The organism is uncultured Psychromonas sp., from assembly GCF_947489755.1.
Classification (GTDB): domain Bacteria; phylum Pseudomonadota; class Gammaproteobacteria; order Enterobacterales; family Psychromonadaceae; genus Psychromonas.
Genome location: NZ_CANLFB010000001.1, coordinates 1 through 57671, shown reverse-complemented (window position 1 = coordinate 57671; position 57671 = coordinate 1). Strand labels below are relative to the sequence as shown.

Sequence of the window (57671 nt, the reverse complement as noted above, 5' to 3'; positions counted from 1 at the left end):
GCATCGCATAAGTGGTAGATAAAATAAGCGACAAAAAAATCTAAAGTAGATAATGTCATCGCTATATTGAAAAGTTTAAGTCAGAAAAGAGAAAATTTAAGTACTGAGTACTCAAGTACTTAAAAAATAAAAAGTGCAATTAGTCTTGCACTGCACTTTCTTTTAACAAGCTTTCTAAACAATGATCTGTAATACCATAATACGCTTTAATATTAGCAATTTGAGTTAATGTTTTAGCTTGTTCTTTAGCGTTTATTTTGGCTTTTTTCACCGCCAAGATCATCTTATTCTTATTCGTATGCTCTAGGCTAATAAACTCAAACACTTTGGTGCTATAACCATTAGCTTCAAGCAATAAAGCACGCAGTGAATCCGTCACCATTTCCGCTTGTTGGCCTAAATGAACACCGTATTGCAACATTGGTTGGAATAATTCAGGACTTTGCATTTGCGGACGAATTTGTTTATGGCAACAAGGAGAACACATAATAATGCTCGCACTCGCACGAATACCATAATGAATCGCATAGTCTGTAGCAACATCACAAGCATGTAATGCAATCATTACATCTGTTTGTTTTGGCGCATGGGTTTTTACATCACCACAAACAAAGTCTAACCCTTGGTGATCCAAAGTAGAGGCTGTTTCATTACATAAATCAGCTAACGCTTGGCGTAACTCTACCCCAGTCACTTGCGCGTCATTCTGTAAGGTATGACGTAGGTAATCGTGAATAGCAAACGTTAAATAACCTTTACCAGAGCCAAAATCAACGACATTAAGCGGTGTTGTTTTATCATGTGGAGAAACATCCAATGCCTGGCTAAATACCTCAATAAACTTATTGATTTGCTTCCATTTATTCGACATAGCAGGGATCAATTTTTGCTGTTTATCAGTTACTTTTAATGCGGTTAAAAACGGACGTTGTATATCAACAAAACGATTCTTTTCACGGTTATGAGTCGCGACGGTAGTGTGTTGTTTTTTTGCTTGATGTTGTGAGATTTTCAATTTACCTTTTTTACTAAATTCAACCTGTACTTCTGCATCTAGTAACGTTAGATAAGCGCTTTTGAAATCCTCTCCTACTAGCGATTTAATTTCAGACAATGCCAATTTATAATCATAGTTTTTAGTAATATGATTAGTTTGATGTTCATATACAAAACTCAATACCGCTTCATTTTGTAAAGTGATAGGACGAATAGCAATACGGTTTAAACTTTTATCTGTGCCTCTGTATTTGCTTAATAACAGTTTAACCACCTGATTATTTTCAATACTTTTTGATAACAATACATAAAAATCTTCAATGGTATTAAGCGTAGCATCTGACATAGTAGTTTCCGAGATAGTCTAAAATAAAATAACGAGACGCATTCTAACAGTTAAGCTATCTGAATAAACGTGTAATTTAATGATAGTAAAAGAAACACAACCGTAAGATAGAAAGGTTTACTCTTTTGCAAATACTTAATTGTTTTCATCAAGCGGAACATGACCTTTCTTCAAATGTAAAAAATCGACCAAATCATCCGATGACACTTTATAGGCTTGTCCAAAGCCTTTAACAAATAACCCTTGTTCTGTTATTAACTGAACCAAATGAAAATCACCAAGTTGAGTTAATAGTTCTGCTGTATTACCTAACCGTTCAATCATTAAAGGAATGATATCAGCCCATTTTTCAGTTTCACGTGAAACTATCTGAACATGCGCATCAAAAGTTAGTCGTGTTCTTGCATATAAATTATTAGCATCCGACTCATCTTCAATCAGCATTAAGGATACAACTGGATTAGCGAATATATTCTGCGTATGCCGAGCCATTTCTGAAATTAAAACATAATAACCGTCTGCATCTTGAACAAACGGCGCATAACTTATATTAGGTCGCCCATTAACATCAACCGTGGCTAGCTGTAATGTTTTTTTACTGCTCATAAAAGCACGAATTTCAGGCGCTAATAGTTCACGTAAACGTTGTTGTTTTATTGAAGGCTGCCCCATTACACTTTCCTATTATTTAAGTTCTGACATTTATGGATTGTGATTATATATTTAACCTCAGTTTCAGATAAGCAAAGCAATACAACGCCGCTATTTAAGCTTAAGCGAATTTCTGGGTTAGGTTATTTAAACAAAAACTCACTCTTTAAATTTCAAATCAAACGAACTGTAAACTCACTTGGCTTAGGCTAACTTAGACATTTTTAATATAGTTTAATAGAGTATGAATTAGCAGCATTAGTCAGTCACTTCCATTAAAAAACAAAAAAAGAATACGAATTATCACCATAAAAGTAAAAATATCTCATTAAAGACAAAAAGATAATGTAAATGATAATTGATCTCATAATTGAATTAGTTGATAATAAGTATCGTTACATGTTTTTTATTTTTTTGTATGGAGTTCTGGTCTTATGTTTCGTTATATCAGTGCGGGTTTATTATCTGTTGCGATCCATTTTTTAATCTTTTCACCATTACTAGATCAACCAGCAATGGCATTGCCTCTAAGCCAACAACCACAAAGTGTTAGCATTAGTTTTGCAACACCAAAGAAAATTGAAACGCCTATTCCTGAGAAACCTCAACCAGTTGTAGAAACGCCGACACCTAAAAAAGTCGAAACGAAAAAACCGGTTAAAAAAACAGTCAAAAAGCGCATCGTCAAACAAAAAACAGTCACTAAAAAAGTTAAAAAAGAGACGCCCAAAAAAGTCATCGCAAAAGTTGAAAAGAAACCGGAACCCGTCAAAAAACCAATTGAAAAAGTAGTAGAGCCTAAAGAACCGGTTGCTAAAGCAGCACCGACTGAAACAAAAAAAGCACCTAAAGAAAAACTCACAGACAATAAACAACAAACTGTGAAAAAGAATGAGGGCTTACAAGAAAAACCACAATTGATACAAAAAAGCCGTTTTTTAAGTAAACCAACACCGCCTAAATACCCGCGTTTAGCTAAGCGCAAAGGATTAGAGGGAACGGTTACCTATGAAGTCTGGTTAGATGAAAAAGGTAAACAAGTAAAATTATTGCTAAAGGATTCATCAGGCGCAAAAGTGCTTGATGTTGCCGCTCTAAAAGCAATTAAAAAGTGGAAGTTTTCTCCTCATACCATCAATGGCAAAAGTATCGCACACCGTATTTACATACCTATTAGCTTTAAACTGGATTAACAATGACTTTATTCAACATAGTACAAGAACAACTAGGCTTAATGACTTGGCCTTTAATTATCTGCTCTCTATTAACACTGATGATCATTAGTGAACGTTTATTAAAACTATTAAGTTCAGGCTCACTCAGTAAGAAAGAAATAAAAAAGTTATTAGCAGGACATGATCCAAAACAAAGCGAACAACTAGAATTACTTAGCCAACAACTAAAATCTGAAAAGAACCTCGCTAAGCGTGGCATTGCAATGCTATTTGCACACCAACACTTTAGCCAACAACTACGTGAAGACACTGCTAGCATTTGGGTGCAAGATAAACGTCAAGAATTGCATAGTGGCCTAAAGTTATTAGCCTTAATTGGCGTTATTAGCCCATTACTTGGTCTATTAGGGACCGTATTAGGGTTAATTGATATGTTTAAAGCCATTGCATTAACGACTGGCTCTGTAACACCTAATGACTTAGCTGATGGCTTAGGTATTGCGATGCGTACAACAGCTGCTGGCTTATTAATTGCTCTACCTGCTATTTGTGGCGCACAGCTATTAGGTTTATGGGCGAATAAAGTAACTTACCGTTTAGAGTTTACGCTTAATTTTTGTAACCTATGGTTGCAAGGAGTGAGCTTCCCAGAACAAAAACGTGCTGCTAAAACAGCAATAAAAGCTGAGGAAGTTGCATCGTGATACGTAGTCAACGCCCAAATCAACCAGAATTACCGCAGGTTGATCTTACACCGTTATTAGATATCATCTTTATTGTCATGGTGTTTTTAATGCTCTCTGCAAATATTAAATTACAGTCTTTGCAAGTTGATTTACCAACAACAGATACTAGCGCAGTACAAGTCGTCGATAATAAAGCAGTGACCATTAATATACTGCATTCTCAACCACATTGGGCGATTGATGGTGAAGCACAAAAAGATTGGGCAGGATTTCAAGAAAAACTAATACAAATAGTAGAAGAAAAACCGACAACACAATGGATTATTGCTGCCGATAAAACGGCTGAAGTACAACACATGGTGAAATTGCTAGGTTTTTTACAGCAACATAATATTCAAGCAACACAATTATTAATAGAAGAAGAGTAATAAAAAAGAATTGTTTAGGCAGTGTAAAATGTAAAAAATGCCTAGATAAAAATCTTAATGTTCTCTCTACAACTTTACTCACAAGTTAAATAGACCATTATTTAACTTGTGAGTAAATCGTCGCCAATGACTATGAACACTGATGCTAACGAACTAAACAGCGAACCATCAATGAGATTCCTATATAACATCACTGACAAAACCAACCAAAATACCTTTTTTATCAATTCCCCCTTTCCCATGCAAAATCATATAAAAAACCATCGCTAAAACACCAATAAGCTTCAATACAAGATGAATGAGAGATAAACAGCCAAAGAGTACCTAATTTCAATAATAAACTATCTGCATTAGTGCCATCACTACGCTTCAAATCTAATTTTTATAACAAATCAATTAAAAAGTCATACAAATACTAACTTTTCGTTCGCTTTGACGTTAATATACTGATAATTAATCCACTGTTCATGGCGATAGCCTGTATTTAAAAGAGACTTAAAATGACTAATAAAAATACTCAAACATTAAGCGCAGAAGCTTGTTTACAAGCAGCATCAGAATTATTAGCTCGCCGCGAGAGCAACGAAAAAGGCGGCACTTTACCGGCGGCATGTCGTCCAACTAACTTTGAAGATGCGCTTGCAATCCAAGCTGCAACCGTTAAAGCAAGCGGTAAAAAAATTGCAGGTTGGAAGTGCTTAGTACCACTTAACCCTGAGCAAATTATTGTAGCTCCTGTTTTAGAAGGTACCGTTCAGCAAGGTGATACGTGTTTTGTTAAAACAACAGAACCAGGTAAAACATTAATCGAACCTGAAATCGCATTTGTATTAGGTACTGATTTACCTGCACGCACAGAAGGTTACACAAATGCGGAAGTTGACGCGGCAATTGCAACAACACACATGGCATTAGAGCTATTACAACGCCGTTATGCACCTAACGACGATCTAATCTTCGCTGATAGACAAGCAGATTGCCTATTAAACCAAGGTATTTTTGTTGGTCCAGAAATCACTAAAGCACAAGCATACGATGCAGCTGAAATTAAATTATCTATCGATGATGCAAGCTATGATGGCAAACACCCTAACCTATCAGCTCAAGCACCCATTTACTGGTTCGTTGATTTTATGTGTAAAAATGGTTTAGACCTAGAAAAAGGCCAAGCGATTATTACAGGTTCTTATGCTGGTGCAATTGAAGTACCTGTTAAATCAACAGAAATCACATACGAAGGTTTCGGCAAGTATAACGTAGAGTTTAAAGCACTATAAAGTAGTGTCTACACGGTGTCTGTAATGAATTAACAGACACCTAATTCGCTTTAAATAAAGGTTATTTAAAGCGAATAATAAAATCATATAACGATAAGCTAGAAACTAGAAACTCCACTGTACGCTCATGATTAAAATACCAGGCAACATTAACCCACCTTCTACACCAAAGTAATCAGTAAAATTGTATTGTGCTGCATGGTAAATATAAGGGGCAAATCCAACACCGGTATAATCTTTCATGTCTTGATAGAAGCCATCATTACCACAATCTTTGAAAGCATCGAAAAAGAACTCACCAGCATAAGCATAAACGCCTTTTATCACGAGCTTATCATTAACGTGGTACCAATCTTTACGTACGCCTAATAATGCACATCGCTCACTTTGGCTGTTTATAAAGGTGCCCACCATTAAACTGTAGTCAGAATCAGCACTTAATTTACGCTCTACAGAAACGTACTGATTTTTAAAATATTGGGTAGAGTCGCTATCAGGAGGGAGGGCATGATATAAAAATGAACCTGTATTAACAGAGAACAATTCTAAAGGGTTAGCCATTATTGAAGGTGTTAATGAAGCACCAGATAAAATGAGTAACAAGGTTCGTAAACGCACAAGTAATATATTTTGCAAATTAAAGTCCATTTGTAATAAAGCTATGAATTTATTATTAAAAACATTAAATTCATAGCAGGTTTAAGGTAATCATATAAACCGAAGAAGACCCCTCCAGATTATACTACTGAGCTTAATATTCAATGTTTCTTTAACGCCTTTTTAAAGGAAAATCCCGTGACCAAAATAGTGCCAGTAATGACTAACAGAGCGCCTAATAATGTATTCAGGCCAATAGCCTCTCCTAAAAATAAACGTCCCCATAAAATTCCAAATAATGGCACTAAAAAAGTAACTGATAATGCGGAGGCTGGGCCATCGTCTTTTACCAATCTAAAATATAATAAATAAGCAAGACCGGTGCAGGCAATACCCAGCGCCAACACTGACAAACTAATAGGCAAAGTAATAGGGTCTCGTATCGGCATAAACGGCAATAAAGGTAACACTATGATCACCGCAGCCCACAGACTGCCATGTGCATTTTCAAACGGAGCAACAACGGGAGCGACCTTAGTATAATTAGCAGACACGCCATACATAAAAGCAGCGAATAAACAGGCTAAAATAGCCAATAAACCTTCCTCACCCAACGCCATTAATTGCTGGCCAACTAATACTGACACGCCCAATATCCCGACCAACAAACCCAGACCTGCTTTTAATTTCAAAGGCTCTTTTTGCCATAAACTGGCAATAACTGCACCAAAAAGTGGAGCGGTTGAATTGAGAATCGCTAAGGTAGATGCATTTAATGTTTGCGCTGCATAAGCGAACATTAAAAAAGGAAAAGCCGTATTAAATGCACCAATAATAAAGAAATGCTTAAGATGGGAAGTAAAAAGTAATGTGCGGCCAAGATAAAGGCTTATTAACAACAAAAATAATGCCGCTGCGAACACTCTCCCCTCGATTAACATTGCAGGGCCTAAGCTATTTGCAGTTAGACGCATGAACAAGAATGATCCGCCCCAAATAGCAGCTAACAAGACTAAGCGTAATACGCTCGCTAACGACATACTTCTTCCTTGAATAAAATTGTAATTAAGTAAAATGATATGAGACACTGTAATCAGTATAAATAAACGAAGGAGATTAATATGCTAGTTTTTTATATCATTTGCGGTGTACTCATATTTGCAGGATCGGGCCTGTTTATGCACATCAACCGTTTAGCAATATACCGTCGTCGTATTATCCGAAAATTAGCGGCCAACAGTAAACAAACACCATTCATACTATCAGAACCACAAGAACAAAGAATTAAACAAAGCTTCTTAAAAGGGCTTAGTGTTAATGAATGCATTAAAGAGTTATAGCTTAAATTTGCCATTAATGAAGCAATGAATTAAACACTGCCTTCTGACTCAACAACCAAGATTCTCACTTCCCCTTTAGGATGGGCAACATGCTCTGTGCCGATAGATGCATAAAAAATATCGCCTGAATTAAGAACACAGGCATATTCAAGCCCATTTTCTTTATAAAGCATCTCAACAGTACCATCCAATACCACGAATACTTCTTGTCCATCGTTTACATGCCATTGATAGGGTTTGTCTGTCCAATGTAAGCGAGTGGTTATGCCATTCATATTGGCAATATCTTTTGCTCCCCACGCTTTATCAGCTTTGAACTCCCTGCCTCTGATTATTTCCATTGAGCTTCCCTTTTTATTTTTAGCTTAATAAACTATCAAGCCTTATTCTTTGTCTTTTTTATTTTCAAGAAGCCCTGCTATTGGCTCTTTATTGTTATGGTCACTGTTGTTATTGCGATTGCCATTGTTGTTATGAGCATTATTGTTATGACCATTGTTGTTATGACCATTGTTGTAATCATCATCGTCATCGGTTTTAACCCATTCAGCTTCTGAATCAATAATATCTTTATCTCTCACACCTTTCTTAATATTGACTAACCCAACCAGTAAAAAACCATTGGCAAAAACGGAAATAAAGGCGGTAGGGAAAATAAGAATGCGAGGAGCAAAAAATAACAGCAGAATACCAATGATGATCGTACCAAAACAAAAGCCTATCCATGCAATCCCTGCAGCAATAGCAAGAACCCACAACATAACGCCGACAATGAGTTGTATCCAACCTAATATCATAAAAACAACCTAATCTGAATAAAGAAAAAATAAGATAGAGTCACTTAATAAATAAAGTCACTACCATGTGCCTGACCATAACAACCTGAAGGTTTTAATCAATATGTAATCAAGGTAATTTAGTTACGAATAAAATAAAAAGCATACAATAGGTGAAATGAATCAGAAAAAACGTTAATGATTCATCGCCTTAAAGTTAAAGTACTTAAATCAGCTTAAAATACTGTAAATTTTTATCTGATTCTTTTTTCAAAACTATCACTTGATCCTCCTCATAACGTGCCAGACATACAAGCACTAAACTAGGAGGCACACTCTATTATTGTTCGAGGTTAATTTGTATTTAGACCAACTCACCATGTTATTGGCCGTTTTTGAACGTGCCGCACTAATGTTAATGGCTCTTTTTCTGCTCACCAGAAGTCCGATTTTTCAAAAAATCATCAGTAAACGTCAACGTAATCCTAAAGAAACCAGCATTATTTTATTCTTGTTTGTTTGCTTTGCCGTGTTCAGTACTTACACCGGTATTAATGTCTATGGTTCTGTCGTTAATGTGAGAATCATTGCCATTATCTGTGGTGGTATTCTATTTGGGCCTTGGGTTGGTATTTCCGCCGGGCTTATCTCTGGTATTCATCGATATTGGATAGACATTGATGGTCCAACATCACTCGCATGTTTAATTACCAGTATTTTAGCTGGATTATTGGCAACTTGGATCCACCAGCGTTGCGATAAAAAAGACTATGCAAAATATGGCATCGCTGCAGGTATGTTATGTGAAGCACTCACTATGCTATTGATTATATTGCTTAACAACAGTTCACCATTAGCTATTTCAATCGTTGAGCAAATTGCAATGCCGATGATCGTCGGTACCTTATGCATTGGTTTAATAGTGACCTTAGTACAAAGTATTGATGACGAAAAAGATAAAATAGCAGCACAACAAGCTAAACAAGCGCTCAATATCGCCAATAAAACCCTCCCGCATTTTCGAAAAAATGACCGAGATTCTTTAGTCAAAGTCTGTGAAATTATTAAGCAAGAAACAGGAGCAGATGCGGTTGCGATCACTGATACTCGTAATGTAAAAGCCTATGTGGGTGTCGGCGAGGAAAAATTTCTCGATGCCCATCATCAAATAAGTTACATGACACAACAGGCGGTCGATTTAGGCAAACAAATCATTAACAACAATCTCAATGTACATGAGTTTCATTCATTGCTTATTATCCCGTTATGGGGAAATGGTAAAGTAACCGGTACACTCAAGATTTTCTACAGCCAACCACACCAAATTCGCCATGCTTTGCGTGAAATGGCCATTGGTCTTTCACACCTCATCTCAACACAAATCGAAGTATCAAACATGGAGCAACTTAAAACCATGGCCAGTAAGGCTGAGTTTTCATCCTTACAAAATAAAATCAATCCACACTTCTTATTCAATGCCTTAAATGCAATCTCTACCTTAGTAAGGATAAAACCAGATCAAGCCCGACAATTGATTGCAAATCTTGCCAATTTTCTGCGATTCAATTTAGAAAAAGGCGATGAATTAATTGATATTCAAGAAGAAATTCAACAAGTTCAAGATTATGTTGCCATTGAGCAAGCACGTTTTGGTAATAAACTAACGGTGGTATTTGATATCGACCCAGTTCATATCAAAATCCCCTCTTTGCTTATTCAACCGTTAGTTGAAAATGCCATTCAACATGGCATTGTCCCTGCTCGTACACCAGGAACGGTGACCATTTCCGTCAAACAGCAAGGTAACAAAATAAAAGTAACCGTGGCAGATACCGGCGTAGGTATCAAAAAAGAGATAATCGAACGTATTTTCAAAGGCTCAATGGGCAGCAACCACATCGGAATGGTTAATGTACATCAACGTGTTGGTCTACTTTATGGTTCAGGCCTGACGATTCAACGTCAAGACATTGGTACGAGTGTTTCTTTCGATGCCAACGATACTCAGGAGAAAACATGTTAAAAGCAATCATCGTTGAAGATGAATACCTAGCCCGTGAAGAGCTTAACTACTTAATTAACACCTATAGTCGTATTGAAGTAATAGAATCCTTTGACGATGGTTTAGCGGCCTTTACTTACCTGCAAAGTCATACCGTTGATATCGTATTTCTCGATATTAATATTCCTTCTATTAACGGGATGTTATTAGCACGCAATATCCATCAATTCGCGCAACCACCACAAATAGTCTTTACCACGGCTTATAAAGAACATGCATTAGAAGCGTTCGAGTTAGAAGCCTTTGATTACTTGCTCAAACCCTTGGATGAACAACGCGTACAACGCCTGTTAACAAAGCTTGAAGCTCACGCAACAGCTTTGATAGCTGACGACCCAATACAAACATCGACCAATACCATTAACCTATCTCGAGACAATCGCATACGAGTGATGCCAATTGATGACATTATTTACGCAGAAGCAAAAGAGAAACTAACCGAAGTCCATACAGAAGAAGGTATTTTTGTTGCGCCTTATAACATTAGCGAGCTAGTCAACAAACTACCGCCACGCCAGTTCTTTCGTTGTCATCGCTCTTATTGTGTCAACCTAAAGCGCATAGAAGAGATCATTCCTTGGGTAAACAGCACCTACTTACTTAAGTTTCATCATCACCCGACTAAAATATCAGTCAGTAGAGGTAATATTAAAGAGTTTCGAAAAATCATGAGTTTGTAATTCATGCCCAAATAATGCAATTCATGGTGATTGAATTGCATTTCATTTTTTACTTTCCCATACATATTGTAATGCTTTTCAGACGTTGTATTTTGAACCCATCAGAAGCGAGAAAATCGTCTTCATCCATTTTTTAATATTTTAAATTTTTGGGGTTCACATTATGATTACTATCGCATCACATCAAAAAAAATGGCTCACTTTAATAGGCACCGTCATTGCACAGTTTGCCTTAGGTTCTGTTTATACGTGGAGTTTATTTAACTCTCCTATCGCTGAAAAAATTAACGAACCGGTTAGCCAAATTGCATTTTCCTTCGGTATTCTTAGTTTAGCTTTGGCATTTGCTTCTTCCATCTCGGGTAAATTACAAGATCGATTTGGCGTTAAAAATGTCACCATTGGTGCAGGTGTATTACTTGGCGCGAGTTTATTGCTCGCCTCTCACGCAACTAACTTAATATCGCTGTATATTTGCATCGGTTTATTGGTTGGTTTTGCAGATGGTACGGGTTATTTAATGACGTTATCTAACTGCGTTAAATACTTTCCAAAACATAAAGGATTGGTATCAGCCTGTGCGATTGGGTCTTATGGCTTAGGTAGCCTTGGTTTTAAATTTATTAATATGTACTTATTAACACACTTTAGCTTAGCTCAAGCCTTTTCTGCTTGGGGAATGATTGCCATGGTCATGGTGATTGTCGGTGGTTTATTAATGAGTGATGCGCCGAAACAAACAACTGAAACAACCGAGCTAACAAACAAGCAAGAGAAACAACCAACCGACTCCGGTGAATTTACCTTATCGCAAACCATCAGAACATCTCAATTCTGGATGCTCGCGACTATTTTCCTATCAATCTGTATGAGTGGTTTGTATGTAATTGGTGTTGCTAAAGATATTGGTGAAAACTACATTCACTTGTCTGTTACTGCTGCCGCAACATCGGTTGCCGTTATTGCCATTGCAAATCTAGCAGGTCGACTCGTATTAGGCGTATTGTCAGACAAAGTGGAAAGAATAAAAGTGATTTCGTTTGCCATCTTAGTGAGCTTTGCAGGCGTCGCTTCTTTAATCTTTAGTGAACCTAGCAGCAACGTATTTTACTTTGCAGTAGCTTGTATTGCCTTTAGCTTCGGAGGCACCATTACAGTATTCCCTTCACTCATAAGTGACTTCTTTGGCTTAAACAATTTAACCAAAAACTATGGTGTCATTTACTTAGGGTTTGGTATCGGGAGTATTACAGGGTCGATTGTAGCGTCTATCTTCGGTGGTTTTGTACCGACTTTTTACGTGATAATGACATTACTCACCCTATCATTAGTCTTGACGTTATTAATGAAACACCCAACTAAGACGGCAGCTCATCGTCAGCAGTTAACCACACAACAAACGGTATAATTAAAGGGTTTTAATGTAAGGAAGAATAAGTACTTATAGCGCATCACCTTATCAGCTAAGCTAATAAGGTGATAATTAAAAACTAAAATATAAAATTAAAAAGCAGCTTCTATCGTGCCTTTATAAGTTTTATCTAGAAAATCACGCGTCGCTTGTGTCTGAAAGATTTCAACAAACTTTTTATAAGTCTCATTATCTTTATCTTGCTCACGTGCGGCAATATTCATCACAGCAAACTCAGCATCTTTCGCTTCAAGGTAAATACCTTGCTCAGCAGGGCTTAAACCCGCAGACATAACGTAATTCATGGTAATAACAGAAGCATCAACATCATCTAATGTACGTGGTAATTGAGCCGCTTCCACTTCTACAAATTGAAAGTTTTTAGGGTTTTCAACAATATCGTAAACCGTTGTTTTAGCACCCGCATCAGGTTTTAACGTAATTAACTTAGCATCAGCTAATAACAATAAACCACGGCCACCATTGGTTGGATCGTTAGGTATTGAAATTTTTGCATTATCCGGTAAATCATTAATTGATTTGTACTTGCTTGAGTAGATACCCATACGCATTAAGATAGAGTGACCAATAGAAACAATTTTTTGTTCGCTATTACTATTAAAGTTACTCATAAATGGTTGATGTTGGTAACTATTAAGGTCAAGGCTACCATCTGCTAACGCCGCATTAGGCGTGATATAGTCAGAAAATATAACCACTTCAACATTCAAACCTTGCTTTGCAGCTTCAGCAGCAACAGCTTCAACGACTTCAGCATGTGGACCAACTGTTGCACCGACTTTGATAACCTGAGTATCATCTTTTTCCCCACAAGCAGCTAATCCAAGCACTAATGGTAAAATATAAAATAATTTTGAAATTTTCTTATTCAACATTTTCAATTCCTTTAAAATATATGGCCGTATAGACGGCTAAATAAACCATCCAAAGCAGCATAGTACAATAAACAATTACAGATACATATCCTTTTTTAACGATTAATTTATTTCAAATAACCTATTAGTCACCCACATTAAGATCAAGAATAAGCAGCAGATGTTTTTGCATTTTCTTAAAAATAGGCAATAAAAAAGCAGTTAATCTTTTGAATTAACTGCTTTAAGTCTTAATGTTATAGCGTCAATAACCACTATTAGGCTGTGCTTAACTGTCTGCTTCACACTACCAATGAACGTTGTTTCAAAGTCGCTTGTTCATTGACTGAGCATACAAAGCCTCTATTAATGTGTTGCTCTATCGCCCCAAATTTCTTTTAGACGTTGGTCGCGACCACAATTCCAGCGGTATGCTTTATAACGTAATGGACTATTTTTGTAATAATCTTGGTGGTAACTTTCATTACCTTTAATAGGATAAAAAGTACTCGCTGTTAAGATAGGCGTCACAACAGTTTGCTTAGGAAACTCGTCTACTACCGCTTGCTTAGATTGCTCTGCAAGCGTTCTCTCTTCTTCGTTTACAACAAAGACCGCACTTAAATAACTACTTCCTTTATCGCAAAATTGGCCTCTTGCATCAAACGGGTCAATATTAACCCAATAATGATCTAATATTTCTTGATAGCTCACTTGCTCTGCATCATAAGTGACTTCTACAGCCTCATAATGGCCTTCATGATTCCCACGATAAGTTGGATTCTCTACTTCACCACCGGTAAAACCAGAAATAACATCTGTCACACCAGGTAGTTTTTCAAAATCAGATTCCATACACCAGAAACAACCACCTGCTAACACCGCTTTGTCTGCATTAGCCAATGACACATAAAAAAGCATCGATGCTGATAAAACTAATCCTAATATTTTTTTCATAAAACTCTCTTATTGATGTAATGAATAAATCACGATGATTGATAATTGATATGAGCCGACTCAACTTTACCCACCTAACATGCACATTAACACGCTTAGTAAAACAACTTATTAATGAATACCAATCGTAACAATAGACCCATACTCGTTAAAAATTATTTCATCAAAAATCAAATAGCGAACACAACTAATGATCAGCTTTATCATAAAGATGATTAATAGTGTTATCACATAGGGAATGAAACAGCGTTCAATAATAGGGTTTAGTAATAGAATTCAGTAATAGCGCTCAACTACATTGGAAGGTCAGCATTAATTAATAACGTGATTAACGATCACTTGAGCAATCGACATAATTAACGCATTGATTTCTGCCATTTTCTTTGGCTTTATATAACGCGATATCAGCTTCAGTCAGCATTTTATGAGTGTTATTTTTTTCCCCATTAGAAGCCGTAAAACCAATACTAATAGAGATAGGTAATTCGATTGAATCATAACAGATAGGGAAATCACTGATTTTTTTTCTTAGCTTTTCGGCCACTAATGCAGTTTCTTCAAGGTTGGTTTCAGGTAGAAAAACAATAAACTCCTCGCCGCCGTATCGACCTATAATATCAGCAGAACGTAGCGTTTCTATACAGCGTTTAGAGACTTGTCTAAGCACTTCATCACCATATAAATGCCCATATTGATCATTGATGTGTTTGAAATGGTCCATGTCAAACATGATAAGTGAAACTTGCCCGCCATATCTATCAACTCTTTCAATCTCATCTACAAAACGTTTTTCCCAATGCGAGCGATTGTATAACTGTGTAAGACCATCGATACTGCTAACCCGCTCAAGCTCAAGACAAGCTTCTTGAAGTCGTATTGTAGATATCGCATTGTCCGTTACATCTTTAATCGTAATACAAACATATTCCACTTCGTTTTGATCATTACAAATTGGTGTGAAACAACTATTTTGATACATATACTCAATACCACCCGTTATCGAGCGGCCATTAGGAAGTTTTACTAGGTAAGGTCGTTGCTCCCATGAAGTGTAAGATTGCTGATTTAATAAAAAAACATTTCTAATTTTTCGTTCAAACCATTTCCTTGGTAAATCATCAAAACATTCAAAAAAATTCAAGCCAACAATTTCATTTTCTGTGAAATCACTATGCACATCCATAAATTTATTCCATAACTGAACCGTGAAATTTCTATCCACGACAAAGATGCCATTATCTACAGAATCAACGATGTTATTGGTGTATGGGAAAGCATTACTCATAATTTTTTAAAATTCATCAAGTAGTTTATCTAAAATAGTTTTAAGGTATTTAATTGATTTATCAGGTAACAACAGTAACAAATCACATTGGAATGAATGTTCTTTAACACTGTATTCTATTTTTATTGATAACGCATGGCTCCATTGAATATCTTGTTTTTTAAGTAAATTATCGACTAAGATTGATTGTCCGATAATAGAAGGAGGCGTATTAAAAAAACGTTCTGAAAGCTGTTCAGCAATGCCACTCAAGCAAGCACCGTTGATGATATTTGAAATCTCTAACAATATCTCTTGTTCGAATGAAGGCGTTATCTCTTCATCAAACTCAAGCAGTTTAGCTAAACCTTCAAAACTAGTATTACTGAATATGGTTAACGATTCACCGCTAAATTTAGGGTTATTAATATGAGTATAAAACCCTTGCCTAACAGCTGACACTTTTTCTGCTGGAATCAGCCGATGCAGTGCAGAGGTTAATTCTTCAGAGCTAATAATTTCAATGGCAGGTACTGATAACGTTACATATTGTTCAAATAGTACAGAAAGTGATTGGCCAGCCTGTCCCATGCCTATATTACAAATTTCTTGTAAATAATCACGTTGGTCTTCATTGAAATTAGCGTTATCTATCATAATAATTCATGCTTAGTTAATACCTCAAGTAACGCGTCTTCAGAGGCTGGTTTTCTAACAAAATCGAGTGCACCGTCATCAAACACTTTTTTTCTCGCTTCACTTTGAAGGTCTGCAGAAACAACGATTGTTTTTATGTTCAAACCCTCGCCTTTCATAATACTTAACACCTCAAAGCCATCTAAAACAGGCATCGTTAAGTCCAAGAATAAAAGATCAAAATGATTAGCCCTAACGGCATCTAATGCCTCTTGACCATTTGTTACAAATGTCACATTTTCTTTCAATTGCTCTGGTAACGATTTTCTCAATTGCTTTCTAGCAATATTGGAGTCATCGCAAATTAAAACAGAAACAGTCATTTTATTCCCTTCATAGTAAATAGTCCGCACACCAATAACCCATAATTAACTCTGATAATGTCTAATATTGCAGACATTCCTAGGTTATTAGAAAATGCCTTCATAGTGACTCAATGCATTTATTAATAATATTAGCACATATAAGACTTTACCCTAAATGAATAGAGAGAAAGAAAATAATAGGCTAATTTTGTATTAATGAGCATATTTAAAGCAAGAATAAACAAACTTTATTAATAAAATGACCTAAACGTTAAAGAACAAAATAAAAAAGCAGACTTATTTCAAACAGGCTCTCACTCATCTTGCCCAAAAAAGACAAACCACCAACAACGACTTAGCTGACTATATTGAATGTGTATTTTTGTATATTGCTATCAGCACTAAGTGCCATCCCGTATTTCCGTTGTTAATACGGAATGATCCTGCCTATCCACATGATTAATAGTTGATAACTTACGTTAAAGTATTGTTTTTAGATTATAGTGATGGCTTATTGAATAGATTTTAGCAAATTAAACTATTCCGTATTTCCACCGTAAATACAGAATAATTCTGTATAAGAAGCTGTTAGCTTACAAATGGAGTCTATCTGTTGTATCGAATTATTAATTTTTGTGCTTTTGTCGCTTGTCTTGTTTGGTTGTATGTAGAGCCTAGCCCAGAACCTGTTGTGGTTTTACTTTTGAGCACCGCTGGTTTTTTTAGAGATGATATACATGGTGTTATTGGTAAAAATATTTTTACTCTTACACCAAAAAATAAATTAATTCGGGACTTTAGTTCTTCAAAATTTTCCTTTATTAGTTCAGAGTTGATTAATCCAAGAATTTTAGAAGATTTAGTTGGTTGGTTAAGTGATGGCGGTGATCAAATCGTTTCTATCAACATTACAGAATCAAATATGAGTAATCGCTATCACGGCAGTATCACATCAGAAGAAATAGACTCTGGTTACCCTATTATAACTTCCGCACATGAAGAAGGTGCTTTTAGTTACAGGTATTTAGGCTGTTCTTTTAGTGGAGTTCATCTGATACAAACTTGGGATCATGGCGGTGGTTCTGGTGTGTTTTGCAATGTACTTCTTGTTACATTAAGCCAAGACTCAGCAATTGAATACGAGAAAAACAAAATTGGTAAAGTTGATCGTTTCGTTGTGAAACTTGTTAGCTCTATTCCTTTAGGTGACAGATATGAAGGTGCGCTAAATTATAAATTTGGTTTTCTTTCAATTCCCGCTTGTAAAGGAATACGTTCACTGAGGGAATCTAAATCAACATTATTGGTACTGTAAGCTGACAAGGCATTTAAACGGAACTAAAACAGTGGGTGAGATTGTTGCATCGCTTCATTTGTATAAATTCTCTAGCCTCATTATGTACACTAAAGATGGAAAATCACATGAGTTGTATTTTTTGCGATATCGTCAAAGGTAAGTCTCCTTGTCATAAGATATGGGAAGATGATAAGCATTTAGCATTTCTATCAATATTTCTAAATACCAAAGGTTTTACTGTCGTCATTCCCAAAAAGCATTACGCTAGTTATGCATTTGAACAAGATGATGATGTTCTTGCAGAGCTTACTTTAGCCACTAAAAAAGTGGCATTGCTGCTTGATAAAGCCCTTGATGGCGTTGCACGTACAGGCATGTTCAACGAAGGTTATGGTGTTGATCATTCGCATAGCAAACTATTCCCAATGCATGGAACGGGAGTAGAATCTAAAGTAAATAAATATTTTGAAAGTTATGAAGGCTACTTATCTTCACATGATTTTGAACGTGCTGATGATGAAGAGTTGCCTAAACTAGCTGCTTATGTGCGTTCATATCTATAACGCGGCTTTTATAAGCGGAACTAAAATAGCTTGTGCGCCATCACTCACCATAAAATACACCACTACAGCACTAAAAATATGAATTAATCCTAAGATGATAAACAATGTGATGTTTAGTAAAAAGAGTAAAGGATTGCCCTCGAAAATACAGGAAGATATTTCCTTTAAGTTTTTAAGCTGAGGTGAAGGATATATATCTAATGATTCTCATTCTAAAATAAATAAAGTCAGGAAAAGGAATTGTTTAAAATCACACAGCAACCGCTTTTATTATGATCAATCACGACTCTAATATCACATAATAATAATGTTTCTATTACCTTCCATAGCGTCTAAAATTCATATTCATTATGATGAATCAAACGATGGATAGCCTGAAAGGAGTATGGTGAAAAGGGTTATAACACTTAGCAATATTGACTTTATTCGCAATCATCAATGTATTGATATAAAGTAGCTCTACTTATTTTTGATAATAGTATGACTATCGTAAACAGCGGTTGTTAACTATCAACATTCTTCAGCATGTCTCCGATAGATGAGAATAGTAGTAATGACTGGTACGAATTAATTGGGAAGACCACACAATGCATTATCAACATAGTCACACGACAATACTGAAAAAAGCGTTACCTTTACATTATAATCATATATTCAACGCTTTTACTTTATGGCGATTGAGCAGTTCAACGTGGCTGTTCTTATTACTGATACTGACTGCAAATTTACTTAGCGGATTCATTGCACCTAAAGCGAACGCCTTAGACACCGACAGTACTATACAAGTGAAAGCCGCCTCTGAGATTGAAATAAAACGCGGGTATTTAGAACACATCATTAGCCAACAAGAAAGGTTAGTGACTTCACTCGTTGAGTCACCTTTTATGAGTTCATATGTAGCAGGCTATAATGAATCTGATCGAGAAAGCTTAAATGAACTTTTTCTCACGACGGCCACTATCAATAAATATTATATGCAAGTTCGTTTTATAGATAATCATGGCCAAGAAAAAATCCGTATTGAGCAATCAACTAAAGGCTTAGCGCCGATCATCATAAAAGAATCAGCCCTTCAGAATAAAAGTAAACGAGAGTATTTCATAGAAATGACAAACACGCTCGCGGGTGATGTATGGCATTCACCTTTTGATTTAAATAGAGAGTTAGGGCAAATAGAGCAAGTTCCTAACCCAACTTATAGGATTTCATCACCCGTATACTTGAATGATAAATTTGCAGGCATGGTGATCATCAATTTAGATATGACCAGTGTTATCAGTTATTTAACGGAATCTACTGACTTTTTGGTTTACTTAGTCGATGCGGATAACGAAGTACTTGTTCACCCTGATGCTACAAAATCATGGAGTAAGTATTTAAAGGGTCGTAATAAGTACCAAGAAACAGCGGAACAAAAATTGAAAAATAAGACACAATCTCTAGAAGATATTTTTAAAAATAGGGAAGGTATTCGTATTATTCTTGAACCGATTGAAGCAAGCTCTCCGCTTCCAAAAGCAAAATAGATAAATAATAAATAATCGATCCATTAATAAGCTGGATCGTTAGATAACAAAAAGCCGACTGACGTCGGCTTTTTTAATTTAGAATAAATAAAACTTATTCTACTGTAACCGCTTTTGCTAGGTTACGTGGTTGGTCAACATCCGTGCCTTTGATTAAGGCGATATGGTAAGACAGTAATTGCATCGGCACTGTATGGAAGATTGGTGCAATGATTGGGTCTACGTGAGGTAGTGAAATAATCTTCATACCGTCACATGCTTCAAACCCTGAGTTCGCATCTGCAAACACATACAATAAACCGCCACGTGCACGTACTTCTTCAACGTTTGATTTCAGCTTTTCTAACAAGTCATTGTTAGGCGCGACAACAACAACAGGCATATCGGCATCAACTAGTGCTAATGGACCATGTTTTAGCTCACCTGCTGCATAAGCTTCAGCGTGAATGTAAGAAATCTCTTTAAGTTTCAGTGCCGCTTCCATCGCGATTGGGTAATACTCACCGCGGCCTAAAAATAGCGTATGGTGTTTATCTGCAAAGTCTGGTGCTAACGCTTCAATTTCTTTATCGAACGCTAATGCTTTTTCAATTTGCGCAGGCAATGTATGTAAAGCGTGCACAATTTCAGTTTCTTTCTGCTTATTAATCGTGCCTTGCTCTTTACCGATCGCTGTGACTAGAATCAACATGGCAGCAAGTTGTGTGGTGAATGCTTTAGTTGATGCTACGCCGATTTCAGTTCCTGCACGTGTCATAAATGCTAAGTCAGATTCACGTACTAATGAAGAACCAGACACGTTACAAATTGACATGGCAGACATGTAGCCTTTCTCTTTCGCTAAGCGTAATGCGGCTAATGTATCAGCGGTTTCGCCTGATTGAGAAAGTGTGAGTAATAAGCTGTTTGGACGAACAACAAAGTCGCGGTAACGGAATTCAGAAGCGATTTCAACATCACAACTTACACCAGCAAGTGACTCAAACCAGTAACGAGCAGCCATACCTGAGTTGTATGATGTACCACAAGCAATGATTTGAACATGTTGTACTTTAGATAAAATCTCTTTTGCGCCTGCACCAATGCTTTCAACAACGATGCTATCTTCATTGATACGACCTTCTAACGCACTTAATAGTGCAGTAGGTTGTTCAAAAATTTCTTTTTGCATGAAGTGACGGTACTTACCTTTACTACCTGCATCATGCTCAACAGTAGATTCAATCACTTCACGTTCAATTGACTGACCGTTTACATCAAAAACACTGACTTCACGACGCGTAATTTCAGCAACATCACCTTCTTCAAGGTAAGTAAAACGACGTGTTACGTTTAAAAGTGCTAATTGATCAGATGCGAGGAAGTTTTCACCGATACCATGACCGATAACAATTGGGCTGCCTGAACGTGCTACGACTAAACGAGATGGGTCACGGCTATCTAATGCCACCATGCCGTAAGCACCTTCTAATTGAGGTACCGCTTTTTGGACTGCTTCACGTAATGAAGTTGATGTTCTTAATTCCCATTCAACTAAATGTGCGATGACTTCAGTATCTGTTTGAGATTTAAAAATATAACCACGTTGTTGCAATAACTCACGTAGCGGCTCATGATTTTCGATAATGCCGTTATGTACAATAGAAATGTCTGCTGAAACATGCGGATGTGCATTAACTTCAGAAGGTTCACCATGTGTTGCCCAACGAGTGTGCGCAATACCTGTTCCGCCCATTGCTTGCATATCTTCAACAGCATCGGCTAATTCTTTCACTTTACCTAAACGACGAACACGAGTTAATTTACCTTCGCTATCAACAATGGCGACACCTGCTGAGTCATAACCACGATATTCTAATTTTTTTAGACCTTCGATTAAAATTTCAGATACTTCTCTTTGCGCAACTGCACCAACGATACCGCACATAAACTTCCCCTGATATTAGTTTTAAATTAATTAATTGTGCACTTTAATTCATTTCCTTGTAAATATCACGCACAAATATGCATAAACATGCACAAGTACGATATTTAACTCTAAATAGGCAATTATTTAATTGAAAACGGCATAATAATGCATTGATTGTTTATTATTAATACGGTGATCAATTCCTGCATTACTCTTCTATTTTTACAGTTATCTATTCACTTATATGGGATTACTGTTTAAAGTTACAGTTCATCAATTATCGATTGGAAAGTGCATGTTAAATACCCCGCTTACTCAAGCTTTGTCTTTAGTTTGGAAATTATTAACAGTTTTGATCTTACCTGTGATTATGGCTATTTATGTAAAAATCATGGATAGCTATTATGGCCCGTTTGCTTTTGAAGATTTAGACTTGGGTAAAAATTTACATAAGTGGATTGTTTTTGCTATTTATTTAGCTTTTCTGCTTTGCTGGAACAGACTTAACCCGCATGTGATAAGCGCATTAAAAAGAATGGAATATTAAAATGTCTGCGGATTTATTAGCAAACAATGCTCTCTTGTTGATTGGTCTATTAAGCACCCTACTGTTGATCGTTTTATTATTTACCTTCAATAGCTTATCTCGTACTAAAAAAGCCTTAGCGGAACAACATCTCACGTTAAAGCTAACAGAACAAAACCTACAACATCAAACCCAACAAAATGAAGCTCAAGAAAGTAAAATAGATGATTTATCGCTGCACAATGAAAGCTTACAAGCACAAGTGAGCAAATTAACTACACGCGTTAGAGAATCAGATATTCGATTACAAGCTGGCGAACAGCGTTTACGCGACCAGCGGGCAACAGAAGAAAAGTTAAACCAACAATTTGAAGTATTATCACAACGTATTTTTCACGATAAATCCACGCAATTTAAGCAATTGAATGAGCAGTCTATTAAGCAGTTGTTAGATCCATTAAGTACGCAGTTGGAAGGCTTTAAAAAACAAGTAACTGATTGTTACGTTAATGAAAGCAAAGAGCGTTTTAATTTAAAGCGCGAAATTGACCAGCTTGCTAACCTGAATAACTTAATGCATCAAGAAACACAAAACCTAACAAACGCTTTAAAAGGCGATAATAAACAGCAAGGTAATTGGGGCGAGGTCGTTTTACAGCGAATTTTAGAAAACTCAGGGTTACGCGAAGGTCATGAGTACGCAACGCAAGTCAATTTAAAAGACAGTAAAGGACAACGGTTCTTACCCGACGTAATTGTTAACTTACCACAACAACGCAATATTATTATCGACTCTAAGGTTTCTTTAGTCGCTTATGAACGCTACTTCAATAGCCAAGATGTAGGTGAGCAGAAACAAGCGATCGATGCGCATTGTTTATCGATAAGACAACATATTAGAGGGTTAGGTAAAAAGGATTATCAGGACTTAATTGGTGCCAACACCTTGGATTATGTACTGTTATTTGTGGCTGTTGAACCTGCCTTTATTGTTGCTTTAGAGCATGATCCTAGCTTAGTACAATTAGCGTTAGACAATAATATTTTATTAGCCAGCCCAAGTAACTTAATGATTGCACTACGTACGATTGAAAACTTATGGCGTTTTCAACGTCAGGAAAATAATGGTCAGTTAATCGCACAGCAAGCGAGTAAATTATACGATAAATTGCGTTTATTCAGTGATAACTTCTTAGAAGTCGGCTCTCAGATAGATAAAGCACAAAAAACCTACCATAGCGCACTCAAGCAGCTTAGTTCTGGACGTGGCAACGTGATACAACAGGCAGAGCAATTAAAAGGCTTAGGTGTCCCGATTAAGCGCCCTATCGCAGATCAGCTTACCCAGCAGAACCCAGATCCAGAGCAGTTGAGTGAATAGCGCTAGCTAAACAATTCCTTCATCCTAAAAGCTGCTTTATTTTATTTTCAAACCATTGGTAGCGTGAAGGCAATTGACGATAACGTTTTTGAGTTAAATACAGAGACTCTTGAACTGCATAAGTTAATGGCAGTACCTTTAATTGCTGTGGTTGACTAAATTGCTGCACTGCACGCTTTTGTAAAATAGTGTATCCAACCCCTTGCGCAACGGGCAGTAGTATTTGCTGTAATTGATTCACGTAACCTTTAATATTAAGGCTGCTAGGGCCTTTATAGTCTGCCGTAAAGTTGCTTGAGAAAACCTTTTCAAGGAAGTGCAAACCATCGGGATGATTAATAAATCCAAGTTGGTTAAGAGCAGAAAAATTCCAACCTTGCGCTAAGTCTACATCTGCATTCGCAGGTAACACCAGCTGTAGCTCTTCATAACCCACCAGCGTTTGTTTTAGTTGTTCATGCTCTGTTTGTCGGGTCACGATCCCTAAATCTATTTTGTTACTGAGTAAGTCATTAATAATATTCTGATTAGGCGCCGCTTCAACAAAAACACTTAGTTTAGGATGCACACTTTGTTGCTGCACAAAATAAGGGTAAAGAAAATTAGCGAGTGCGCCAGAGCAAGTTATTGAGCAAATACCTTGTGTCGGATCATCATGATTAATGCTTTCACTTAGCTGCTCTTCTAACGCACGCACACTTAATCCCATTTGATAAAGCTTTTCACCTGCCAAGGTTAATTCAAACTGTTTACCATAACGGGCTAATAGCAAAGTATTAAAATGCTTTTCGAGTTTTTTGATGTGTTGTGTCACGCCAGGTTGAGTCATAAACAGCTGTTCGGCAGTATGCGTAAAGTGCTTAGTCTCAACCAATTTCATAAAGGTATTTAAGTGTTTTTGATTAATCATTATTTACCTTGAAAGCGAGTGAACATTCATTGCTGGTGGAGTCATTGCTAGTAAATAGTTAAAGGGATCCGCTAGACTTATCGACGCCAAAAATGACGAGTAAGCATCACTGCGACCGTTAAAATCTCTAAACGTCCCATTAACATACCAATAGATAAAACCCACTTAGAAGGGTCTGGCAGCGCAGCAAAGTTACCCGATGGGCCAATTGATTCAACTAAACCAGGACCAACATTAGAAACAGCAGTAATTGAGGCGGTTAATGCCACCATGGAATGAGAGCCAAATAAGGTCAACAACAGAGTAGAAACGCCAATCGTCGTCATATAAGCAATCACAAAGGCAACTAATGAACGTAGAATTTCATCACTGACTTTACGATTATTGTATTTTTGAGGAAACAAAGCATGAGGATGCATTAATAACATTAAGTGACGCTTTAAAAGACTGAAAGCAATTTGAAAGCGGAATATTTTCATCCCACCAGAGGTTGATCCCGAACAGGCGCCAGTAAACAATAATCCACTAAAGACAATTAAACTAAAATCACCCCAAGTAAGGAAATCATCTAATCCAAAACCTGTGGTTGTAACGACTGAAACCACATTAAAAACACTTAAGCGAATCGCATCTGCCCATGAAAATTGGTCACTCATGACTAAATAAGCACTTAAACTTAATGAACAAACAGTCACCAACAAGGCAAAACCTTGAATTTGAGCATCTTTCCATAACGGCTGTAGCGATTTTTGTTTCATTCCTCTAATCATCAACAGAAAAGGCAGTCCACCTAGAAACATAAAGATAATAGCGTTCCAATGGGCAAAATGTGAGAAATGCCCCATTGAGCTATCAGAGGTTGAGTAACCTCCCGTAGAGATGGTGGTCATCGCGTGATTTACTGCATCGAAGTTTTCCATTCCAGCAAAACGATAACCAACAAAGCAACAAACGGTTAAAGAAACATAGACAAGCAAAATATCTAACGCAACACGGCGTGTTTTGGAGGACGATTTATCAGACCAATCGGAAGATTCCGTTTGGAATAAGCGCATACCACCGACATTTAAAAACGGTAATATCGCAACCCCCATAACAATGAAACCTACCCCGCCTAACCATTGCAGAATAGATCGCCATAATAAAATGCTTGGGTGCATGGTATCTAAACCATGTAATACCGTACTACCCGTGGTTGTAATGCCAGACATGGTTTCAAAGAAGGCGTCGCTATAACTAATATGTTGAATAAACACAAAGGGCAAGGCGGCAAATAAACTCGCTAAGATCCACACCCCAGTGGTCAGCATAAACATTTCTTTCACCCCCAAATGGGAGCGATTAGTTTCACCACCAATGTATAAGAAAGCGAACGATGCTAGATGTGTAATGATGATTGACGCTAAGAACTCCATCCCACCAAAAGATTGGTAATAAAAAGCTAATATCATGGGGAAATACATAAATACTGCCATTTTTGACAGTACTAACCCCGTGATAAAAAACAGTGGACGATAGTTCATCTAGTCTCTCTTACAAGAAGAACGGACTTGGTTGGAATAGTTTTTCAATATCACTGATGTACTTTTTATTCACTAAGAATAGGATAACGTGGTCATCGGTTTCTATTACCGTGTCATCATGTGCAATCAGTACCTGTTCATCACGCACAATAGCGCCAACACTGGTTCCTTTAGGGAGTTTTAATTGGGAAATTTCTTTGCCCACTACTTTAGATGTCATACTGTCGCCTCGCGCAACAATCTCAATCGCTTCAGCTAGCCCTTCACGCAGTGAATAAACATGTTTTAAATCGGCTTTACGTACATGTGTTAATAAGGCCGATAATGTTGCTTGTTGCGGTGAGATGGCAATATCGAGGATATTCCCTTGGATCAAATCGACGTAAGCAGTACGTTGAATCAATACCATCGCTTTACGTGCACCTAAACGCTTTGCCAACATCGCAGACATGATATTCGCTTCATCATCATTGGTGACGGTAATAAATAAGTCTGTTTGGTCAATATGCTCTTCAAGTAGTAAATCTTGATCTGATGAGTCACCACAAAAAACAATCGTGTTCGATAATGTTTCAGACAAATATTCAGCACGGCTGTAGTTTTTCTCGATCAATTTGACTGAGTTTTCTTTTTCTAAGCGTTTCGCTAAGCTTTCGCCAATATAACCACCACCGACAATCATGATCCGTTTATAAGGATGTTCAAGCTTTTGCATCTCACCCATAATTGCACGAATATTTGGACTCGCAGTAATAAAGAACACCTCATCATCAGCTTCGATAATCGTTGTGCCTTGTGGGCGAATCGCTTTACCACGTCTAAATATTGCAGCTACACGCGCTTCGATATTAGGCATATGCTCTTTTAAAGCAGAAATAGCATTACCTACTAACGAACCACCATAATAGGCACGAATCGCCACCAGCCCAACTTTACCATTTGCGAAGTTAGCCACTTGAAGTGCACCCGGATATTCTATTAGTTGTGCAATGTAATCACTTACTAACTTTTCTGGTGCAATAATATGGTCAATCGGGAAAGCATCTTTATTAAAGAGCTCTTTTTCGTGCATCACGACACTTTGAGAGCGAATACGCGCTATTTTTTTAGGTACATTAAATAATGTAAAAGCGATTTGGCAGGCAACCATGTTAATTTCGTCACTGTTAGTCACCGCAATTAACATGTCAGCATCAATGGCACCAGCATCGCCCAATGTATGTGGACTAGAAGCACTGCCTTGCACTACGCGCAAATCAAATCGATCTTGTAGTTCTTGTAAGGCTTCGTGGTTTTCATCAACTACGGTGATATCGTTATTTTCGCCAACCAGGTTTTCAGCTAAAGAAGCACCTACTTGCCCTGCACCTAAAATAATAATTTTCATTTTATCTCACTGCTTATCGATTGATGTTGCTGTTTTTATAACGCTTTTTGTAGTTTCGCGTAATAAAATCCATCCATTTTTTGCTCATTAGGCAAAATTTGGCGACTTTTTATTGCATCATTATTTTGTGCAGATAATGGAATTAATGATGCATCATTTGTATTTTCTAAAAAGTCTTTGATTTGTAGATCGTTTTCATCGGGCAAAATAGAACACGTTGCATAGAGCAACACACCGCCCGGTTTCAATTTTTTCCATAATGCGCTCAAAATATGCTTTTGCAACGACACTAATTCACTAATATCGCTATCACGTCTTAACCAGCGAATATCAGGATGACGGCGAATAACGCCCGTCGCACTACAAGGTGCATCACATAGAATGCGATCAAACTGTTCACCAGACCACCATTCATCAGGTTTAGATGCATCTCCGTGAATAACAGTCGCTTCTAGATTCAACCTTTCTAAATTTTCTTTAACACGTAATAAACGCTTTTCATCAAAATCAACGGCCACCATTTGTTTAAGCTTTGGTTGTAGCTCTAACGTATGAACGGTTTTGCCACCAGGCGCAGAACAAGCATCTAACACCAAGTCATTAGGCTGTGCATCTAAATAATGTGCAGCTAATTGCGCAGCGCCATCTTGCACTGACACCCAACCTTCAGAGAACCCAGGTAACTGGTAAACATCACAGGCATTTTCTAAACATAATGCATTGTCATTACCCTCTGCAATGTCTGCCTTTTTATCTTGCTCTGTTAATAGAGCAAGATATTGTTCACGATCATGAAAGCGTGAATTTACACGCAACCACATTGGCGCTTGTTGATTATTGTCCGTCATGATTTGCGCTGCTTTTTCTTCGCCATAAGCTGCTTGAAGACGTTTAACTAACCAACTTGGGTGACAATATAATAATGCAGGTTGTTGATCGGCTTGCTCAATTAAGCTTTCTTGTTCGCGTAAAAAACTACGTAACACGCCATTGATCATGCCTTTTAATGCAGGTTTTTTAAGGGCTTTAGCACCGTTAACCGTTTCACCAACAGCTGCATGGCTTGGAATACGGGTATACAACAACTGATAAATACCGACTAAAATCAGAAAGTGTAAATCACGTTGTTTACCGGTTAATGGCTTTTTCATTAATGAACGACAGAAAAAATCTAAGCGAGGCAGAGTACGTAATACTCCGTAACACAGCATTTGTACTAAAGCTTTATCTTTAGGGGTGAGGTCTTGTTGAATCGCAGGCAATGCTTGTGATAACGATTGCCCCTTTTCTACCACTTGATTTAATACTTTAGCGGCAATCGCACGTACATTCATTTATTATTAACCTTGTTCGAGTAAGTTGCTTGATGTGCTAAACAGATCATGACGAGAGTTTAAAACATCTGCGACAGGCATCGCTTTTTTACCTGCTAATTGAATTATTTCTAGATTTAAAACACCTTTACCCGTCGCTACTTGAATACCTTGCTTGTCGACTTTTAAGACAGCACCTGCAATGGCAGTGGTTTCAGTATCAACGATTTTAGCTTGGTGTACTTTAATGACTTGCCCTGCCCATTCAAAATGACTGATTGGCCACGGATTAAAAGCACGAATACAGCGGTCAATAAATTGCGCATCGTCTTGCCAATTAATTTGCGCTTCGACTTTACTTAATTTTTTCGCATAAGTAGCAGCATTTTCATCTTGCTTTTCTGCCACTAACTCACCAGCTTGTAATTGATTAATGGTTTCAATTAAAACAGCGGGCGCCTGCTTTGCAACTTTCGCATAAAGAGATGCACTGGTTTCATGCGCATCAATAGGGCAACTTACTTTCTTAAGCATATCACCAGTATCAAGCCCTTCATCCATTTGCATAATCGTCACACCGGTTTCTTTATCACCCGCCCAAATAGCACGTTGGAAAGGTGCAGCACCTCGCCATCTTGGCAATAATGAACCATGAACATTTAAACAACCTAGACGAGGCGTGGTTAATACACTCGTAGGTAAAATTAACCCATAAGCCACCACGATCATTAAGTCTGCATTTAATGCAGCAAGTTGTTCAACACTATCGCTTTGTTTAAAGTTTTCTGGTTGATAAACAGCAATATCATTTGCGAGTGCCACTTCTTTTACTGCGCTTGCTGTCAACTTTTTACCGCGCCCAGCTGGACGATCTGGTTGACTATAAACAGCAACGACATCAAATTCAGCGTCGATCAGTGCTTGTAAATGATTGGCAGCAAAATCAGGCGTGCCTGCAAAAATTATTTTTAGTTTTTCCACGAAACAACCTTAAACAAATGTAATGATAAATTATGAGAATTTTTCTTTTTGACGCTTAAGCTTTTCAAGTTTCGCTTTAATGCGTTTTTGCTTAAATGGCGATAAGTAATCAATGAATAACTTGCCTTTTAAATGATCCAACTCATGTTGAATACACACAGCAAATAAACCATCTGCTTTAACCACATGTGTTTCGCCCTCTACATCTTGATATTGTAAAGTAACAAACTCTGCACGCTCAACTTCTGCATTCGTTTCAGGAACAGATAAACAACCTTCTTCAGAGATTTCTACGCCATCTCTCTCTAAGATAGTTGGGTTAATTAATACAAGCGGTTGATCACGCTCAGCAGAAACATCGATCACAACAAGACGCTGATGAAAGTTAACTTGCGTTGCCGCTAGTCCAACACCATCTTCGTCATACATGGTTTCAATCATATCTGCAGCGAATTGCTTGATTTCAGGGGTGATCTCTTCAACAGGTTTAGCAACTGTTCTTAAACGATCATCTGGAAAATGTAATACTTCAAGTAAAGGCATGGTATTATTCTGCTCATAATTAATATTAAAAAGTTAATTCTAGTCATTTCCCTTTATAAAAAACAGTTTTATTAATCACAGGACAAGGATTGTTATGAAATTAAAATTTATTGCATCGCTGATCATTGGTATTGTTTTGTCGATGACAGCGCTTGCAGACACGCTAAAGTTAAGAGCAGATCACCCTGATACCTACATAGTGAAAAAAGGCGATACGCTATGGGACATCTCAGCATTATTTTTAAATAGTCCATGGTTATGGCCTCGCTTATGGGATAACAATAGCCAAATTGCGAACCCTCATTTAATTTACCCAGGTGATATTTTAAATCTTATATGGATAGATGGTGAGCCGAGACTTACACGCAAACGCTTAAAAAAATTATCGCCAATTCCTCGTTTAGAAGAGAAAAGCCAAGCGATTCCTATTATTCCATTAGAGATGCTTTCTGCCTTCTTATCAAAAGATCACATTATTGACCCCGCTTTATTAGAAGGAACACCACGTTTATTAGGTGATTCAGTAGGTTCTCCTCGTTTCTTTGAAGGTGACATTTTCTACGCTCAAGGCCAATATGATAAAAATAAACTTTATGGTATTTATCGCTTAGGAAAAAATTATAAAGGACCAGCTGGCAAAAACTTAGGAACTGAATTAATCTTTATCGGGCAATCACAAGTATCGCAAAGTCCAAATGTTGATACGACAGATAAAGTAACGCCACATGATTTAATCAAAAGTTCTCGCGAAGCGCGTCAAGGCGATTTGATATTAGCGATTCCAGAGTATGAAACAATACCTGCTTACTTTATCCCTAAACCTGTTCCAAAAACCATTAAGGGTAATATCTTAGCGGCTATTAATGGTACAGCCGCTATTGGTAAATGGGATATTGTTGTGATTGATAAAGGTAAACAGGACGATATTCAAATCGGCTCTATGTTTTCTATTTTACGTTCAGGGCAAGCTTTATTAGTAAATAACGAAGAAATCATTTATCAAGAAGACAGTAATGCTTTTGACCAAATAGGTGATGCTGATTTACAGCTACCCGCGGAGCGTGTTGGTGAGTTGATGGTCTTTAAAGTGTATGAAAACATAAGTATTGCAATACTTATGCGTGGTAGAGATGTGATTGGTTCTACATACAAAATTGAAGGGTTAGCGTTTTAAACTATAACCTCTTTAATTAAGAGAGGTTGTTATTCAAAAAAATCTATTTGAACAGGATGCCATTGTAGATTCCCTCTATTGCTGGATAGCACTTGATGCTATTCCAGCACTTCAAAAGCGTAAAGTTTTTACGCTTTTATCTCACTATTCCATTGAACAACTATTTAAACTTAATCAACAACAATTAGCAGCGCTTAACCTCAAATCTGAACAAATAGATGCTTTTCTACATCCTAATAAAGCACACATTCAATCTTGTCTGGATTGGCAACAAAATGCGGATGATCGTAATATCATCAGCTATGGCGATCCACGTTACCCTTTATTATTGAAACAAATAAGTAGCCCGCCGTTGCTCTTATTTACGCAAGGTAATCTGAACCTCTTAAACGCTCCACAAATAGCCATTATCGGCAGTCGCAGCTGTACTCCCTATGGCAAAGAAAAAGCCCATGACCTAGCACAAAGCCTTTCTAAAGCAGGTTTAACCATTACCAGTGGCTTAGCTATAGGTATTGATGGAATGGCACACCAAGGAGCACTAAAAGAAATAGGCTCTACGATTGCGGTACTAGGAACAGGCTTAAATAACATCTACCCAAAACGTCATGCTTCACTCGCAGCTGGTATTCGTGAAAAAGGACTATTGATCTCTGAATTTTGGCCCAATACGCCAGCCTATCCGAGTAATTTCCCAAGGCGTAATCGCATTATCTCGGGTTTGAGTCTAGGAACGTTAGTGATTGAAGCCTCCTTAAAAAGTGGATCATTAATTACTGCACGTTATGCAACCGAGCAAAATAGAGAAGTGTTTGCGCTACCTGGGTCGGTCGATAATCCTCAAGCATGTGGTTGTTTGAAATTAATTCAACAAGGAGCAAAATTGATACTCGATAGTGATGATATTATTAATGAATTTCCCACCTTAAATTTATTGACCTCAAACACAATAGAACAACTCACCTTAACTAAAAATCAGTCTCCTTTACTGGCACTAATTGATTATAACCTAACCAGTTTTGAAACAATTTTGGCACGTAGTGGAATGGATGTAGTGAGCTTACAAAATGAGTTAATAGAATTAGAGATAAATGGTATAATTAACGTCCAACCGCAAGGTTACACCAAGTTAAAAGGTTAGTTATGTTCGAAATTATCATGTATCTCTTTGAAAGCTATATACAAGTTGACCAAACCATGGAGCTTGATACGCAAGAGGTGACCGATGAATTAATGCAAGAAGGTTTTCAAAAGTCAGAAATAACCAAAGCGTTGGCTTGGTTAGACAACCTTGCAAACATGCACAACCAAGAGCCTCAAACGAGAGCGACAGCAGAAAAAAAGACATCGCACCGTATTTATAACAAACAAGAGCAACGCCAAATCTCTTTAGAGTGCCGTAATTATATTCACTATCTAGAAGAAGCGAAAATATTAACCACACACACACGTGAAATGGTGATTGATTGCATTATGTCTTTAGACAGTGGTGAATTGATATTAGAAGATGTGAAATGGCTGATACTCATGGTTTTATTTAACGACCCTGTTAGTGATGACGCGTTCTTACAATTAGAATCTATGCTGATGGACTTTGAAGATGGATTAATCCATTAGTATGAGCACTTTAAGCACTCACCATGAAAAAACATCTGAAGCCTGCCCAAAGTGTGCTTCTCCATTGCATATAAGAAATGGCAAACAAGGTCCCTTTTTAGGATGTAGTGCTTACCCTGAATGTGATTATTTACGTCCATTACATGAAAAAAGTGAAGTAAAAAAAGTATTAACTGGCAGCAGCTGCCCTTTGTGCCAGAATGAGTTGGTATTAAAACAAGGTCGCTTTGGGTTGTTTATTGGCTGTACTGACTATCCAAACTGTGAACATACCGCACAACTATCAGAACAAAATAAACCTGTAGAAGAAGCCCCTAAAGAAGACTCTGTTCCTTGCCCAAGCTGTAAAAGTGGTCATTTAATTGCCCGCCAATCTCGTTTTGGTAAAACCTTTTATGCCTGTGACAATTATCCTGATTGCAAATATGCAGTGAATGACAAACCCGTCAATGAGTTCTGCCCTGAATGTAAATGGCCAATATTAGTTGAACGAAAAACAGCGACTGCTAAACGTATAATCTGTCCTAAAAAAGGGTGTAGTTATCGCAGTAAGCCACTATAATTATTGGCTCTTTTGTATTCATACACCCTATATTATTCGCTTTTTACTGGGCGGCTGAACTAACCTACAATCAACTCATTTATTACTAGGAAAACTCTTAATGACCATCAATAAACATGAGCTTTCTCAAGCACTTTCAGCATTAACAACACAAGGTGTTATTGCCTACCCTACTGAATCTGTTTTTGGGTTAGGTTGTGACCCTGACAGCGAAGTTGCCATTCAAAAAATTCTCGATTTAAAACAACGCCCTGCACATAAAGGATTGATTTTAATTGCCGCTAATATCGAGCAATTAGAAAACTATGCTGACTTTTCATCTTTAAGCAATGAACAACTAGACAAGATAAAAGCAACCTGGCCAGGTCCTTTTACATGGGTTGTTCCAGTTCAGGCTTCGTTGTCAAAGCTGGTCAGTGGAGACTTTGATAGCATTGCAGTACGTGTCACTCAACATCCTGTAGTTCAAGCATTATGCACTGAATTTGGTAAGCCAATCATATCCACCAGCGCCAATCTATCTGGTGAGCAAGCATGTACAACCACGCAAGAAGTTGAACAGATGTTTGTTAATCATCCGCTACTTGATTATGTGATTGATCAACCCGTCACTGGCTTAGAAAATCCTTCACAAATCCACCATGCGTTGACAGGAAAACGGTTACGTTAATTTGCAGCAACTATTTTAAATAATAACGATTCCAAATAGTAAGGTGCCAATAAGTACCTTACTGTTATTAAGTAACCTCAGTTATGGATAAGCAAAGCATTGTAATATCGCTTTCATTAATTAGAATTGAGATTAAGTACCCATTTAACCTATTTCCTCTCAATTATTAGCTCAACATCTATTAACCTCCTATCGACTGAACTTTGCATCTCCTAGTGTAACGGGTATATAATCGCGCGCATCTTTTGAACGAGTTTTAAACAATCCCCTTATAACAGGAGTATGCATGAAAGTTGGTATTATTATGGGCTCAAAGTCTGACTGGCCGACCATGGAACACGCGGCAAACATGTTAGATTCTTTTGGTATTGAATATGAAACACGTGTTGTTTCTGCTCACCGTACTCCACAACTATTAGCTGATTACGCGTCTAGTGCTGCTGAACGTGGCATTAAAGTAATTATTGCTGGTGCAGGTGGTGCGGCGCACTTACCAGGCATGGCAGCCGCTTTTACCAGCTTACCTGTATTAGGTGTTCCAGTTCAATCTAAGGCACTTAAGGGAATTGATTCTTTATTATCAATTTGCCAAATGCCAAAAGGCGTTGCCGTGGGTACGCTGGCGATTGGCGAAGCGGGAGCAGCCAATGCAGGTTTATTAGCAACACAAATTCTGGCATGTCAACAGCCTGAACTATTGGCTAAAGTTGACGCATTCCGTCAGAAGCAAACAGATACTGTTTTAGCTAACCCAGATCCAGCGGTTTAATATGAATATTTTAGTATTAGGTGCAGGGCAACTTGCACGTATGATGAGCTTAGAAGCGGCGCCATTGAACTTAAATGTACGCGCTTATGATGTGGGTTCAAAACAAGTTATTCATCCATTAACATTACAATCCTTTGAACAAACACTTGAAGATGCTATCGCCTTAGTTGATGTGATCACCTGTGAGTTTGAGCATATTCCAGATGATGTGCTAGCACTGTGTAGTGAGAGTGGTAAGTTTTTCCCTGGTAAAGCGGCTATTAAAGCAGGTGGCGACCGTAGTATTGAAAAAGCGTTACTGGACAAAACTAACGTCCCTTCTGCACCTTATAAACTGATCACTGAAAAGCAGCACTTAGTTGATTCAGTATCATTACTCGGTTTACCGCTGGTTATTAAAACCTGCCAAGCGGGTTATGACGGGAAAGGTCAATGGCGTTTAAAATCAGTCGACCAACTAGACTCGATTTGGTCTGAAATGGCTGAGTTCATTACTGCGGGGACAGAAAGCTTTCCACACAGTATTATTGCAGAGAAAATGATCCCATTTAATCGTGAAGTATCAGTGATTGGTGCGCGCGATAAAGCAGGTAATATTGCGATCTACCCTGTTACTGAGAATCAACATACCGACGGTGTCTTAACGTTATCATTAGCCATTGAAATGGATCTTAATATTCAACAACAAGCTATCGATGCATTTAACAAGCTATCTGCAGAGATGGATTATGTTGGTGTATTAGCGATTGAGTTCTTTGATGTAGACGGTCAGCTGATGGTCAATGAGATTGCGCCGCGAGTGCATAATTCTGGCCACTGGACGCAACAAGGTACTGCTTGTAGTCAGTTTGAAAACCACATGCGTGCTGTTGCTGGTTTACCGTTAGGCGATACTCAATTGCAAAAAGTGAGCGCAATGATCAATGTATTAGGTCAAGCATCAATTAGCGAGCAAGTACTTGCTATCAGTGATGTTAAAAGTCATTGGTATGGTAAAGCGCAACGCGCTGGTCGTAAGATGGGCCATATTAATGTGTCAGCAGAAAACAATGCAGCGTTAGCTAACAAGTTATTACAACTGGCTGAAATCTTACCTGAACAAGATTATCCAGGTGTAAAAAGTACTGCACAGCGTTTATTAGAAAGTTAATATTAGTTTACGTTCTAAGTAGCTTTACTCTCTAATAAAAAAGCCGAGCTTCACATTGCTCGGCTTTTGTTTATCTGGCTATTGATGCTTTAATTTACATTAACCCTATAAGGTATTAAATAATCGTCAAAGCCACTATTTTTAATGGGTGGTTATCATCAAATGATGGAAAGTCTTGATGGCAGTCTAACCATTCAACATCTTCTACTGTACGTCCCTGTTTTTCAACACAGCGCACCAAGCTATTAAACCAAGCTTCTTTATCAACCTTCGCAACATTGTTACAACAAACAATAGTCCCGCCTGCTTTGGTTGTTAGTACAGCAGGTTTGAATAAGCTTTGGTAATCGTTGACCAAATCAACAGTACCAAATGCACTTTTAGCAAAGCGTGGGGGATCTAGAAACACTAAATCAAACTGTGACGCTGACATTTTCGGATAACTAGGTAGCTTTTTATTATTACGACTCGCGACTTTAAGTCCAGCTAACTGACGTAAAGCAGGAAAAGCATCACTTTGAATAAACTGACAAACTGATTCAACACCATTTAATGCTGCATTCTTTTGCCCTGCCGCTAATGCAAAAGATGAGAAATCGACATTCACTACACGTTTTGCACCGCCTACTGCTGCAGCAATACCGATCCCGCAAGTGTAAGAGAATAGATTTAATACACTCTTTTTATGACTGTGTTTTTTCATAAATTCACGACCAACACGCATATCTAAAAACAGCAGCGGATCTTGCCCTTCATGACGTAATTTAGTCGTAAATAAAACACCATTTTCAGACATCACTTGGTCGCTTTGTGCATAATCCTCTGTGCTCTCATCTAGCTCATTAATAATGCGAGAATTTTTGTTTGATCTGTCGTTATAAACCAGAGGTAAATCAGCAACATTTAACAATACCGCTTTAATCTCTGCTAACTGTTCTTCAGTTAAGGTTTCATGAAAAGTTTGAATTAACCATGCATCACCGTAACGATCGATATTTAACCCATTAACACCTTCTACAGTGCCGTGAAACACACGAAAACAATTAGTCAGAGGAGTATCAGATGAAACAACATTAAAGTTATTAATAAGATCGGCACGTTTTGCTAACGCAGTGGTTAATAAAGCAGTTATTGGCATAATCAAAGAACTCAGTAAAGGAAGATAGCTATTTAGCAAAAAGGTATGCCAGATAATGAAAGTCTATTCTAGCAAACCGTCCCCCAGCAACAAAACAAAAAACCAGCTTATCTTCATAAGCTGTTTTTTGTTTATTTACAATATTTTGGTGATACTAGGCAATATTCGACGGTATTGGAGCGGCCTTTGATAACTTCGTTTTATTATCTAACGCACCACTTAAGCGGGTTAACAATAAAGCAAGAATAACAACCACAGCACCAACCCAAGGTGTGTGCATCAATCCTGCATTATCAACAATAAGACCACCACCCCATGCGCCTAGTGCAATCCCAACATTAAAAGCTACAATATTTAACCCTGAAGCAACATCAACGGCCTCCGGCACGTACTTCTCGGCCAACTTAACCACATAAACTTGTAACCCAGGTACATTACCAAAAGCAAATGCACCCCAGATTAAAATAGTTAATACCGCGGTAATCGGGTTAAAGGCTGTGAAATTAAAGAGAACCAATACACTTGCTAACCCCAGGAAGATAATAGTTAACGCTTTAATCGGCCCCATTTTATCTGCCATTTTACCACCCATAATATTCCCAAAGGCAACAGATACCCCGTACACCAACATAATTAAACTTACGGCACTGGCATCAAAACCAGAGACTTGCTCTAAGATAGGCGCTAAAAAAGTAAAAGCGATGAATGTACCACCATAACCTAACGCAGTAATCGCATAGACGAGTAATAAACGCGGCTCAGTCAACACCTTTAATTGCACCGAAATTTTAGTTGCAGTAGCTTGTTTGAGGTTACTAGGCACTAACAAAGCACTGCCAATTAACGCGAGTAAACCTAATAAAGCGACCGTTAAAAAAGTGGCCTGCCAGCCAAAGTTTTGTCCTATGTAAGTTCCTAACGGTACACCTGTTACTAAAGCAACGGTTAACCCTGTAAACATAATAGCGATGGCACTAGCGGCTTTTTCTTTTGAGACAAGCCCTGTTGCTATGGTTGAACCGATAGAGAAAAACACACCATGTGCTAATCCAGTCATGATTCTCGCCATTACTAGGCTGTTATACCCAGGCGCTTGCCAAGCGAGTAAATTACCCATTACAAATAATGCCATTACCGATAACAGCACATATTTTCTATTCCACTTACCTGTTAACGCCGTTAATACTGGCGCACCAATCGCGACACCTAAAGCATAAAGGCTAACCAGCAGCCCTGCAGAAGGTAACGATACATTTAAATCCACTGCCATCGTTGGAATTAATCCAACGATCACAAATTCAGTTGTCCCAATCGCAAATGCGCTTAGGGTTAATGCAAATAAAGCTAATGGCATTAGTCTTCTCTCTTGTTAGCGACCTCTTTTCAATCAATCAGCTCACAGTTAAAAAATGTGCTGCTAATGAAAGGAAATTAAGATCAAGTTATTAATGATTGAGGCGCATTATGAACAAGGCTTTTATTGACATAAACAGTGTCTATTACAAATTACTTTTGTTATAACTACAAAAGTAAATCTAATGAGAGTCACTCTATGCAAACACGATCCGATGACTTAACCATCTTACTTGCCGTTGTAGATAACGGTGGTTTTTCTGCGGCTGCAGATATGCTCGATATTCAAGTAGCGCGAGTGTCACGTGCCGTCAGTAAAATTGAGAAGCAATTGGGTGTTTCTATTTTAAACCGCACGACACGACGCTTAGAATTAACCGATGAAGGTCAGCAGTTTATTCATTCTGTACGACAAGGATTATTGCAGCTTCAGCAGGCTGAAGAAGACTTAGTTTCTCGTGGTGATTTACCCAAAGGTCGATTACGTGTAGATGCTGCCAGCCCATTTATTTTTCATCAGTTAATTCCATTGATAAAAGGCTTTTCAGAGGCATACCCTGATATTCAACTCGAACTAACCAGCAACGAAGGCATAGTGGATCTGTTAGAAAAGAAAACAGATGTTGCGATCCGTATTGGTCGTTTAGTGGATTCAACCTTACACGCTCGCCCATTAGGCAGAAGCCTATTACACATCGTGGCCGCTCCCAAATACCTTTCTACTCAAGGTGTTCCACAGACTACGGCACAGTTAGCGGACCATCAATTACTTGGGTTGTCTGGAGCAAAATCACTTAACCAATGGCCACTGAAAGGCTTTAATTGCATTCAGCCAAACATTGTATCGAGTAACGGTGAGAGTGTGCGACAACTCGCGATTGCTGGTAATGGTATCGCTTGTTTATCAGCATTTATGGTGAAAAAGGATATTGAAGCGGGTCTGTTAATTCCTTTGCTAGCAGATCAAAAACAGGTTAGTCACGACTGTGAGCAAATCAATGCGGTATATTATAAATCATCGACCATTGCGCGTCGTATTTCTGCTTTTATTGACTATATACAACCTAAATTATCGTTATAAGCAATTATCATCGCATAAAAATATCACGAGTCGATACACTGAACAAAGCAGACATGTTAGATTAAACTTAGACTAAACTTAATGAAATTGGAGTTAACATGGATCAGTACGCTGTTTTTGGCAATCCTATTAAACATAGTAAATCGCCTTTTATTCACACCTTATTTGCCAATCAAACACAGCAGCAGATGTCCTACGGTATTGTAGAAGCACCAATTGAAGGTTTTTTAGAGTCAATTCAAGCCTTTTTTAATAGCAATGCTAAAGGTTGTAATATTACTGCACCGTTTAAAGAAGAAGCATTTCAGTTTGCACAATCATTAACTGAACGAGCGCGTTTAGCGGGTGCGGTTAATACGTTAAAGAAAACCGATGATGGATTAATTATTGGCGATAATACTGATGGTGCAGGATTAGTTTTAGACTTAAAGAATAATCATGTAAATCTCACTGGCGCACGTATTTTATTATTAGGTGCTGGTGGCGCGGCGCGTGGGGTATGTAGTTCTTTATTGGCAGAGAACCCTGCACAGTTAACGATCGCTAACAGAACACATGAAAAAGCGCAGACACTCATGTCTATTTTTAATGAATTAGGTAACATTAATGCTATTGAGTATGATCAATTAACGGGTCCTTATGATCTTATTATTAACTCAACCTCTGCGGGTTTACATGGCAGCCTTCCCAACATATCAACAACATTAATTACACCAGAAACAGCCATATATGACATGACTTATAATGCAGAAGTCACTGCGTTCAATGCTTGGGCAAAAGAAAATGGGGCACGATTAACTATCGATGGTTTAGGCATGTTAGTCGGCCAAGCTGCTGAAAGCTTTGCGATTTGGCGTGGTGTCAAACCAGGCGCTAAACAAGTATTAACTGAATTACGCCATAACTTAGCGGGTTAGTTTTTATAGAGAACTTAACATGAATCAAGCCATCATCTTTTCAGATAATGAACAATACAATATAAACTCACAACAAGTAGAGTTTCAGGCACAAAGCCAAGGAAAATTAGTGAGTTGTGTTATCTCATTCAGTTACTTACAAGAACTTAATGAGATAACAGAAATAACATCTGAACAACTCATTAACATTGAAACAACTGCACTGACTTTATTTGATAACGCGCGTTTTGATATTGAAGATCTTGCAGAAGAAATGATTAATCAACAAGCATTCAGTGAAGACGGTAAAGTCTATCTACATAAGGCTTAATATCTATAATAGTAAGGAGTAAACGTCATGCAAAGCCATCGTATTAATGAAATATTAGAACTCATTAAACCTTATTGGTTAAAGAACCAAGAACTGAGTTTATTAGAGATATTAAAACTCATATCGACAGAGTCTGGATTTGATAAGCCGATTGCAGAGTTGACCGACGAAGTGATTATTTATCAGTTAAAAATGGATCAAACGGCAAAAGGTGAAATGATTCCGGGTATTGCCAAAGATTGTGAAGATGATTTTCAAACTGCGTTATTAAAAGCACGTGGTTTATTATAAAAAGACAACACGCTTAATCAATCGAGAGGAGAGACACTATGTTGGAAAATTACAAAAAAATGGATGTTAATATGCTACTGAGCATTGTTAATATGAAATTAAGAAACGAAAGTCAAACACTTGAAGATTTGTGTGCAACCTATGAAATTGAAAAGCCATTACTATTAGAAAAGCTTGAAAAGCATGACTTTGTTTATGATGGCGATCATCATCAGTTTAAACAACGCTCTACACAATAAATATTATCTGTAACACTGAGTAAGCAATGGTTAAAATATGATGTTATAGCGATAACATCATATTGCGGATTTACCTTATCTATAACGACATGGATAACCTAACCAAGACCCTTTTGTTAAATGCTTTTTATGTCGCTTATGTTTAGCTTCACTCAAACGTTTTATCTTTAAACTGCTATAACAAAACACCGCAATAAATAATATGCTGAACAACATGATAATCGTCGGTGCAGGTGCGCTATCAATAAAGAAACTAATATAAATACCTAGAAAAGAACAAGTACAAGTAACCAACACGCTAATAACTAACATTTTATAGAAACTTCTGGTCACTAAAAAGGCAATCGCACCTGGTGTAATCAACATTGTAATCACTAAAATCATACCCACTGCTTTTAACGCGAACACGATAGTAATCGATAAAATAGACAATAATGCATAATGTAAAAAGCGTATAGATAGCCCCATGACTTGCGCATGTTGTTTATCAAAAACAAAAAGTAATAGGTCTTTACCCTTTATAAACATGAAAGAACAAACAAGTAAACTAACAACAGCGACTTCACCTATTCCCTGCCAACTGCTTCCTAATAAATCACCAAAAAGAATTTGATCAAGATGTACATCTGTTTCTATTTTCGTCATTAATAACAAACCTAATGCAAACATTGATGAAAATACAATTCCCATCACAGTATCTTCTTTGAGGCGGCTGTGTTCTTTAATATAACCAGTACAAACAGCACAACTAATACCCGCAACAAAAGCACCAACAGCAAAAGGAATCGCTAAAACATAAGCGATCACGATACCCGGTAATACAGAATGAGAAATAGCATCCCCCATTAATGACCACCCTTTTAAGACTAAAAAACAAGAGAGTAAAGCCGTTGGAACAGCCAATAACAATACCATCACGAATGCTTGTTGCATGAACTCAAAGGTAAAAGGAGAAACAAGTGATTCAAATAGAGCTTGCATGAGCAACCTCCCTTTTATTTTTTGGGTTTGAATGGTTCGTTGATTTTACGGTTGGCTGAGCTGTTGATTTATTGATTGATTGCGAGACAGTCTGAGTCACTGGCTTTAGTTTCTTTCTGTTACTTATTAAGCCGTATTTAGGTGCAAAAAAGAAACTGATAACAAAAACAAGGGTTTGAAATAAAACAATAATGCCGCCTGTCGCACCATCAATAAAGTAACTTAAATAAGCACCAATTAACGATGTTAACGTACCGATAGTAATACTAATAAAAATAACATTACTAAATTTATCACTTAATAAATAAGCGGTTGCCCCTGGGATAACCACCATAGCAATCACTAAAAAAGCCCCCACCGTTTGCAATGCTGCAACAGTCGATGCACTCAATAAAGTAAAAAAAATAACCTTTAGACCCGTCGCATTCAGGCCAATACTTCTGGCATGTTGCTCATCAAAAAATAACACCATAAAATCTCGCCATTTTAGGGTTAATACAATCAGTGTAATAAAACTAATTAATAAGAGCTGTAACGTATCGTAAGGTGAAATTGCGAGAATATTGCCTAGTACAATAGTTTGAATATTGACCGATGTTGGACTCAACGAGACCATGAACAAACCAAGCCCGAAAAAAGAAGTGAAAATGATACCAATAATCGCATCTTCTTTAAGTTTTGAGCGCTGATTTAAAAATAGCATGACCGTTGCCGCTAAACCTCCGGAAAAAAAAGCACCGACAGCAAAAGGCAATCCCAACATATACGCTCCTGCTACCCCTGGTACTATCGAATGAGAGAGTGCATCACCAATTAACGACCAGCCTTTCAGCATTAAGTAAACAGACAAAAAAGCACAAACGCCCCCCACCAAAGCACTTACAAATATCGCATTCACCATATATTGATAACTAAAAGGTTCTAATAAATAATCAAACATAACACCCCCTACTTTGATTGGTTAATAACGGTATTCGTATGTTGCTCACCATATAAAACAACGGGACGTTCATCATCACTGATCACTGTCACTTGGCGTTTATCATCATCATTATGTAAGAGATCACCTGCGAGAACGAAATGACGTAGTGCGCCACCAAACGCTTTTTCTATATTCTGTGGGGTAAACACTTTCGCTGTTTGGCCTTCATCTAAAACAGTTCGATTAATGAAAACGGTACGATCACAAAACTCAGGAATGCTGCCTAAGTTATGTGTAGAGACTAAAATGATCTTCCCTTCTTCTCTAAGTGCTTTTAATAGCACCATTATTTGCTCTTCAGTTTTTACATCAACCCCTGTAAATGGCTCATCTAACAAAATGACCTTACTTTGTTGCGCTAATGCTCGGGCTAAAAAAATACGTTTCTTTTGACCACCTGATAATTCGCCAATTTGGCGTTTACGATAGCCTTGCATATCAACACGTAACAAAGCTTGTTCAACCAATTCCTGATCTTTTTTAGTGCTCATACGCAACATATTCATGTGCCCATAACGGCCCATCATCACAACATCTTCAACCAAAATAGGAAAATCCCAGTCGATTTCTTCAGTTTGCGGCACGTAAGCAACCACATTTTTTTTCAACGCTTGTTTAACCGTTAACCCCAATATATTAACCGAGCCTGTTTTCAAGCTCACTAACCCCATGATTGATTTAAAGACGGTTGATTTACCGCTGCCGTTAACACCGACTAACGCCGTAATTGAGCCTTCCGGTAAACTAAAGGTCGTATCATGTATGGCAGTGAAACCATTGCGATAAGTCACGCTGATATTATCGACTTTAATATGATCTATTTCGGCATGTTTGGTCTTCGTCTTATTCCCGTCAAGTTTGCTTGTTATCATTACTGACTAATCCCCTTTGCAATATGTCTCAAGGTTGTTGTAAGTAGGTCAATATAAGTCGGTACTGGGCCATCCGCTTTGCTTAATGAATCAACATAAAGTACGCCTGCATAATTAGCACCGGTCTCTCTAGCGACTTGTAAAGCTGGTTTAGCTGAAACAGTGCTTTCACTAAAGACTGCCGTTATATGATGCGATCGGACGAGGTCTATTACTTTTTTAACTTGTTGAGGCGTGCCCTGAGAATCAGAATTCATAGGCCAAAGGTATAATTCTTTTAAATTATAATCTCGTGTTAGGTAACTAAAAGCCCCTTCACTCGTGACTAACCAGCGCTTATGTTCAGGCACTGCCGCAATAGCATCTTTAAAAGGAGCCACGGCATCTATTATTTCTTGGCTGTATTGTTTCGCATTTCTATTATACGTTTCACTATGCAGAGGATCGTATTTAACTAGGGCCGATCGAATATTTTCAACGTAGACCAATGCATTTGGTGCAGACATCCAAGCGTGGGGATTAGGCTTTCCTTCGTAAGTTCCTTGGGTTATTCCCATTGGCTGAATACCATCAGTAACAACAACTTTTGGCACGTCTTTTAAATTATTAAAAAACTTATCAAACCAAAGCTCTAAATTAAGGCCATTATAAATAATTAAATCTGCACCTTGAGCGCGACGCAAATCACCAGGGGTTGCTTGGTAATTATGAATTTCAGCATTTGCTTTGGTAATTGACTCAACAATGGCCGCATCACCTGCGACATTCTGAGCCATATCTGCAATGACAGTAAAAGTAGTAATGACTTTAAACTTTTCTTGATTGGCTGCAAAACTACTTTGCGATTGCAATGTAAGTATAAAAATAAATAGTAAAGGTCTAAGCATTCGGGTCTGATTCCACATGAAACTAAGGTGAAAATAACAATAGCAGTGCTTACCCACAATCGCAAATGATATTCATTATCGTTAAAGATTGTTGTGAATTAAAGATAGAAATAGTGCTTTAAGCCTTTTATTAAATATAAAAAGTTTAAACGACTTTGTATATTCTGTTATTACTGATTGATTGTTTTAACCTAAAAAAATACACTTCTATTTCTTTAAACAATAAGTGAACTAAAAAATGAAAAAAATTGCTTTAATTATATTAGGCGGCGCATTATTAGCTGGTTGTCAAACTACTAGCTCTGACCTTACTTCAACAGCTAATTCTGCAGCAGCGACTGCAACTGAAAGTGCGACTAGCGCAACTACTTCAGCAACTAGCTCAGTTACAAGCTTAACAAGTGGTCTTTTAGACACAAACTTTCCAAGCTTAAGCTGTTCAGCTATCAAACAAACATTTGTTGATTATGAAGCGCAAGTAGCAAGCCTTGAAAGTGGTTCAGGCTTACTAGCAACTGCTGGTGTAAGTACTGCAAGTGCAAAAGCTAAACTAGATAGTGCTTACGACACAGCAAAAGAAACAGCAACACCTGTTATGAGTGCTAAAGGCTGTAGCGAAACACTATAAGCTACAAGCATCAAATTCAGCTTCGCTATAAAGCGAAGCTTTTATTAACAGTCGTTATCAATTAACAGAATAACTCTCTCCACATAACAGCTGATGCCTATACAAACATTACGCATATCATCGCACCCAATATAGCGACAGGCATAATAAAAATATAATAAGCACCTCTGCCACCATCTCTGAATTCAAATCTACTTATACTCATTAAATTCCTATTTTTAACGTTACATATCGATAACAAAATTAACTATTTGGATTCATTTATAAGCTAAAAACACATGGAATAATAATCATTACTATTAGAGGTAAAATATTTATCATAAAGCACTAATTTCAGCTCATTTTTTGTTTTCTCTGTAGCATTTATTAGCTCATAATTACTTTATAATCGCGATATTATTAATAGCAGGTGTTAGACAATGACCCAGAGAATTAAAATAAAAGAAATTAAGAGTACTCATAAAAATAGTGCCGATCGTTTTAACCCAAGTAATCGAATTTATGTACGTGCTGTTTATGGTTTTTTTCAAAAATTACGTAAATTTACTGGGTGGGGATTAATTTTATTCTTTATTGCCATGCCAATGATTCGTTGGGATGGACATCAAGCAGTGTTATTTGATGTTGATAAGCAGCAATTCCAACTATTTGACATGCTCTTTTTTCCACAAGATTTAACCTTAGTCGCCTGGGTCTTTATTATCGCCGCCTTTGCCTTATTCTTTTTTACCACGTATTTAGGGCGAGTCTGGTGTGGTTATACCTGCCCACAAACGGTTTGGACTTTTATCTTTATTTGGTTTGAAGAGCGCTTTGAAGGAACAGCGAATAAACGAAAACGACTTGATGAAATGCCTTGGAACTTTAATAAAATATGGCGTAAAACCGCTAAACACACAGGTTGGTTAGCCGTATCTTTATTAACCGGTTTGGCATTTTGTTCTTACTTTGTTCCTGTTGAAAAACTCTATACAGACTTTTTTACTGGCCAAAGTAGCATGCTTGTTTTAATCATGATTTTTATCTTCACATTTTCAACTTATGCAAATGCAGGATGGATGCGTTCTATTTTTTGTGTTCACATGTGCCCTTATTCACGCTTCCAGTCAGCGATGTTCGATAAAAATACATACAGTGTTGGCTACGATGCAACACGCGGCGAAAAACGAGGCCCTCGCTCACGTAAGATTGATCGAAGTGAAACAGAGTTGGGTGACTGTGTAGATTGTGACTTATGTGTTCAAGTTTGCCCTACGGGTATCGATATTCGAGATGGCTTGCAATACGAATGCATTAACTGTGGTGCCTGTATTGATGCGTGCGATCAAACCATGGATAAAATGGGCTATCCTCGTGGATTAATTTCTTATACATCAGAACAAGTACTAGAAGGTAAAGAAACGAAATTATTAAGGCCAAAAATTATTGGCTATGGATTAATGCTATTGATCATGGTGGGATTATTTATTGTAAACATAAGTACGCTAACCAATGCTGAAATGGAAATTTTACGCGATAGAAATTCACTGTATCGTGAAAATGTAGATGGCTTAATAGAAAATACCTACACATTAAAAGTAATCAACAAAAGTACTGATGCTCAAGTGTACAGTATTACTTTTATCGGATTAAAAGATGCAACATTAATTGGTCCAAAACAAATAACAATCCAATCTGGCGAGGTATTTACCCAACCAATTTCAATTGCTGTAGACCCGTATGATATTAAGGCTAAAAAAATAACTGTCACAATTAAGCTAACAAATATAGAGAGCGATGAAGTCATTGAACAAGATGCTTCTTTCTTTCTTGGTCTTTAATTATTCGCTAAGCGGTATCAATAAAGACTAGATTTGCTATCTTAGTTGATCAAGGCGCACTAACACGTTAGTTGCGCCTTTTTTATTGGAGAAATATATAATGTCTAGCGCAAACTTAACCTATCAAAAGCTCACTCCAGAATGCCAATTAGATGCTTTAGCAAGCATTGGTATTTATCCAGAAACAGGTTTATTAGCTTTAAATTCTTATGAAAACCGCGTTTATTCATTTACTGATGAAAATCAACATCGTTATGTAGTTAAATTTTATCGACCAGAACGTTGGAACGAACAACAATTATTGGAAGATCATGCTTTTTGTCAACGTTTATTAAATGCTGGTTTAGCCCTTTCGCCACCTTTAGTTTTTGAAGAGAAAACACTGCATTCTTTTGCTGGTTATTATTTTGCAGTTTTTAATAACCTATCTGCACGATCTTTGGCAGTGGACGATATTGATAGCCTATATGATGTTGGTATTGCATTAGGAAAGCTTCATAAGATAGGTGCAAAGCATCAGTTTATTGAACGTCCCACTTTAAATGTCATCGAGAAGATTAATTTAGCTGCCAGCGACCTAATCCATTGTCAGCATATTCCTAACGCGATCAAAGCTCCTTTATTTGAAACCATTGACAAGATTAAACATAAAATTAGCAATGCTAACTTAAGTGTACTACCTATGATTGCAATACATGGGGATGCACATGCCAGCAATATACTTTTAAAAGAGGGTCAACCTTACTGGGTCGATTTTGATGATTGTAAAATGGGGCCAGCAGTACAAGATATCTGGATGTTATTGAATGGGGATAGACAGGAACAGCTATTACAATTATCAATGATTTTAGAGGGTTACCAAGAAGAAAATGACTTTAATACTAATCAACTCGCTCATATAGAAAGTCTTAGAACGATGCGCATCATTGATTATGTGAGCTGGATCAACAAAAGATGGAGCGATCCTGCATTTTCTCGAAACTTTCCATGGTTTATAACTGACCAATATTGGAAAGAGTTGTTACAATCGCTACAACATCAGTTAGTATTATTAGATGAAGTTCCCCTTACACTTCAACCACAATATTAATTAACACCCTAAAATGACAATAAAGGAACATATAATGAAAAAGGTTTTTGCTCTATTAGTTGGCCTAGTACTGCTGCCATTAAGTGTTAATGCTGCAGATTTTAAAGAAGGCACTAACTATGAAGTTATTAAACAAACAGCAACTGAAAAACCAGAAGTATTAGAGTTTTTCTCGTTTTACTGCCCGCATTGCTTCAAGTTTGAACCACTAATGGAAAAACTAGCACAAGATCTACCTTCAGATGTGACCATTAAAAAGAGTCACGTTAACTTTTTAGGTGGTGCAATGGCTGATGAAGTCACAAAAGCTTACGCAGCAGCAGATCTATTAGATGTTAAAGAAGAAGTAACCAGTATTATATTTGACCGCATTCATACGCAACGTAAAGCAATTAGCAGTGAAAAAGATATTATCGATATCTTCGCTAAAGCAGGTATTTCAGAAAAAGAAGCAACAGCAGCATTAGCAAGCTTCCCTGTAAATGGCATGGCTTCACAAATGAAACGTAACACAGAAAACTTTAAAGTACGTGGCGTGCCAACATTGATTGTTAACGGTAAGTACAAAGTAAATACTGGATCAGTAAAAAGTGTTGAAGAGTTCACTGAATTAGTGACTTTCTTGACTAAAAAAACAGACTAATACGTTTTTTAAACACCTCCAATCTAAAATAAAAAGTCACTTTAGTGGCTTTTTTTATTTTTATGGCATAATAGCGCCGTCAAGAAGGGGAGATGACCGTTGAAAACGATGTTTAATAATGCAGCACAAATGAAAAGTGCTATTAAAGAACTGCATAACCACAAAGAATCTACCAAAGCACAAGTTGTTGCTATTAGTGGTATTGAAGGTAGTGGTAAACGCGAACTAACCGAGAAAATAGCCGCGGCATTAACCTTAGATGGCTTAAATGTTGCAGTTATACATACCGATGACTGGGAAGCGAGTAAGAACGTACGCTTCAATGTCATGAACAGTCCTGAAGAATATTACCTTAATGCTTACCGTTTTGATGAGATGTTCGAAGAATTAGTGTTACCTTTGAAGCTATTCGGCAATATTAAAACATCTGTTAATTTAGATGATGCAGAATGTCCTCGACAAGTTAATTATAACTTCGAAAATATAGATATTATTCTTATTGAAGGCGTATACCTTTTACAAGAAGCGTATTTAGATCTATATGACTATAGCTGTTGGGTAAAAAGTAATTTTGATACCGCATTAAAACGCTTACATGAACAAGTTAATATTGAAGAGTCGCAAGAAGCCTTAGTCAACTTATTCGAATTACTCATTAAACCAGCAGGGCAATATCATCTTTATGCTGATGACCCAATCGGTAACAGCAGATCAATCTATCTTGAACAAGCTAGCGTACCGAATGAGTAATCATGAAGCGTTTACTCAGCAAAGTATTCATAGCGCTTATATGCACTTTGAGCGTAACCAATGGGCCGATTTACGGGACAATGTTAAGTTAACGTTATCTGAAGAAGATATAAGCCAATTACAGGGCATTAATGAGTCATTATCAATGGAGGAAGTGGTGGATATTTATTTACCTCTTTCTCGCTTATTAAACCTTTATGTAGAAGCACGACAATACCGTCATACCGTACGTGATACCTTTCTTAATTCTCATAATGATAAAGTGCCTTATATCATCGGTATTGCGGGTAGCGTAGCGGTAGGTAAAAGTACTTCGGCACGTATTTTACAGGCATTGCTATCACGTTGGCCTGAGCATCCGAAAGTGGCTTTAGTTACCACTGATGGCTTTTTACGCCCTAATAAAGACTTAGTAGCACGTAACTTGATGCATAAAAAAGGCTTCCCAGAAAGCTTTGATACCAAAGCATTAATTGAATTTGTTTCAGCCATAAAATCAGGCCAAAAAGAGATCACTGCACCTATTTATTCTCACTTAACCTATGACATTATCCCTGACAAATCATTGCAATTTGAAAAGCCTGATATCGTTATTTTAGAAGGCTTAAATGTATTGCAAACCGCAGGGCTAAACGATCCTGAACAATCTCACCGTGTTTTTGTTTCTGACTTTGTAGACTTTTCTATTTTTGTTGATGCCGATACTGACTTATTAAAAACCTGGTATATCCAACGTTTTTTAAAGTTTAGAGAAGGAGCGTTTACCGATCCAAATGCTTATTTTCATAGTTATTCGAAAATGAGTAAACGTGAGGCGATCGCTATTGCATCAAAGATTTGGGATGAAATAAATGGGATTAATTTAGAAGAAAATATTAGACCCACGCGTGACCGTGCTAATTTAATCTTAAAAAAATCGATTAATCACCAAGTCAGCCAAGTAAAATTACGCAAATAAAAGCAGTTAAGCTTATAAAAAATAAACAAAAAAGGCGCTAATAGCGCCTTTTTTAATTTTATCATTCTAGCTTAATCAGCTTAAAGGATAATATCCTTTAAATCTGGGTCTTTACGGTCTAAATAATGAGTCGATTTAATACGACGTACTGTACGTGACTTACCACGCACCAATAATGTTTCAGTTGTCGCTAAACGCCCGTTAACCGATACACCTTCAACTAAGTCACCTTTAGTGATACCCGTTGCAGAGAAGATAACGTTATCGTTTTTCACTAGGTCTTCAAGTTTTAATACTTTATTAACTTGAATGCCAACAGCTTCACAACGTGCAACTTCTTCTTCACCAATGCGAATATTCTCTTCTGTCGGACCTTTTACCATCGGACGAGGAATTAGACGCGCTTGCATGTTACCGTCTAAAGCACGCACTACAGCAGCTGATATGACGCCTTCTGGAGCACCACCAATACAATACAGTACATCGACTTGATTTTCTGGCATACAAGCTAATACAGAGATAGCAACATCACCATCAGGGATAGCAAATACACGAACGCCCATACCTTGCATATCTTTAATAATGCGATCATGACGAGGTTTTGCAAGTGTTGCCACAGTCAATTCAGAAAGAGACTTACCTAACGCCAATGCAATTGCTTTTAAGTTCTGCTCTAAAGAAAGCTCAAGGTCGATAGCATCTTTTGCGCCAGGGCCTACAATAAGCTTTTCCATGTACATATCAGGTGCACGTAAGAAACTACCTTTCTCACCGACAGCAAGTACTGCTAGCGCATTAGATTGTCCCATCGCCGTCATGCGTGTGCCTTCAATTGGGTCAACAGCAATATCAACCGCATCACCTATCCCAGTGCCAACATGCTCACCAATATATAACATTGGTGCTTCATCAATTTCACCTTCACCAATAACAATCTCACCATCGATGTCTATTTGATTAAAGATAAGACGCATTGCTTCTACAGCTGCGCCATCGGCTGTATTTTTATCGCCTCGACCTAACCATTTATAGCCCGCTAAAGCTGCTGCTTCTGTTACTCGTGAAAATTCTATTGCTAGTTCGCGTCTCATTTTATGAGCTCCCAGTATTTTAAATCTAATTGAAACAAGTGTTGTTAATGATAAAACACATCAATTAACAAACCTTGTTTTTAAGTATCTTTATTAACGATATTTTTTACTGCTTGTTTCAGTTTCTGCATTGCTTGTTCAATCAAGTCATCTGAAATATTCAAAGCAGGGGCGAAACGTAATACATTTGCACCAGCAACTAAAATCAATAAACCTTCTTCTGCTGACGCTAAAAAGAAGGTTTTAGCTTGATCTTGATATTGTTCATTTAATACCGCACCCAACAATAAACCGGCCCCACGAATTTCTTTAAACACTGAAAATTCATCGTTAATGGCTTCTAGATGACGACGTATTAATTGCTCTTTGTGTTTAACGCCTGACATCATCTCTTGATTGTTAATCAGGTCAAAAGCCTTCCCAGCAACAGCACAAGCTAATGGGTTACCACCAAAAGTTGTACCGTGTGTGCCTACTTTCAAATGTTCAGCAAAACATGTTTTTGTTAACATCGCCGCAATAGGAAAACCTGCACCCAGTGCTTTCGCTGACGTCACAACATCAGGAATGACATTCAACCCCATGTAAGCAAATAACTCACCCGTTCTGCCCATACCTGTTTGTACTTCATCAAAAATCATTAAAGCATTATGCTTATCACATAACGCTCTAACGCCTTGTGCAAATTCTGGCGTGATCGGTAAAACACCACCTTCACCTTGTAACGGTTCTAAAATAACAGCACATGTTTTATCTGAAATAACCTTTTCAAGCTCATTCAAATCGTTATATTCAAGATGTGTAATATCAGCCGGTTTAGGGCCAAAACCATCTGAATAAGTAGATTGTCCACCAGCTGTAACAGTGAAAAAAGTACGACCGTGGAAACCTTGATAAAAAGCAATGATTTCAGTTTTCTCAATACCAAATTTATCGAATGCAACACGACGCGCTAGTTTTAAAGCTGCTTCATTCGCTTCTGCACCAGAGTTAGCAAAAAACACTTTTTCAGCAAAAGTATTATCCACTAGTTTTTGTGCCAAGCGTAATGCTGGTTCATTAGTGTAAATATTACTAACATGCCATAATTTTTGTGCTTGTTCTGTTAGTGCGGTAATGAGTTCAGGGTGAGCATGACCCAAAGCATTAACAGCAATACCACCCGTTAAATCAATATACTCGTTGTCTTCTTGGTCCCACACTCGAGAGCCTTCACCGCGTACAGGGATCATTTCTAACGGGGCATAGTTTGGCACCATAACTTGATCAAATAACGGACGGGTGATGTGAGTGTCTGACATAAAAAAATCCTCTGATAATTAACAACGTTTATAAAAGATGGTTTGTAAAAGCCTTAATATACGCACTTATTTTGACAATCCAATAGCTTGTCCAATAAAATTATTAAGCAGTAACAAGCCTTGCTCTGATCGAATGCTTTCAGGATGAAATTGTACACCCTCTAATGCCATTTCTTTATGACGAATCGCCATAATTTCCTGACTTTGTATAACTCTTGCAGAAATATCAAAGCAAGATGGCAAACTAGCTTCTTGCACAATTAAACTATGATAACGCGTTACATCTAATGGATTATTCAATCCTTTAAATACACCTTGGTTATCATGCTCAATTAATGAGTTTTTCCCATGCATTACTTTATCAGCACGTATAACATTTGCGCCAAACACTTGAGCAATACTTTGATGACCTAAACACACACCTAAAATAGGAATTTTTCCAGCAAAACGTTCAATAGTTGCCAATGACACACCCGCTTCATTAGGAGTACAAGGACCAGGAGAGATAACAATATGATCAGGATTTAAATCTGCAATTTCTTGTAAGCCGATTTGGTCATTACGCTTTATGATTACTTGTTGTTTTAGTTCACCAAAATACTGAACTAAGTTATAGGTAAAGGAGTCATAATTATCGATCATTAGGAGCATAATTCAATTTCATCTCAAACATAAAGATCCATTTTAACATTAGTAACGTATGTAATCCTAATAACATTAAGGGATGGTCATGAGTAAAACAGCGGATAGTAATAACAACGTTTTAATAACGGGTGCTTCTGGTTTAATTGGGAGTGCACTAGTGCCATTATTAGAAGCACAGGGCTATATTGTTCATGCTTTACAACGTACTCCTGACTCAACCCGACCTTATTGGGACATAGAAAAACAACAAATACACCTCAATGGATGTCCTACTCCTAATATTGTTATCCATCTGGCAGGTGAAAATATTGCCAGTTCTCGCTGGACAACAAAAGCAAAAGAAAAAATCACTAATAGTCGTATACAATCGACACAACTTTTAGTCGACTTTATCAATAATAGTTCAATGCCCCCGAGTCTGTTTATTTGTGCTTCAGCTATTGGATTTTATGGTGATAGAGGGCAACAACCCGTTGATGAAGGTACCTCAAAGGGCAAAGATTTCGTCAGTGAGTTAGCAGATAAATGGGAACTGACTTGCCAGCAGATAAAATCACCAAACACACGTGTTGTTAATCTACGTACAGGTATTGTTTTAAATAAGAAAGAAGGTGCCTTAGCAAAAATGTTGCCAGCCTTTAATATGGGCTTTGGTGGAAAAATAGGTTCTGGTAAGCAAGTCATGAGCTGGATAGATTTAAAAGATGAATTAAATGCTATTTTATTTATTATTAAGCACTCAACCTTGGTTGGTCCTATTAATCTAGTTTCTCCGCATCCTGTCAATAATAAAACATTTTCCATTATATTAGCCAATATTCTAAAACGTCCTTGCATTTTGTCATTGCCAGCATTTTTAATAACGTTACTATTTGGGGAAATGGGTAAAGAATTATTGCTTGCAAGTACTAACGTACGTCCTACAAAGCTATTAAAAGCGGGTTTTAAGTTTGAGTACGAATTATTAGAAGATAGTTTAAAACATCAATTGAAATAACATTTTAAATGCTTATACGAAAATAAAGGTGATAGGTAAGAGGTGAAACTAGGTAGGCAATTTATGGTATTCCAGAAATAGGAAAGGGCAGCCGAAGCTGCCCTTAATTTAGTCTTTCTATCGAATCCGTGATAGTTGATGCTCCCTGCAGTACATCCTTTTGACTAAGCCAAACTAGGCGTCCACTTCCCAAATCCTTTGGGTTCATCCTTGTTACATCCATATTAGATAAACATCTTGTCTATCCGTCATCTCCCTATCCTTAGGAGGTGTCCTTCTTTGCCATCCTGGCTTAATAGCTACAATCCTAGTAGTTACTAATAACTTCATCCTGAAGTGTCCTGCTTATCCTTAATTATAAAACATCCTGTTTTATAAACTCTCATCCTGAGAGGTCCAAATTGCCATCCTAGCAATACAAAGGTTCATATTTTACATCCTGTAAATCAATCCCCGTTTGCGAGATAGATATTACGGTCTTTCTAAAATAAAAGGGGTAAAGATAATTTTTAATTACAGCCCCTTATTGCACTAAAAACAACAACTAATTTAAAAACAATAACTTACTTGTTGTCATTGTTTTTTTTAATTAAATAACCTTGAATAAAAAGTACAATGACCTCTATTTGCTATGGTCAATGTCTCACAAAGGTAAGCCAGAGAAAATTGATAAACTATCTTAAAAAATTGGGATTATTAGAAAGGACTTTAAAACACAGATTGAAGTGACAGTTTGAGTACTTATACGTAGATAAATTTTATAGATAGATAAAGGGTAAAATTAGGTAAGCAAATTATGGTATTCCAGAAATAGGAAAGGGCAGCCGAAGCTGCCCTTAATTTAGTCTTTCTATCGAATCCGTGATAGTTGATGCTCCCTGCAGTACATCCTTTTGACTAAGCCAAACTAGGCGTCCACTTCCCAAATCCTTTGGGTTCATCCTTGTTACATCCATATTAGATAAACATCTTGTCTATCCGTCATCTCCCTATCCTTAGGAGGTGTCCTTCTTTGCCATCCTGGCTTAATAGCTACAATCCTAGTAGTTACTAATAACTTCATCCTGAAGTGTCCTGCTTATCCTTAATTATAAAACATCCTGTTTTATAAGCTCTCATCCTGAGAGGTCCAAATTGCCATCCTAGCAATACAAAGGTTCAAATTTTACATCCTGTAAATCAATCCCCGTTTGCGAGATAGATATTACGGTCTTTCTAAAATAAAAGGGGTAAAGAGAATTTTTAATTACAGTCCCTTACTGCACTAAAAACAACAATCAATTTAAAAACAATAACTTACTTGTTTTCATTGTTTTTTTTAATTAAATAACCTTGGATAAAAAGTACAATGACCTCTATTCGCTATGGTCAATGTCTCACAAAGGTAAGTCAGAGAAAATGAGTGAAACACTTCAATAAGTGAACTATCATTTAGATCCATACCTAGAAAATATTTTGATCTCCTTTAAATTTTTTATTACCTCGTAATTTTAAAAAAAGTAGCGGGTAAAATTGAGCATTGTATAAAAGTAGTAAATGTATTTGTAAATATACTTTATTTTCAAGCGTACTTTTTATATTCACGCCTTATAAATTAAACGACTTGCTCTTAACCTAAGCGATAAAGATAATGGTGCGATCTAGAAAAGTAAAAAACCGACATAAGCCGTAATGCCGATCAGTTAAGAAAATTAGTTGATTTTTAGCTGAAGAAGATCAAAATCCTATGACTCAAAAGGTCATGGGATTTTTTTATGGAACTTTCAGAAGCACTCGCTCGCACTTCGATTAATCGTCTTACCGAATTCTCTTCTCTATCAGATATCTTAGAGCCAGATATTATTGAATCTTGCCTCCAATCTAACGGTGTTGCGACGTTAAGAAAACGAAAGCTTCCCATGGATGCCATGGTATGGGCTGTCGTCGGCATGTCACTTTTTAGAACAGAGTCTGTTCGCCAACTTATTAACAAACTCGATATCGTACTGCCTCAAGAGGTCGATTACGTCGCTAGAAGCGCTATAACACAGGCTCGAAAAAAACTAGGTAGCGATGTCGTCAAAGATGTTTTTCATCAAACCGCTCACACATGGCATAAACGTGCCGAGCATCCACAATGGTGTGGACTCAATTTATATGGCGTTGATGGGGTTGTTTGGCGAACACCTGACACAATCGATAATAGTGCTGCATTCTCACGCTCTGCGAATAAATCTTATGAATCCTCTTACCCACAAGTTCGTATGGTTTGTATGATGGAATTAAGCAGCCACCTTATTCTAAACAGTGCGTTTGATAGTATTGCTGAAAGTGAAATGAATTTAGCCACTCACTTAATCGATGGGATACCAGATAATAGCCTGACTTTATTTGA

The 57671-nt window shown here is 37.4% G+C and carries 60 protein-coding genes; 33 read left to right on the top strand and 27 right to left on the bottom strand.

The features are described from left to right. Window positions 1–139: 139 nt before the first annotated feature. Window positions 140–1342 (bottom strand): SAM-dependent methyltransferase, encoded by a 1203-nt coding sequence (locus Q0794_RS00300; protein ID WP_298939396.1) that lies wholly within the window; start codon window positions 1340–1342, stop codon window positions 140–142. Between the two features lie 135 nt (window positions 1343–1477). Beyond that, window positions 1478–2014, bottom strand: coding sequence for a heme utilization protein HutZ (hutZ, locus tag Q0794_RS00295; RefSeq protein WP_298939395.1), 537 nt, complete (start codon window positions 2012–2014; stop codon window positions 1478–1480). A gap of 413 nt (window positions 2015–2427) precedes the next feature. On the opposite strand from hutZ, the gene Q0794_RS00290 reads away from it, so the two are divergent. The 4 genes from Q0794_RS00290 (at window position 2428) to Q0794_RS00275 (ending at window position 5559) form a co-directional block, all read left to right on the top strand. Continuing rightward, window positions 2428–3186, top strand: coding sequence for an energy transducer TonB (locus Q0794_RS00290; protein ID WP_298939394.1), 759 nt, complete (start codon window positions 2428–2430; stop codon window positions 3184–3186). Between the two features lie 2 nt (window positions 3187–3188). Then, window positions 3189–3872: a MotA/TolQ/ExbB proton channel family protein gene (locus Q0794_RS00285; RefSeq protein ID WP_298939393.1), complete on the top strand. Its 684-nt coding sequence runs from the start codon at window positions 3189–3191 to the stop codon at window positions 3870–3872. Further along, window positions 3869–4282, top strand: coding sequence for a biopolymer transporter ExbD (locus Q0794_RS00280; RefSeq protein ID WP_298939391.1), 414 nt, complete (start codon window positions 3869–3871; stop codon window positions 4280–4282). The genes Q0794_RS00285 and Q0794_RS00280 overlap by 4 nt, the downstream gene beginning before the upstream one ends. 500 nt (window positions 4283–4782) lie before the next feature. Next, window positions 4783–5559 (top strand): hydratase, encoded by a 777-nt coding sequence (locus Q0794_RS00275; RefSeq protein ID WP_298939390.1) that lies wholly within the window; start codon window positions 4783–4785, stop codon window positions 5557–5559. 105 nt (window positions 5560–5664) lie between these two features. On the opposite strand, the gene Q0794_RS00270 is transcribed toward Q0794_RS00275, so the two are convergent. Together Q0794_RS00270 and Q0794_RS00265 are read right to left on the bottom strand one after the other, a co-directional pair. After that, the gene (locus Q0794_RS00270) at window positions 5665–6195 is read right to left on the bottom strand and encodes a hypothetical protein (protein WP_298939388.1); all 531 of its coding nucleotides are present in this window, start codon (window positions 6193–6195) and stop codon (window positions 5665–5667) included. Window positions 6196–6317: 122 nt separating this feature from the next. Continuing rightward, window positions 6318–7196 carry a DMT family transporter gene (locus Q0794_RS00265; protein WP_298939386.1) on the bottom strand — a complete coding sequence of 293 codons (879 nt, stop codon included), beginning with the start codon at window positions 7194–7196 and terminating at the stop codon, window positions 6318–6320. An 81-nt stretch (window positions 7197–7277) separates the two neighbouring features. Between Q0794_RS00265 and Q0794_RS00260 the strand changes: the two genes are divergently transcribed. Continuing rightward, window positions 7278–7496: a hypothetical protein gene (locus Q0794_RS00260; RefSeq protein WP_298939384.1), complete on the top strand. Its 219-nt coding sequence runs from the start codon at window positions 7278–7280 to the stop codon at window positions 7494–7496. A 29-nt stretch (window positions 7497–7525) separates the two neighbouring features. On the opposite strand, the gene Q0794_RS00255 is transcribed toward Q0794_RS00260, so the two are convergent. Together Q0794_RS00255 and Q0794_RS00250 are read right to left on the bottom strand one after the other, a co-directional pair. After that, a complete protein-coding gene (locus Q0794_RS00255) occupies window positions 7526–7837 on the bottom strand; it encodes a cupin (protein ID WP_298939382.1) in 312 nt (103 codons plus the stop codon). A 42-nt stretch (window positions 7838–7879) separates the two neighbouring features. Next, window positions 7880–8293: a hypothetical protein gene (locus tag Q0794_RS00250; protein ID WP_298939380.1), complete on the bottom strand. Its 414-nt coding sequence runs from the start codon at window positions 8291–8293 to the stop codon at window positions 7880–7882. 322 nt (window positions 8294–8615) lie between these two features. Here Q0794_RS00250 and Q0794_RS00245 point away from each other — a divergent pair, with 322 nt between their 5' ends. The 3 genes from Q0794_RS00245 to Q0794_RS00235 all read left to right on the top strand — a co-directional run bounded on the left by Q0794_RS00245 (window position 8616) and on the right by Q0794_RS00235 (window position 12422). Then, window positions 8616–10295: a LytS/YhcK type 5TM receptor domain-containing protein gene (locus tag Q0794_RS00245; protein ID WP_298939378.1), complete on the top strand. Its 1680-nt coding sequence runs from the start codon at window positions 8616–8618 to the stop codon at window positions 10293–10295. Next, window positions 10289–11014: a LytTR family DNA-binding domain-containing protein gene (locus Q0794_RS00240; RefSeq protein ID WP_298939376.1), complete on the top strand. Its 726-nt coding sequence runs from the start codon at window positions 10289–10291 to the stop codon at window positions 11012–11014. The genes Q0794_RS00245 and Q0794_RS00240 overlap by 7 nt, the downstream gene beginning before the upstream one ends. Before the next feature lie 166 nt (window positions 11015–11180). Then, window positions 11181–12422: an MFS transporter gene (locus Q0794_RS00235; protein WP_298939575.1), complete on the top strand. Its 1242-nt coding sequence runs from the start codon at window positions 11181–11183 to the stop codon at window positions 12420–12422. A 95-nt stretch (window positions 12423–12517) separates the two neighbouring features. Here the strand turns inward: Q0794_RS00235 and Q0794_RS00230 are convergent, their stop codons facing one another. The 5 genes from Q0794_RS00230 to Q0794_RS00210 all read right to left on the bottom strand — a co-directional run bounded on the left by Q0794_RS00230 (window position 12518) and on the right by Q0794_RS00210 (window position 16540). Continuing rightward, entirely contained in the window at window positions 12518–13321 is an 804-nt protein-coding gene (locus tag Q0794_RS00230; RefSeq protein WP_298939374.1) for a MetQ/NlpA family ABC transporter substrate-binding protein, read from the bottom strand. A gap of 345 nt (window positions 13322–13666) precedes the next feature. Beyond that, a complete protein-coding gene (gene msrA, locus Q0794_RS00225; RefSeq protein ID WP_298939372.1) occupies window positions 13667–14257 on the bottom strand; it encodes a peptide-methionine (S)-S-oxide reductase MsrA in 591 nt (196 codons plus the stop codon). A 328-nt stretch (window positions 14258–14585) separates the two neighbouring features. After that, window positions 14586–15542, bottom strand: coding sequence for a diguanylate cyclase (locus Q0794_RS00220; protein WP_298939370.1), 957 nt, complete (start codon window positions 15540–15542; stop codon window positions 14586–14588). Window positions 15543–15548: 6 nt separating this feature from the next. After that, a complete protein-coding gene (locus Q0794_RS00215; RefSeq protein WP_298939368.1) occupies window positions 15549–16178 on the bottom strand; it encodes a histidine kinase in 630 nt (209 codons plus the stop codon). After that, complete coding sequence (locus tag Q0794_RS00210) at window positions 16175–16540, bottom strand: response regulator (protein WP_298939366.1); 366 nt, start codon at window positions 16538–16540, stop codon at window positions 16175–16177. Before Q0794_RS00210 ends, Q0794_RS00215 begins: the two co-directional genes overlap by 4 nt. Window positions 16541–17135: 595 nt before the next feature. On the opposite strand from Q0794_RS00210, the gene Q0794_RS00205 reads away from it, so the two are divergent. The 3 genes from Q0794_RS00205 (at window position 17136) to Q0794_RS00195 (ending at window position 19908) form a co-directional block, all read left to right on the top strand. Then, window positions 17136–17837 (top strand): hypothetical protein, encoded by a 702-nt coding sequence (locus tag Q0794_RS00205; protein ID WP_298939364.1) that lies wholly within the window; start codon window positions 17136–17138, stop codon window positions 17835–17837. Window positions 17838–17944: 107 nt separating this feature from the next. Beyond that, window positions 17945–18382, top strand: coding sequence for an HIT family protein (locus Q0794_RS00200; RefSeq protein ID WP_298939362.1), 438 nt, complete (start codon window positions 17945–17947; stop codon window positions 18380–18382). A 587-nt stretch (window positions 18383–18969) separates the two neighbouring features. After that, entirely contained in the window at window positions 18970–19908 is a 939-nt protein-coding gene (locus tag Q0794_RS00195) for a cache domain-containing protein (protein WP_298939360.1), read from the top strand. A gap of 94 nt (window positions 19909–20002) precedes the next feature. Here the strand turns inward: Q0794_RS00195 and glmS are convergent, their stop codons facing one another. Next, window positions 20003–21835 carry a glutamine--fructose-6-phosphate transaminase (isomerizing) gene (gene glmS, locus Q0794_RS00190; RefSeq protein ID WP_298939358.1) on the bottom strand — a complete coding sequence of 611 codons (1833 nt, stop codon included), beginning with the start codon at window positions 21833–21835 and terminating at the stop codon, window positions 20003–20005. A 277-nt stretch (window positions 21836–22112) separates the two neighbouring features. On the opposite strand from glmS, the gene Q0794_RS00185 reads away from it, so the two are divergent. Continuing rightward, window positions 22113–22364 carry a hypothetical protein gene (locus Q0794_RS00185; RefSeq protein ID WP_298939356.1) on the top strand — a complete coding sequence of 84 codons (252 nt, stop codon included), beginning with the start codon at window positions 22113–22115 and terminating at the stop codon, window positions 22362–22364. 1 nt (window position 22365) lies between these two features. Continuing rightward, window positions 22366–23724 (top strand): DNA recombination protein RmuC, encoded by a 1359-nt coding sequence (gene rmuC / locus Q0794_RS00180; protein ID WP_298939354.1) that lies wholly within the window; start codon window positions 22366–22368, stop codon window positions 23722–23724. Window positions 23725–23743: 19 nt separating this feature from the next. Here rmuC and Q0794_RS00175 read toward each other — a convergent pair whose 3' ends face one another. The 6 genes from Q0794_RS00175 to def form a co-directional block, all read right to left on the bottom strand. Continuing rightward, a complete protein-coding gene (locus Q0794_RS00175; protein ID WP_298939352.1) occupies window positions 23744–24634 on the bottom strand; it encodes a LysR family transcriptional regulator in 891 nt (296 codons plus the stop codon). Window positions 24635–24711: 77 nt separating this feature from the next. After that, window positions 24712–26157 (bottom strand): TrkH family potassium uptake protein, encoded by a 1446-nt coding sequence (locus Q0794_RS00170; protein ID WP_298939350.1) that lies wholly within the window; start codon window positions 26155–26157, stop codon window positions 24712–24714. 10 nt (window positions 26158–26167) lie between these two features. Then, window positions 26168–27544, bottom strand: a complete 1377-nt coding sequence (gene trkA, locus Q0794_RS00165) for a Trk system potassium transporter TrkA (protein WP_298939348.1) — start codon at window positions 27542–27544, stop codon at window positions 26168–26170. A 35-nt stretch (window positions 27545–27579) separates the two neighbouring features. After that, window positions 27580–28878, bottom strand: coding sequence for a 16S rRNA (cytosine(967)-C(5))-methyltransferase RsmB (gene rsmB, locus Q0794_RS00160; protein WP_298939346.1), 1299 nt, complete (start codon window positions 28876–28878; stop codon window positions 27580–27582). Between the two features lie 6 nt (window positions 28879–28884). Next, a complete protein-coding gene (fmt, locus tag Q0794_RS00155) occupies window positions 28885–29838 on the bottom strand; it encodes a methionyl-tRNA formyltransferase (RefSeq protein ID WP_298939344.1) in 954 nt (317 codons plus the stop codon). Window positions 29839–29868: 30 nt separating this feature from the next. Then, window positions 29869–30381: a peptide deformylase gene (gene def / locus Q0794_RS00150; protein ID WP_298939342.1), complete on the bottom strand. Its 513-nt coding sequence runs from the start codon at window positions 30379–30381 to the stop codon at window positions 29869–29871. Window positions 30382–30475: 94 nt separating this feature from the next. On the opposite strand from def, the gene Q0794_RS00145 reads away from it, so the two are divergent. From Q0794_RS00145 to Q0794_RS00115, 7 genes are all read left to right on the top strand, one after another. Continuing rightward, window positions 30476–31555, top strand: coding sequence for a LysM domain-containing protein (locus tag Q0794_RS00145; protein ID WP_298939340.1), 1080 nt, complete (start codon window positions 30476–30478; stop codon window positions 31553–31555). 31 nt (window positions 31556–31586) lie between these two features. Then, window positions 31587–32696: a DNA-processing protein DprA gene (gene dprA, locus Q0794_RS00140; protein ID WP_366522480.1), complete on the top strand. Its 1110-nt coding sequence runs from the start codon at window positions 31587–31589 to the stop codon at window positions 32694–32696. 2 nt (window positions 32697–32698) lie between these two features. After that, window positions 32699–33172, top strand: coding sequence for a DUF494 domain-containing protein (locus tag Q0794_RS00135; protein WP_298939339.1), 474 nt, complete (start codon window positions 32699–32701; stop codon window positions 33170–33172). A gap of 1 nt (window position 33173) precedes the next feature. Next, on the top strand, window positions 33174–33734 hold the full coding sequence (locus Q0794_RS00130; RefSeq protein WP_298939338.1) for a topoisomerase DNA-binding C4 zinc finger domain-containing protein: 561 nt from the start codon (window positions 33174–33176) through the stop codon (window positions 33732–33734). Between the two features lie 100 nt (window positions 33735–33834). After that, a complete protein-coding gene (locus tag Q0794_RS00125) occupies window positions 33835–34404 on the top strand; it encodes an L-threonylcarbamoyladenylate synthase (protein WP_298939337.1) in 570 nt (189 codons plus the stop codon). Between the two features lie 286 nt (window positions 34405–34690). After that, window positions 34691–35173 carry a 5-(carboxyamino)imidazole ribonucleotide mutase gene (purE, locus tag Q0794_RS00120; RefSeq protein WP_298939336.1) on the top strand — a complete coding sequence of 161 codons (483 nt, stop codon included), beginning with the start codon at window positions 34691–34693 and terminating at the stop codon, window positions 35171–35173. 1 nt (window position 35174) lies between these two features. Beyond that, the gene (locus Q0794_RS00115) at window positions 35175–36323 is read left to right on the top strand and encodes a 5-(carboxyamino)imidazole ribonucleotide synthase (protein ID WP_298939335.1); all 1149 of its coding nucleotides are present in this window, start codon (window positions 35175–35177) and stop codon (window positions 36321–36323) included. Window positions 36324–36438: 115 nt separating this feature from the next. Here the strand turns inward: Q0794_RS00115 and Q0794_RS00110 are convergent, their stop codons facing one another. Then, window positions 36439–37461, bottom strand: a complete 1023-nt coding sequence (locus Q0794_RS00110; RefSeq protein WP_298939334.1) for a class I SAM-dependent methyltransferase — start codon at window positions 37459–37461, stop codon at window positions 36439–36441. Between the two features lie 154 nt (window positions 37462–37615). Further along, window positions 37616–38815: an MFS transporter gene (locus Q0794_RS00105; protein WP_298939333.1), complete on the bottom strand. Its 1200-nt coding sequence runs from the start codon at window positions 38813–38815 to the stop codon at window positions 37616–37618. A 198-nt stretch (window positions 38816–39013) separates the two neighbouring features. On the opposite strand from Q0794_RS00105, the gene Q0794_RS00100 reads away from it, so the two are divergent. From Q0794_RS00100 to Q0794_RS00080, 5 genes are all read left to right on the top strand, one after another. Continuing rightward, window positions 39014–39895 (top strand): LysR family transcriptional regulator, encoded by an 882-nt coding sequence (locus Q0794_RS00100; RefSeq protein ID WP_298939332.1) that lies wholly within the window; start codon window positions 39014–39016, stop codon window positions 39893–39895. A gap of 98 nt (window positions 39896–39993) precedes the next feature. Next, a complete protein-coding gene (gene aroE, locus Q0794_RS00095) occupies window positions 39994–40812 on the top strand; it encodes a shikimate dehydrogenase (RefSeq protein ID WP_298939331.1) in 819 nt (272 codons plus the stop codon). A gap of 19 nt (window positions 40813–40831) precedes the next feature. Next, window positions 40832–41122, top strand: coding sequence for a DUF1488 domain-containing protein (locus Q0794_RS00090; RefSeq protein ID WP_298939330.1), 291 nt, complete (start codon window positions 40832–40834; stop codon window positions 41120–41122). Window positions 41123–41149: 27 nt separating this feature from the next. Then, window positions 41150–41413: a YihD family protein gene (locus Q0794_RS00085; protein WP_298939329.1), complete on the top strand. Its 264-nt coding sequence runs from the start codon at window positions 41150–41152 to the stop codon at window positions 41411–41413. A 38-nt stretch (window positions 41414–41451) separates the two neighbouring features. Then, on the top strand, window positions 41452–41652 hold the full coding sequence (locus tag Q0794_RS00080; RefSeq protein WP_298939328.1) for a DUF4250 domain-containing protein: 201 nt from the start codon (window positions 41452–41454) through the stop codon (window positions 41650–41652). Window positions 41653–41727: 75 nt separating this feature from the next. Here the strand turns inward: Q0794_RS00080 and Q0794_RS00075 are convergent, their stop codons facing one another. The 4 genes from Q0794_RS00075 to Q0794_RS00060 are packed head-to-tail and all read right to left on the bottom strand — an operon-like array spanning window position 41728 to window position 45374. After that, window positions 41728–42633 carry a metal ABC transporter permease gene (locus Q0794_RS00075; RefSeq protein WP_298939327.1) on the bottom strand — a complete coding sequence of 302 codons (906 nt, stop codon included), beginning with the start codon at window positions 42631–42633 and terminating at the stop codon, window positions 41728–41730. Then, on the bottom strand, window positions 42617–43573 hold the full coding sequence (locus Q0794_RS00070) for a metal ABC transporter permease (RefSeq protein ID WP_298939326.1): 957 nt from the start codon (window positions 43571–43573) through the stop codon (window positions 42617–42619). The genes Q0794_RS00075 and Q0794_RS00070 overlap by 17 nt, the downstream gene beginning before the upstream one ends. A gap of 8 nt (window positions 43574–43581) precedes the next feature. Beyond that, a complete protein-coding gene (locus Q0794_RS00065; protein WP_366522479.1) occupies window positions 43582–44436 on the bottom strand; it encodes a manganese/iron ABC transporter ATP-binding protein in 855 nt (284 codons plus the stop codon). Window positions 44437–44486: 50 nt separating this feature from the next. After that, entirely contained in the window at window positions 44487–45374 is an 888-nt protein-coding gene (locus Q0794_RS00060) for a metal ABC transporter substrate-binding protein (protein WP_298939324.1), read from the bottom strand. A 238-nt stretch (window positions 45375–45612) separates the two neighbouring features. Between Q0794_RS00060 and Q0794_RS00055 the strand changes: the two genes are divergently transcribed. The 6 genes from Q0794_RS00055 (at window position 45613) to coaA (ending at window position 51263) form a co-directional block, all read left to right on the top strand. Beyond that, window positions 45613–46002 carry a hypothetical protein gene (locus Q0794_RS00055; RefSeq protein WP_298939323.1) on the top strand — a complete coding sequence of 130 codons (390 nt, stop codon included), beginning with the start codon at window positions 45613–45615 and terminating at the stop codon, window positions 46000–46002. Window positions 46003–46421: 419 nt separating this feature from the next. Further along, window positions 46422–47822 (top strand): cytochrome c oxidase accessory protein CcoG, encoded by a 1401-nt coding sequence (ccoG, locus tag Q0794_RS00050; RefSeq protein WP_298939322.1) that lies wholly within the window; start codon window positions 46422–46424, stop codon window positions 47820–47822. Between the two features lie 100 nt (window positions 47823–47922). Continuing rightward, entirely contained in the window at window positions 47923–48912 is a 990-nt protein-coding gene (locus Q0794_RS00045; RefSeq protein WP_298939320.1) for a serine/threonine protein kinase, read from the top strand. Window positions 48913–48946: 34 nt separating this feature from the next. Next, window positions 48947–49555 carry a thiol:disulfide interchange protein DsbA/DsbL gene (locus Q0794_RS00040; protein ID WP_298939318.1) on the top strand — a complete coding sequence of 203 codons (609 nt, stop codon included), beginning with the start codon at window positions 48947–48949 and terminating at the stop codon, window positions 49553–49555. A 108-nt stretch (window positions 49556–49663) separates the two neighbouring features. Next, the gene (locus Q0794_RS00035; protein WP_298939573.1) at window positions 49664–50305 is read left to right on the top strand and encodes a uridine kinase; all 642 of its coding nucleotides are present in this window, start codon (window positions 49664–49666) and stop codon (window positions 50303–50305) included. Further along, window positions 50298–51263: a type I pantothenate kinase gene (gene coaA, locus Q0794_RS00030; RefSeq protein WP_298939316.1), complete on the top strand. Its 966-nt coding sequence runs from the start codon at window positions 50298–50300 to the stop codon at window positions 51261–51263. Before Q0794_RS00035 ends, coaA begins: the two co-directional genes overlap by 8 nt. 80 nt (window positions 51264–51343) lie before the next feature. Here coaA and glpX read toward each other — a convergent pair whose 3' ends face one another. The 3 genes from glpX to Q0794_RS00015 all read right to left on the bottom strand — a co-directional run bounded on the left by glpX (window position 51344) and on the right by Q0794_RS00015 (window position 54306). After that, window positions 51344–52354, bottom strand: a complete 1011-nt coding sequence (gene glpX / locus Q0794_RS00025; RefSeq protein ID WP_298939314.1) for a class II fructose-bisphosphatase — start codon at window positions 52352–52354, stop codon at window positions 51344–51346. Window positions 52355–52434: 80 nt separating this feature from the next. Next, window positions 52435–53655, bottom strand: coding sequence for an aspartate aminotransferase family protein (locus tag Q0794_RS00020; RefSeq protein ID WP_298939312.1), 1221 nt, complete (start codon window positions 53653–53655; stop codon window positions 52435–52437). Between the two features lie 66 nt (window positions 53656–53721). After that, the gene (locus Q0794_RS00015; RefSeq protein WP_298939311.1) at window positions 53722–54306 is read right to left on the bottom strand and encodes an aminodeoxychorismate/anthranilate synthase component II; all 585 of its coding nucleotides are present in this window, start codon (window positions 54304–54306) and stop codon (window positions 53722–53724) included. Between the two features lie 79 nt (window positions 54307–54385). On the opposite strand from Q0794_RS00015, the gene Q0794_RS00010 reads away from it, so the two are divergent. Beyond that, a complete protein-coding gene (locus tag Q0794_RS00010) occupies window positions 54386–55297 on the top strand; it encodes a TIGR01777 family oxidoreductase (RefSeq protein WP_298939309.1) in 912 nt (303 codons plus the stop codon). Window positions 55298–57051: 1754 nt separating this feature from the next. Further along, window positions 57052–57671: IS4 family transposase (locus tag Q0794_RS00005; RefSeq protein ID WP_298939307.1), on the top strand; the 620-nt coding region annotated here is incomplete at its 3' end.

What these genes read in the sequence shown, in the direction of transcription:
- Q0794_RS00125 (WP_298939337.1), top strand. Translation starts at nt 33,835, where the DNA reads ATGACCATCAATAAACATGAGCTTTCTCAAGCACTTTCAGCATTAACA.
- Q0794_RS00085 (WP_298939329.1), top strand. Translation starts at nt 41,150, where the DNA reads ATGCAAAGCCATCGTATTAATGAAATATTAGAACTCATTAAACCTTAT.
- Q0794_RS00210 (WP_298939366.1), bottom strand. Translation starts at nt 16,540, where the DNA reads ATGACTGTTTCTGTTTTAATTTGCGATGACTCCAATATTGCTAGAAAG.
- Q0794_RS00020 (WP_298939312.1), bottom strand. Translation starts at nt 53,655, where the DNA reads ATGTCAGACACTCACATCACCCGTCCGTTATTTGATCAAGTTATGGTG.
- Q0794_RS00070 (WP_298939326.1), bottom strand. Translation starts at nt 43,573, where the DNA reads ATGTTTGATTATTTATTAGAACCTTTTAGTTATCAATATATGGTGAAT.
- rmuC (WP_298939354.1), top strand. Translation starts at nt 22,366, where the DNA reads ATGTCTGCGGATTTATTAGCAAACAATGCTCTCTTGTTGATTGGTCTA.
- Q0794_RS00135 (WP_298939339.1), top strand. Translation starts at nt 32,699, where the DNA reads ATGTTCGAAATTATCATGTATCTCTTTGAAAGCTATATACAAGTTGAC.
- def (WP_298939342.1), bottom strand. Translation starts at nt 30,381, where the DNA reads ATGCCTTTACTTGAAGTATTACATTTTCCAGATGATCGTTTAAGAACA.
- Q0794_RS00300 (WP_298939396.1), bottom strand. Translation starts at nt 1,342, where the DNA reads ATGTCAGATGCTACGCTTAATACCATTGAAGATTTTTATGTATTGTTA.
- Q0794_RS00195 (WP_298939360.1), top strand. Translation starts at nt 18,970, where the DNA reads ATGCATTATCAACATAGTCACACGACAATACTGAAAAAAGCGTTACCT.
- Q0794_RS00185 (WP_298939356.1), top strand. Translation starts at nt 22,113, where the DNA reads ATGTTAAATACCCCGCTTACTCAAGCTTTGTCTTTAGTTTGGAAATTA.
- Q0794_RS00220 (WP_298939370.1), bottom strand. Translation starts at nt 15,542, where the DNA reads ATGAGTAATGCTTTCCCATACACCAATAACATCGTTGATTCTGTAGAT.
- Q0794_RS00045 (WP_298939320.1), top strand. Translation starts at nt 47,923, where the DNA reads ATGTCTAGCGCAAACTTAACCTATCAAAAGCTCACTCCAGAATGCCAA.
- Q0794_RS00015 (WP_298939311.1), bottom strand. Translation starts at nt 54,306, where the DNA reads ATGCTCCTAATGATCGATAATTATGACTCCTTTACCTATAACTTAGTT.
- coaA (WP_298939316.1), top strand. Translation starts at nt 50,298, where the DNA reads ATGAGTAATCATGAAGCGTTTACTCAGCAAAGTATTCATAGCGCTTAT.
- rsmB (WP_298939346.1), bottom strand. Translation starts at nt 28,878, where the DNA reads ATGAATGTACGTGCGATTGCCGCTAAAGTATTAAATCAAGTGGTAGAA.
- Q0794_RS00175 (WP_298939352.1), bottom strand. Translation starts at nt 24,634, where the DNA reads ATGATTAATCAAAAACACTTAAATACCTTTATGAAATTGGTTGAGACT.
- Q0794_RS00265 (WP_298939386.1), bottom strand. Translation starts at nt 7,196, where the DNA reads ATGTCGTTAGCGAGCGTATTACGCTTAGTCTTGTTAGCTGCTATTTGG.
- Q0794_RS00100 (WP_298939332.1), top strand. Translation starts at nt 39,014, where the DNA reads ATGCAAACACGATCCGATGACTTAACCATCTTACTTGCCGTTGTAGAT.
- Q0794_RS00080 (WP_298939328.1), top strand. Translation starts at nt 41,452, where the DNA reads ATGTTGGAAAATTACAAAAAAATGGATGTTAATATGCTACTGAGCATT.
- Q0794_RS00075 (WP_298939327.1), bottom strand. Translation starts at nt 42,633, where the DNA reads ATGCAAGCTCTATTTGAATCACTTGTTTCTCCTTTTACCTTTGAGTTC.
- Q0794_RS00105 (WP_298939333.1), bottom strand. Translation starts at nt 38,815, where the DNA reads ATGCCATTAGCTTTATTTGCATTAACCCTAAGCGCATTTGCGATTGGG.
- Q0794_RS00145 (WP_298939340.1), top strand. Translation starts at nt 30,476, where the DNA reads ATGAAATTAAAATTTATTGCATCGCTGATCATTGGTATTGTTTTGTCG.
- Q0794_RS00260 (WP_298939384.1), top strand. Translation starts at nt 7,278, where the DNA reads ATGCTAGTTTTTTATATCATTTGCGGTGTACTCATATTTGCAGGATCG.
- Q0794_RS00215 (WP_298939368.1), bottom strand. Translation starts at nt 16,178, where the DNA reads ATGATAGATAACGCTAATTTCAATGAAGACCAACGTGATTATTTACAA.
- Q0794_RS00255 (WP_298939382.1), bottom strand. Translation starts at nt 7,837, where the DNA reads ATGGAAATAATCAGAGGCAGGGAGTTCAAAGCTGATAAAGCGTGGGGA.
- hutZ (WP_298939395.1), bottom strand. Translation starts at nt 2,014, where the DNA reads ATGGGGCAGCCTTCAATAAAACAACAACGTTTACGTGAACTATTAGCG.
- aroE (WP_298939331.1), top strand. Translation starts at nt 39,994, where the DNA reads ATGGATCAGTACGCTGTTTTTGGCAATCCTATTAAACATAGTAAATCG.
- Q0794_RS00130 (WP_298939338.1), top strand. Translation starts at nt 33,174, where the DNA reads ATGAGCACTTTAAGCACTCACCATGAAAAAACATCTGAAGCCTGCCCA.
- purE (WP_298939336.1), top strand. Translation starts at nt 34,691, where the DNA reads ATGAAAGTTGGTATTATTATGGGCTCAAAGTCTGACTGGCCGACCATG.
- Q0794_RS00290 (WP_298939394.1), top strand. Translation starts at nt 2,428, where the DNA reads ATGTTTCGTTATATCAGTGCGGGTTTATTATCTGTTGCGATCCATTTT.
- Q0794_RS00035 (WP_298939573.1), top strand. Translation starts at nt 49,664, where the DNA reads ATGTTTAATAATGCAGCACAAATGAAAAGTGCTATTAAAGAACTGCAT.
- Q0794_RS00285 (WP_298939393.1), top strand. Translation starts at nt 3,189, where the DNA reads ATGACTTTATTCAACATAGTACAAGAACAACTAGGCTTAATGACTTGG.
- Q0794_RS00060 (WP_298939324.1), bottom strand. Translation starts at nt 45,374, where the DNA reads ATGCTTAGACCTTTACTATTTATTTTTATACTTACATTGCAATCGCAA.
- Q0794_RS00240 (WP_298939376.1), top strand. Translation starts at nt 10,289, where the DNA reads ATGTTAAAAGCAATCATCGTTGAAGATGAATACCTAGCCCGTGAAGAG.
- trkA (WP_298939348.1), bottom strand. Translation starts at nt 27,544, where the DNA reads ATGAAAATTATTATTTTAGGTGCAGGGCAAGTAGGTGCTTCTTTAGCT.
- Q0794_RS00250 (WP_298939380.1), bottom strand. Translation starts at nt 8,293, where the DNA reads ATGATATTAGGTTGGATACAACTCATTGTCGGCGTTATGTTGTGGGTT.
- Q0794_RS00010 (WP_298939309.1), top strand. Translation starts at nt 54,386, where the DNA reads ATGAGTAAAACAGCGGATAGTAATAACAACGTTTTAATAACGGGTGCT.
- Q0794_RS00275 (WP_298939390.1), top strand. Translation starts at nt 4,783, where the DNA reads ATGACTAATAAAAATACTCAAACATTAAGCGCAGAAGCTTGTTTACAA.
- Q0794_RS00170 (WP_298939350.1), bottom strand. Translation starts at nt 26,157, where the DNA reads ATGAACTATCGTCCACTGTTTTTTATCACGGGGTTAGTACTGTCAAAA.
- Q0794_RS00055 (WP_298939323.1), top strand. Translation starts at nt 45,613, where the DNA reads ATGAAAAAAATTGCTTTAATTATATTAGGCGGCGCATTATTAGCTGGT.
- Q0794_RS00230 (WP_298939374.1), bottom strand. Translation starts at nt 13,321, where the DNA reads ATGTTGAATAAGAAAATTTCAAAATTATTTTATATTTTACCATTAGTG.
- glpX (WP_298939314.1), bottom strand. Translation starts at nt 52,354, where the DNA reads ATGAGACGCGAACTAGCAATAGAATTTTCACGAGTAACAGAAGCAGCA.
- Q0794_RS00115 (WP_298939335.1), top strand. Translation starts at nt 35,175, where the DNA reads ATGAATATTTTAGTATTAGGTGCAGGGCAACTTGCACGTATGATGAGC.
- Q0794_RS00040 (WP_298939318.1), top strand. Translation starts at nt 48,947, where the DNA reads ATGAAAAAGGTTTTTGCTCTATTAGTTGGCCTAGTACTGCTGCCATTA.
- Q0794_RS00110 (WP_298939334.1), bottom strand. Translation starts at nt 37,461, where the DNA reads ATGCCAATAACTGCTTTATTAACCACTGCGTTAGCAAAACGTGCCGAT.
- Q0794_RS00200 (WP_298939362.1), top strand. Translation starts at nt 17,945, where the DNA reads ATGAGTTGTATTTTTTGCGATATCGTCAAAGGTAAGTCTCCTTGTCAT.
- ccoG (WP_298939322.1), top strand. Translation starts at nt 46,422, where the DNA reads ATGACCCAGAGAATTAAAATAAAAGAAATTAAGAGTACTCATAAAAAT.
- glmS (WP_298939358.1), bottom strand. Translation starts at nt 21,835, where the DNA reads ATGTGCGGTATCGTTGGTGCAGTTGCGCAAAGAGAAGTATCTGAAATT.
- msrA (WP_298939372.1), bottom strand. Translation starts at nt 14,257, where the DNA reads ATGAAAAAAATATTAGGATTAGTTTTATCAGCATCGATGCTTTTTTAT.
- Q0794_RS00090 (WP_298939330.1), top strand. Translation starts at nt 40,832, where the DNA reads ATGAATCAAGCCATCATCTTTTCAGATAATGAACAATACAATATAAAC.